A 56,102-nucleotide genomic window follows, 5' to 3' on the forward strand; every position below is an offset into this window, starting at 1 on the left:
CGCGGCGATGGCCGCCGGCCGCTGGGTGGGGCGCGGCGACAAGAACGGCGGCGACGGCGCGGCGGTCGACGCCATGCGCAAGCTGATCGGCACCGTCTCGATGCGCGGCGTGGTCGTGATCGGCGAGGGCGAGAAGGACGAGGCGCCCATGCTGTTCAACGGCGAGGAGGTCGGCAACGGCGACGGCCCGGACTGCGACGTCGCCGTGGACCCGATCGACGGGACCACGTTGATGTCCAAGGGGATGCCCAACGCGCTGGCGGTGCTCGCGGTGGCCGAGCGGGGCGCGATGTTCGACCCGTCCGCGGTGTTCTACATGGAGAAGCTGGCCGTGGGGCCGGAGGCGGCGGACGTCATCGACATCACGGCGCCGATCGCGGAGAACATCCGCCGGGTGGCCAGGGCCAAGCACAGCGACGTCTCCGACGTGACGGTGTGCGTCCTGGACCGCCCGCGGCACGAGTCGATCGTGGCCGACGTCCGGAAAGCGGGCGCCCGCATCCACTTCATCTCCGACGGCGACGTGGCGGGAGCGATCTCGGCGGCCCGCCCGAACACCGGCATCGACCTCCTGGTGGGCATCGGCGGCACGCCCGAGGGGATCATCGCGGCGGCGGCGCTGAAGTGCATGGGCGGCGCGATCCAGGGGCGGCTGTGGCCCAAGGACGACGAGGAGCGGCAGAGGGCCCTCGACGCCGGGCACGACCTGGACCGGGTGCTCGGCACGGACGACCTGGTGCGCGGCGACAACGTGTTCTTCTGCGCCACCGGCGTCACCGACGGGGACCTGGTGCGGGGCGTGCACTACCGGGCGGGCGGCTGCACGACGCAGTCGATCGTGATGCGGTCGAAGTCCGGCACGGTGCGCATGATCGACGGCTTCCACCGGCTGACGAAGCTGCGCGAGTACTCCTCGGTCGACTTCGACCCGCGACCCGGCGACGAGCCGGTCCTGCCGCCGCTGCCGTGAGCCGTGTCAACGGTCAACAGGGTGTTACCGGCCGAACGGCTGTAGTCACGGAGTGTCGTACGTCCCTAGTTTCCGATTCGTGCCTGGCCCCCTGCGTCGGGCACGGAGAGGAAATGATGAAGGTTCGTACCCTGTTCACCGCCTTCGCGGTCGCGGTCGGGGCAGCGCTCGCCACCGCGGGCGGGGCGGCGGCGTCCCCGGCGGCGGACGGCGAGGTCACGCCGTACATCGTGGGCGGCGGCAACGCCACCCAGGTCTACTCGTTCATGGTCTCCCTGCAGAGCACCTCGGGTAGCCACTTCTGCGGCGGCTCGCTGATCAAGGCCAACTGGGTCGTGACGGCCAAGCACTGCGTGCAGGGCCGCTCGGCGTCCTCGGTCCGCGTCCGGGTCGGCTCGACCAACCGCTCCAGCGGTGGGACGGTCGCCTCCGGCGCGCAGATCGTGAACCACCCCAGCTACGACATCGCCCTGCTGCGCCTGTCCACGAACGTGAGCCAGACGCCGATCAGGGTGTCGTCGTCCTCCGGTGCGACCGGCACCGCCACCCGCATCATCGGGTGGGGCCAGACCTGCGCCCCGCGCGGCTGCGGCGGCGCGCCGGTGACCCTGCAGGAGCTGAACACCTCGATCGTGGCGGACGGCAGCTGCCAGGGCATCTCCGGCGCCTACGAGATCTGCACCAACAACCCCGGTGGTCGCGCGGGCGCCTGCTACGGCGACTCGGGCGGTCCGCAGATCAAGTCCGTCGGCGGCACGTGGGAGCTGATCGGCGCCACCAGCCGGGCCGGCAACAGCAGCTCCACCTGCGCGACCGGTCCGTCGATCTACATGGACGTCCCGGCCTTCCGCTCGTGGATCACCACCTACGCGGGCGCGGTCTGACCAGACCACCCGCACCCGGGTGTCCCGCGGTGAAGGGCCGCTCCGCTCCGGCGGGGCGGCCCTTCCCCCGTTCCGGGGCCGGACCCCCACCGGCGCGTGCTCCCGGTGCCGCCGAGTGGGTGAACAGTCCCCGGTCCCCGCCCGGACCGGTGAATCACGTCCTCGATCGGGTAACCCCTGATCGAGGAGTGATTCGAGATGAAGAAGCTCGGCACCGGACTGGCCGCGCTGGCCCTCGCTTTCTCCGGCCTCGCGGCGCCCGCACACGCTTCGACCGGCGCCCCCTGCTCCATCCGGGACGGGGCCTGCCTGAAGCTGTCCACCAACGAGGCGTGGCTCGTGTACCGGGGATCGGCCAGCTACGGCCCCGTCCCCGTCACGCACGGCCGCCCCGGCTACGAGACGCCCACCGGCACGTACCCGGTGTTGCGCAAGGTGCGCGACGACTGGAGCGTGCCGTACAACGCGCCGATGCCCTTCGCGGTGTACTTCACCACCAGCGGCATCGCGTTCCACGAAGGCAGCCTGACCGAGCAGTCGCACGGCTGCATCCACCTGTCGCGCGACGCGGCGGCCACCTTCTTCGACAACCTGTTCGTCGGCGAGCAGGTCCAGGTGGTCCCGTGAGTCACTCCGCGCTGCTGGAGTGACCCGGGAACAGGTGCGCTCCGGGGTCGAGCCGCACGGCGATGTTGTTGACCGCCGTCGCGGCCTCCCCGAAGCCGGTCGCGATGAGCTTGACCTTGCCGGGGTACTGCGCGACGTCGCCCGCCGCGTAGACGCGGTCCCGCGCGGTCCTCATCGTGCTGTCCACGACGATCGCGCGGTGGTCCAGCTCCACGCCCCACGTCCCGATGGGACCCAGGTCGGCGGTGAAGCCCAGGGCCGCCACGACGGTCTGCGCGGGCAGCACCGCGCGGTCGCCGCCCTTGACGGCGACCTCCACCTCGGCCACCCTGCCGTCGCCGCGCAGCTCCAGCACCTCGGCGTCGGTGATGATCGGCACGCCCAGCTCGCGCACCTGCCGCACGGTCGGCGGGTGGGCGCGGAACGTGGCGCGGCGGTGCACGACGGTCACGCTGGCCGCGATCGGGTGCAGGGCCAGGGCCCAGTCGAACGCCGAGTCGCCGCCGCCCACCACGACGACGTCCTGCCCGGCGTGGGCGCCCAGGGCGGGCACGAAGTGCACGACGCCCCGGCCCAGCCAGCCGTCGCCGGCGGGCAGCGGGCGGGGCCGGAACTCGCCGATGCCCGCCGTGACCAGCACCGCGCGGGTGCGCACCACGCCGCCGTCGGCGAGCCCGACCTCCAGCCCGTCGTCCACAGTGGACAGCGTGCGCGCCTGCCTGCCGAGCAGGTAGGTCGGCTGCCACCGGTCCGCCTGCCGGACCAGGGCGGCGACCAGGTCCCGACCGCGCACGGCGGGGAACCCGGCCACGTCGAAGATCAGCTTTTCCGGGTACATCGCGGTGATCTGCCCGCCCGCCTCCGGCAGCGAGTCGACCAGCGCCACGGACAGGTCCCGGAAGCCCGCGTAGTAGGCCGCGAACAGCCCGGTGGGTCCGGCTCCGACGACGAGCACGTCGACCTCGAGGTCCATGCACCGACCATAGGTGTTCCGCACCACTCTGCCCATCCATTCCGCCCCGGTGGGCCCGCGGGGGGCAGACTCGGTGGTATGGCAGAACAGGACTACCGCGTCGAGCACGACACCATGGGCGAGGTCAGGGTGCCGGTCGACGCGCTGTGGCGGGCGCAGACGCAGCGCGCGGTGGAGAACTTCCCGGTGTCGGGACGGGGGCTGGAGCGGTCCCAGATCCGGGCGCTCGGCCTGCTCAAGGCCGCCGCCGCCCGGGTGAACCAGCGGTTGGGCGTGCTGCCCGACGACGTGGCCGGCGCGATCGCCGGGGCCGCGGACGAGGTCGCCGGGGGCGCGCACGACGCGCACTTCCCGGTGGACGTGTTCCAGACCGGTTCCGGGACGTCGTCGAACATGAACGCCAACGAGGTCATCGCGACCCTGGCGTCCCGGGCGCTGGGCCGCGACGTGCACCCGAACGACCACGTCAACGCCTCGCAGTCGTCCAACGACACGTTCCCGACGACGCTGCGGGTCGCCGCGGCGGAGGCCGTGGCCACCGACGTGGTGCCGGCCCTGGAGCACCTGGCCGGGGTGCTCCGGCGGCGGGCCGCCGAGTGGTCGGACCTGGTGAAGTCCGGTCGGACGCACCTGATGGACGCGGTCCCGATCACGCTGGGCCAGGAGGCCGGCGCGTGGGCCGCGCAGGTCGACCACGGCGTCGAGCGGCTGACCGCGAGCCTGCCCCGGCTGGCGGAGCTGCCGATCGGCGGCACGGCCGTCGGCAGCGGCCTGAACGCGCCCGAGGGCTTCGGCGCGGCGGTCGCGGCGGAGCTGGCGCGGGTCACCGGCCTGCCGCTGACCGAGGCCCGCGACCACTTCGAGGCGCAGGCCACGCAGGACGGCGTGGTCGAGGTCTCCGGCCAGCTCCGGGCGACGGCGATCGGCCTGTTCAAGATCGCCAACGACCTGCGCTGGCTGGGCTCCGGACCGCGCACCGGGCTGGGCGAGCTGGCCCTGCCCGACCTCCAGCCGGGCTCGTCGATCATGCCCGGCAAGGTCAACCCGGTGATCCCCGAGGCCACGATGATGGTGGTGGCGCAGGTGATCGGCAACGACGCGGCGGTGGCGTTCGCGGGCTCGCAGGGCAACTTCCAGCTCAACGTGATGCTCCCGGTGATCGCCCGCAACGTGCTGGAGTCCGCGCGCCTGGTCGCCGCGGTGTCCCGCCTGCTGGCCGACAAGGTCCTGGCCGGCGTCGAGCCGCAGGCCGACCGGATGCGCGAGTTCGCCGAGTCGTCCCCGTCGATCGTGACGCCCCTCAACCGCTACCTCGGCTACGAGGAGGCGGCGGCGATCGCCAAGCAGTCGCTGAAGGAGCGCAAGACGATCCGCCAGGTCGTGCTGGAGCGCGGCCACGTGCCGGACCGGCTCACCGAGGCGCAGCTGGACGAGGCGCTGGACGTGCTGCGGATGGCGCGCGGCGGGCGCTGACCCGGCCGCGCAGCCCGATCGCGCAGCCCAGGGCGACCGCCGTCGCGCCGAGCAGCGCGACGGCGGTCATCGCCTGCGCGCCCAGCGCCACCGACGCCGCCAGCCCGGCGACCGGCATCAGCCCGATCAGCACCCCGGCCCGGTCCGCGCCCAGCCGCGCCACCGCGAAGTACCACAGCCCGAACGCCACGGCGGTGACCACGACCCCGAGCACCACCAGCGCCGCGCCCTCCCGCGGGCCCGGCGCCCGCCAGCCGCCGGCGAAGGTGCCGACCACCCCGCCCACCGCCGCCGCGAGGAAGCAGCACCAGGTGGCCACCGCGACGCCGCCCAGCCGCCGCACCACGCCCACCGCGAACAGCGTGAACGACACCTCGCCGAGCATCGTCGCCACCGCCAGCACCAGCCCGGGGCCGTGCCAGGCGCCGCCCCCGGACAGCAGCACGACCCCGCCCGCCACCACGACCGCGCCCGCCACCGCGCCCGCGGCGGGCCGCCGCCCGGCCGCCAACGGCGCCGCCAGCGCCAGCACCAGCGGGCTCGCGCCCAGCACCGCGGCCACGAAACCGGGCTCCGCGTAGCGCTGGGCGTGCAGGAGGAAGGCGTTGAAGCCGAGCATCCCGGTGGCGACCAGCGCGCACAGCGCCGCCCAGTCGCCCCGCCGGGGCACGACCAGCCGCCCGCCGCGCGCCAGCGTCCACCCGAGCAGCACGACGCCGCCCAGCGCGTAGCGCACGGCCTGACCGGTGAGCAGCGGGTAGTCCTGGAGCATCCCGGTCACCGGGACGGCCGCGCCCACGATGACCGAGGCCAGGGCGCCGGCGGCGATGGCGGTTCTCATGCCGATCACCCTCGCCCATCGGTGGTCCAGGATTAAGCTCCATTTCCGTGACCTCCGACTGGACCACTTACCGCGAGCTGCTGCTGCCCGGCGCCACCGGCCGCCGGGGCGTGGAGTCGGAGCTGCGCCGCGCGGTCCGGGACGGGCGGCTCGGGCCGGGCACGCGGCTGCCGTCCAGCCGCGACCTGGCCGCCCAGCTCGGGGTCGCCCGCGGCACCGTCACCTCGGCGTACGCCCAGCTCGTCGGGGAGGGCTACCTGGTCGCCCGGCGCGGCTCGGGCACCACCGTCGCGGCCACCGCCGCCCCGCCGCGCGCGGTCGCCGAGGAGCCCCGCGCGCGGCCGAGCCGGCGGTTCGACCTGAGGCCGGGCGTGCCCGCGCTCGGCGCGTTCCCGCGCGAGGAGTGGTTGCAGGCGCAGAAGACCGCGCTGCTCGCCCTGCCCGCCGACGACCTCGGCTACCCCGACCCGGCGGGTTTCCCGCCGCTGCGCCGCGAACTCGCCGACTACCTGGGCCGCGTGCGCGCCGTCGTGGCCGGGCCGGCCGAGGTGGTCGTCGTGAACGGGGCCGCCGAGGGCACCTCGCTGACGGGGCGGGTGCTGGCGGCCGCCGGGCACACCAGCGTCGCGGTCGAGGAGCCGAGCCACCCCGGCGCGGCGGACGTGCTGGCCTCCCACGGCCTCGCGGTGCGCCCCGTCCCGGTGGACGACAAGGGGATCCGCGTGGACGTCCTGGCCACGACGGACTGCCGGGCGGTGCTCGTCACGGCCGCGCACCAGTTCCCGCTGGGCGTCGTGCTGCACCCCGAGCGCAGGCGCGCGCTCCTGGACTGGGCGCGCGCCCGCGACGGCGTGGTCATCGAGGACGACTACGACGCCGAGCACCGCTACGACCGCCCCGCGCTGGGCGCGATGCAGGCCCTGGACCCCGCGCGGGTGGTCTACCAGGGCAGCGCCAGCAAGGTCCTCGCACCCGCGCTGCGCCTCGGCTGGCTGGTCCTGCCGCCCGGCCTGCGCGACCCGGTCGTGCGGCGCAAGCGGCTGGACGACCTCGGCACCGGCACCCTCCACCAGGCGGCGTTCGCGCAGCTCCTGCGGACCGGCGGCTACGACCGCCACCTGCGCCGCACCCGCCGGCTCTACCGCGCCCGCCGGGACGCCCTGCTCGACGAGCTGGCCCGGCGGCTGCCCGCGTGGACACCGATCGGCGTGGCGGCGGGCCTGCACGTGGTCGTGCGGCTGCCCGACGGGACCGACGACCTCGCGCTGCAGGAGCGCCTGGCCGGGCACGGGGTCCACGCGCCGGCGCTGGCGAACTACGCGCGCACGCCGACGTTCCCCGGGCTGGTGCTCGGCTACGCCGCCACCACCCCGGACCGCCTGCGGCTGGCCGTGCGGGAGCTGAGCCGGGTCGTGGGCGACCGGCCCTGACCGCGGCCGACCGGACATTGTCGGTGGTGGGGTGCACCATGGTCGGCGTGCTGTTCACCGAGGTCGTAGAGACGTCCGCCGCCGTCGCGGCGACGCGCTCCCGCCTGGCCAAGGTCGCCGCCCTGGCCGAGCCGGTGCGCCGGATGAGCACGCCCGCGGTGGTGTCGTTCCTGGTCGGCGTGCCCAGCCAGGGGCGCATCGGGGCGGGCTACCGCACCGTCCAGGCGATCGCGCCACCGCCCGCCGAGCGGCCGCAGCTCACGGTGTCCGAGGTGGACGAGGCGCTGGGCGGGTACGCCGCGATCAGCGGCAGGGGCGCGGCCCGGCGGCGGGTCGAGGCGCTGACCGCCCTGTTCGGCCGGGCGACGGAGGCCGAGCAGGACTTCCTGCGCCGGCTGCTGACCGGCGAGCTGCGCCAGGGCGCCCTGGAGGGGGTGATGCTGGACGCCATCGCGCGGGCGGCCGAGGTGCCCGGCGAGGTGGTCCGGCGGGCGTTCATGCTGTCCGGGAGCCTGCCGGGGACGGCGGTGGCGGCGCTGGCGGGCGAGGCGGCGCTGGCGGCGTTCCGGCTGGAGGTGGGTCGCCCGGTGCGGCCGATGCTGGCCTCGCCCGCCGAGTCGCTGCCCGCCGCGCTGGCCGAGCTGGGCCCGTGCGTGGTGGAGCACAAGCTCGACGGCGCGCGCATCCAGGTGCACCGCTCCGGCGACGAGGTCCGCGTGTTCACCCGCACCCTGCGCGAGATCACCGCGACCGTCCCCGAGCTGGTGGAGCTGGTGCGCGGGCTGCCCTGCACGTCCGCGGTGCTCGACGGCGAGACGCTGGCGCTGGACGACGACGGCAAGCCGCGGCCGTTCCAGGAGACGATGAGCAGGTTCGGCGCGCTGCTCGAGGCCACCCCCGCCGGCCCGCGCACGTCGGTGGGCGGCGCCCGCGAGCTGCTGCTGAGCCCGTTCTTCTTCGACTGCCTGCACCTGGACGGCGTCGACCTGCTCGACGAGCCGCTGCGCGTGCGCCTGGCCGCGCTGCGCGAGGCCGCCGGCGACCACGTCATCCCCGGCGCCGTGGAGCCCGACGAGCCGCGGGCCGCGCAGGTGCTGGCGGCGGCGCTGGCGGCGGGCCAGGAGGGGGTGGTGGTCAAGTCGCTGGAGTCGGTGTACGCGGCGGGCCGGCGCGGGCGCTCCTGGCAGAAGGTGAAGCCGGTCCACGCCCTGGACCTGGTGGTGCTGGGCGTCGAGTGGGGCAGCGGGCGGCGGCAGGGCCTGCTGTCGAACCTGCACCTGGGCGCGCGCGACCCGGACGGCGGGCCGCCGGTCATGGTCGGCAAGACGTTCAAGGGCCTGACCGACGAGCTGCTGGCGTGGCAGACCCGCGAGCTGCTCGCGCGGGCGACCGACCGGGGCGACTGGCTGGTCACCGTGCGCCCCGAGCTGGTGGTCGAGGTCGAGCTGGACGGGGTCCAGGTGTCGCCGCGCTACCCGGGCGGCGTGGCGCTGCGCTTCGCCCGCGTGGTGCGGTACCGGCCGGACAAGGGCCCGGCCGAGGCCGACACGATCGACGCGGTGCGGGCGCTGCTGCCGAAGGGGGGCGACCCCTCGGCGGGCGCCACGCCTGATCCCGCGCCCTGATCCCGCGCCCTGATCCCGCGCCCTGATCCCGGGCCCCGGCTCCTGGTCCTGGTCCCGGGTCCCGGCCGCGCGCCCGGTCCCGCGGTCCGGTCCCGCGGGCAGGGGCGGAACGGCCCGATCGCGAGTAGTGTCGAAGTCTCGTGCGATTCATCGAAGGGCATCGGCCCAGCTATGACCTGACCTACGACGACGTCTTCCTGGTGCCCGGCCGCTCGGCCGTGGAGTCCCGGTTCGGCGTCGACCTGTCGACCTCCGACGGCACGGGGGCGACCATCCCGGTCGTGGTCGCGAACATGACCGCGGTCGCCGGGCGCCGGATGGCCGAGACCGTGGCCCGGCGCGGCGGGCTCGTGGTGCTGCCGCAGGACGTCGCCCCGGAGGCGGTGGCCGGGATCGTGGCCTGGGTGAAGCAGCGGCACCCGGTCTGGGACACGCCGCTCACCCTCTCCCCCGGCGACTCGGTGGCCGACGCCCACAACCTGATCCACAAGCGGGCGCACGACGCCGTGGTCGTCGTCGACGAGGCCGGGCGGCCGGTGGGCGTGGTGGACGAGGCCGCGTGCGGCGGGGTCGACCGGTTCACCCGGCTGCACGAGGTCGCGGACGAGCGGATCGCCACGCTGCCGATGGACACCCCGCCGCGCGAGGTGTTCGACCGGCTGCACGGCGGCACGCAGAAGGTCGTGCTCGGCGTGGACGCCGAAGGTCGCCTGCGGGGCATCATGACGGCGCTGGGCGCGCTGCGCGCGGACGTGTACGCGCCGGCGGTGGACGCCGAGGGCAGGCTGCGGGTCGCGGCGGCGACGGGGGTCAACGGCGACGTGCGGGCCAAGGCCGAAGAGCTGCTCAAGGCGGGCGTGGACACGTTGGTCGTGGACACCGCGCACGGGCACCAGGAGAAGATGCTGTCGGCGCTGAAGGCCGTGCGCGACGCGTCGCCGACGGTGCCGGTGGTCGCGGGCAACGTGGTCACCGCCGAGGGCGTGCGCGACCTGGTCGAGGCGGGCGCGGACGTGGTCAAGGTCGGCGTGGGGCCGGGCGCCATGTGCACCACCCGGATGATGACCGGCGTCGGCCGGCCGCAGTTCTCGGCGGTCGCCGAGTGCGCGGCCCAGGCCCGCGCGCTGGGCAAGCACGTGTGGGCGGACGGCGGCGTGCGGCACCCGCGCGACGTGGCGCTCGCGCTCGCCGCCGGGGCCAGCGCGGCCATGGTCGGGTCCTGGTTCGCGGGCACCTACGAGTCGCCCGGCGACCTGCACCAGGACGAGTCGGGCCGGCTGTACAAGGAGTCGTTCGGCATGGCGTCCAAGCGCGCCGTCAGCGCGCGGACCCGCTCCGACAACGCGTTCGAGCGCGCCAAGAAGGGCCTGTTCGAGGAGGGCATCTCGACCTCCCGGATGCGCCTGGACCCGACGCGCCCCGGTGTGGAGGACCTGCTGGACTCCATCACGGCGGGCGTGCGGTCGGCGTGCTCCTACGCGGGCGCGGCGACGCTGGAGGAGTTCCACGAACGGGCGACGCTGGGCATCCAGTCGGCGGCCGGCTTCGCGGAGGGCCGCCCGCTGCCCGGCGGCTGGTGACCGACCGGCCCGGCCGACGGCCCTGACCGGCGCGAGCCCGACCGGCACGACCCGACCGGCGCAACTCCGACCGGCACGACTCCGACCGGCACGAGCCCGGCCGGCTCAGCCCCGACCGGCTCAGCCCCGATCGGCGGGTCGACCGGTTCGACCGGCCGGCGGACCGGTCCGATCGCGACGGCCGATGTGGACGGTCCGCCGACTCCGCGGGAGTCGACCCGGCCGGGTGGCGATTCCCGCGGCGGCAAGGGGTTCCCGGCCGGCGGACCGTCCACAGTGGCCCGATGATCGGGCCATGACCACGGCGGGGCGGGCTGCTTGGCGCGTCGGCTCGCGCGTGTGGCACGGCGCGGTGGCGGCCATCGCCGCGCTGTCGCTGATCGCGCAGGTCGCGATGCTGTTCGCCGGCGGGCCGGACGCCGACGACGGGCGGGGCGGGGAGGCCCTCGGCGTCCGGCTGCTGCGGCTGTTCAGCTACTTCACCGTGCAGAGCAACGTCCTGGTCCTGGCCGCGGCGCTGTCCCTGGCGCTGCGGCCCGACCGGGACGGCCGGTGGTGGCGGGTGCTGCGGCTGGACGCCCTGCTCGGCATCGCCGTCACCGGGGTGGTCTTCGGGACGGTGCTGGCGGCGCTGTCCCACCCGGTCGGGGTGGCGTGGTGGGTGAACCTCGGGTTCCACTACCTCACGCCGTGGCTGAGCGTCCTGGGCTGGCTGCTGTTCGGCCCGCGCCCGCGCGTCGACCCCGCGACCGCGGCGCGGGCGGCCATCTGGCCCGTGCTGTGGGTCGCCCACACCTTCGCGCACGGCGCGATCACCGGCTTCTACCCGTACCCCTTCCTGGACGTCACCGGGATCGGTTACGCCGCCGCGCTGCGCAACACCCTGCTGGTGCTGGCGCTCGCGGTCGCGCTGGTGCTGGTCGCCGCGGTCGTGGACAACCGGCTGCGGCCCACCGTCCGGTAGGCGGGCCGGCCGCGCGGCGGCGAGGGGGCTCCCCGGGCGGGGAACCCCCTCGCCGGCGCGTCGTCAGGAGGCGTAGTCCTCCAGCATCTCGGTCACCAGCGCCGCGATCGGCGAGCGCTCCGACCGGGTCAGCGTGACGTGCGCGAACAGCGGGTGGCCCTTCAGCTTCTCGATCACCGCCGCGACGCCGTCGTGCCGCCCCACCCGCAGGTTGTCCCGCTGCGCGACGTCGTGGGTGAGCACCACCCGCGAGTTCGCGCCCAGCCGGGACAGCACGGTCAGCAGCACGTTGCGCTCCAGCGACTGCGCCTCGTCCACGATCACGAACGAGTCGTGCAGCGACCGGCCCCGGATGTGGGTCAGCGGCAGGACCTCCAGCATCCCGCGGTCCATGACCTCCTCCACCACGTCCTGGCTGACCAGCGCGCCGAGGGTGTCGAACACCGCCTGCGCCCACGGCTGCATCTTCTCGGTCTCGGAGCCCGGCAGGTAGCCCAGTTCCTGCCCGCCCACGGCGTACAGCGGCCGGAACACCACGACCTTGCGGTGCTGGCGGCGCTCCATCACCGCCTCCAGGCCCGCGCACAGCGCGAGCGCCGACTTGCCGGTGCCGGCCCGTCCACCCAGCGAGACGATGCCGACCTCGGTGTCCAGCAGCAGGTCCAGGGCGACGCGCTGCTCGGCGGACCGGCCGTGCAGCCCGAACGCCTCCCGGTCGCCGCGCACCAGCCTGATCCGCTTGTCCGGCGTGACCCGGCCCAGCGCGCTGGAGGTGCCCGCGAGCAGGCGCAACCCGCTGTGGCACGGCAGCTCCGCGACGTGGCCGAGGTCGTGCTCCGCCGGGTCGACGTCGCCCTCCCGGTAGAGCGCGTCCACGACGGACTGGTCCACGTCCACGTCGGACATCCCGGTGTACCCGGACAGCGTCACGTCGTGGGCGCGGTACTCCTCCGCCGCCAGGCCCACCGCGCCGGCCTTGACCCGCAGCGGCATGTCCTTGGTGATCAGCGTGACGGCGTGGCCGTCGGCCGCGAGGTTGAGCGCGCAGGCCAGGATCCGGGCGTCGTTGGAGTCCGTGCGGAAACCCGCGGGCAGCACCTCCGGGTCGGAGTGGTTCAGCTCGACGCGCAGGGTGCCGCCGACCTCTCCGATCGGCACCGGGGCGTCCAGGCGGCCGTGGCGCAGCCGCAGGTCGTCGAGCAGGCGCAGCGCCTCCCTGGCGAACCAGCCCAGCTCCGGGTGGTGCCGCTTGCCCTCCAGCTCGCTGATCACCACGAGCGGCAGCACGACCTCGTGCTCGGCGAACCGCGTCGTGGCCAGTGGGTCGGAGAGCAGCACGGACGTGTCCACCACGTACGTCTGGCCGGTCGGCGCGCCGCGGCGCCGGGAAGTGCTGCGCGATGAGCCTGAGGAACGGCTCGCGGGTCGTCGTGCGTTCACGGCAACTCCCTCACGAACGCGGCACCCGCGTCCGCTCCTCGCTGGGCCAGGCAACCACCCCGATCGGTCGGCACGGCCTCAGCCGCGTCGACCACGAGGGCCGGGTGCCGGCCCCCTCGCGCTCATCGCCGCCGGCGACGCCGGCACTTCGACAACAGCCACGATCAGGGCCCTCCCTGCGCGGTCCGCAGTGGACGCGGCCCGCCAATTCGGAAGTTACCTCCGCAGGCACCCGGTTTGCAGGCAGCCACACAGGTGATTCCCCCATTGGTCACGTCCCGGCCAACCGCGGGGGGATCCGCGGCCACGCCGCGGACGTCCGGTGACCGACCGCGGGCGCCCCGTTCCGCGGCGTCGTCCACGCAGCTCAGCACCGGTACGCCGGACGGCTAGCCACCGCCGCGCGGCAGCCGGGGCACCTCCCGGTGGAGGTCGGCCGCCAGCGCGGCCGGGACGAGCGGCTCATCCAGAAGTCTCAGGTAACGCTCAGGTAACGTCTCACCCAGTGGACGCAGGTCCAACCACGCCCGCACCAGCCGCGCGCCCTCGACGTAGGTCGTGGTGTAGGCCCGCCACAGCGGGTCCGCCAGGAAGCCGAGCATGTGCCGGGCCCGGCGCTCGGGCACCAGCAGCCAGCGCCGCAGGAACGCCACCACCTCGTCCGGCGGGGTCCTCCGGTCGTGCAGCATCAGCGCCGCGTCCTGCCGCACGGTGAGCAGGCCCGCGACCGCGGCCTCCACCCGCTCGCAGTGGTCGCCGTCCATGCGCAGGCCCGCGTCCCGCAGCACGTCCTGCGCCCACCGGCCCCAGCCCGGCCCCACCGCCGCGTGCAGGCCCAGCTCCGCCGCGCCCTCCGCCATCAGGCACTGCGGGGTGTTGATCAGGAAGATCGACTGCTCGGCGTGCCCGCTCCCGCCCACCAGGCCCGCGTCCTTGCGGCAGTGCTCGGTGTGGTGCCCGGGGTAGGACTCGTGGGCGAGCAGGTGCGGCAGGTTCGACGCGCGATGGCCGAGGTCGGCGTTGATCGAGACGCGGGACCGGAAGTCGCCGAGGTAGTGGTTGAACCCGCTCCACGGCTTGTTCCCGACGACCTCGTACTCCACCGCCTCGCGCTCGGGCAGCGGGAACCGCCGCCGCACCAGGTCCCGCAGGGCGCCGGACAGGGCCCGCACGGCGGCGTCGAGCCGGCGCGGGGGCACCGCGTCGCCCGCGCGGTGGTCGGCCAGCCGCTCGGCCAGCGGCCCGCGGCCGGGCAGCACCTCGGCCAGCCGGCGGTGCGCCTCGCGGTAGGCGTCGGGGCTGCCCAGCCGGACGTCGACCTGGAAGTAGGCCCGCACCTCCGCCGCGAAGCCGACGCGCACGCCGGCGAGCCTGCGGGCCGTGCACTCCAGCGCGACCAGGTGGGCGTCCAGGAACCGGCGGCGCGGCGGCGCCAGGTCGTCGGCGGCGGCCAGCTCGCGGCGCAGCAGCGCGGCGCGCTCGGCCAGGGCGGCCGGGTGCCACCGGGGCTCGTCGTCGACCTCGCGGCGCAGGGCGCGGTCGCCGGTGAAGGAATCCACCAGTCCCGGCGCCAGCTCCCCGAGCCGCAGCCCGAGGAGTTGGTACTCCCGCACGATCCGCACGCCGTCCACGGACTGAAGAGGGTACGAGAAGGGCTCCCGGTCTACCACAGCGGCGCACCGCCAACCAATCAGCCGGAAAGAAGTGACCGCAACGGGGGATGGGACCCGTTCCGGGGATCACACAATAGTGTTATCGACAGCGGCCGACGCTCTGATGTTCGGTAGTTTGCCCGCGACGAACCCACTTCCGTGGCTTCCGATCAGCGCTGGATCGACGGGGAAACCCACGAAGAGGAGAGCAGAAGTGCTGAAGAAGGCAAGCACCGTCACCGCAGTCGTGGCCGGACTCATGATGCTCGGCGCTCCGGCTTTCGCACTGGCCGGCGAACCCCACGACGACAACGGCCACGGCGACCACGGCCACGGCACCGCCATCGGCCAGTGGTTCACGCACCACGAGGGCGGCGAGGGCGGCGACGTCTACGACCAGTTCGGCCTGCTGAACCTGGCCGGCGACTCGGACGTCGCGAGCAACATCAACCTCTGCGAGACCGAGCTCAACATCATCGGCGTCCCGGTCCTCGCGCAGAACGACGAGAGCCTCTGCATCAACTCGGACAACGACGACAACGACGACAACGACGACAACGACGACAACGACCAGGGCTGATCCGGCACGTCACCGGCCGCGGCGGCGCGCGGCGCCCGCGCGCCGCCGCCGCTCCCGCCCCTCCGGGGCCGGGTGCGCGGGCCGGTGGGCCGGCTCCCCGCGACGGACCGGCGCCTGCGGGTCGACCGCCGGCGGCCGGCGGCGCGGGAGCCGCGGCCGGGGCTGGACCACCGCGGGCGCGCCCCGTGCGCGGGCTCGCGGGAAGTCGTGGTGTCGACCCGCTCGGGTGCAACACCGCAAGAGGGCAGTGACGCGCAATACCCGCGGAATCCGCTGTTCACCGGAGGGCGGTTCCACAGCGGGATGGCACCACCGAATAACTGCACCACGGAATAATTCACACGATGGTGTCAGCCGGCTGCAATCCACACCGGTGCCGGGTAAATTACCGAGGCGAAGGCGTTACCGCCTGAGCCGCCAGACCCCCCGAATGCTCGGCTGAGATTCCGGGTGTCACCACGAATCACTAGAGGAGTGTGTTCCATATGCTGAAGAAGGCTGGCGCCGTCGCCATCGCCGCGGCTGGTCTCATGATGCTGGGTTCCCCCGCCTTCGCGACGCCGCATTCCGGCCACGGCGACTGGGGCAGCACCACCGCGATCGGCGAGCTCTACTCGTACTACGAGGAGGGCGAGGAGGGCGACACCACGGACCAGTTCGGTCTGATCAACTTCGCCGGTGACTCGGACCTGCTGAGCAACCTCAACGTCTGCGAGACCGAGGTCAACGTCATCGCGATCCCGATCCTCGCGCAGAACGACGAGAGCCTCTGCATCAACACGGACAACGACGACAACGACGACAACGACGACAACGACAGCGACTGATCCCGCGCGCTGACGTCGGCCGAGGGCGGCACTCCCGGACGGGGGGTGCCGCCCTTCGGCTGTGCCGTCCCACCGGTCGGGACCGGTGGGACGGCGCGGTGGACCGGGGGGCTCGCGGCGACCACGTGATCGGCGGGGGCCCGGCGAGCGGGGTGCTCGGCGAGGTGCAAGGCGCGGAGAGCAGGGGTGCGGCGGGCTGGGTCGCTCGGCGGAACAGAAGGCGCGGCAGGCAGGGGCGCTCGGCGTGTAGGGGCGCCCGGCGAACTGGGGCAGCCGGCGAACAGGGGCAGCCGGCGGGCAGGGGCGCCCGGCGAACAGGGGCGCTCGGAAGGCCGGGCGCTCGGCGGGCGGGCGGAGGGGCCGCGCCGGGCGTCAGGAGCCGAAGCGGCGGTGGCGGATCGCGTAGTCGCGCAGGGCGCGCAGGAAGTCGGTGCGGCGGAACTCCGGCCAGTACGCCTCGCAGAACCAGAACTCGGAGTGCGCCGACTGCCACAGCATGAACCCGGACAGCCGCTGCTCGCCCGAGGTGCGGATGAGCAGGTCCGGGTCCGGCTGGCCGGAGGTGTAGAGGTGCTCGGCGATGTGGTCGACGTCCAGGACCTCGGCCAGTTCCTCGATCGTGCCGCCGGACTCGGCGTGCTTCTGCAGCAGCTTGCGCACCGCGTCGGCGATCTCCTGCCGCCCGCCGTAGCCGACGGCGACGTTGACCTCCAGGCCGGTGCGGTCCCTGGTGCGCAGGGAGGCGGCGGACAGCCGGGCCGCGGTCTCGGTGGGCAGCATGTCCAGCGCGCCGACGTGCCGGACCCGCCACGGGTTACCGGGCTCGGCGATCTCGTCCACGATGTCGGCGATGATGTCCAGCAGCGGCCCCAGCTCCTCGGGCGCCCGGTTCAGGTTGTCGGTGGACAGCATCCACAGCGTGACGACCTCGACCTCGGCCTCGCGGCACCAGGTGAGCAGCTCCAGGATCTTCCGCGCGCCCACGCGGTGGCCGTGCGCGACGTCGGTGAACCCGGCCTCCTTCGCCCACCTCCGGTTGCCGTCCAGCACGACCCCGACGTGCCGCGGCCGCTGCTTGCCGTCGAGCCATCGGTTGAGGCGGAACTCGTAACCCTTGAGGAGGACGCTCTTGACCCGTTCGCGTAGACCCACGCTGGAAGAGCGTACGCCGGGTGGGCTCGGTCACGCCGTCGCGTGCTGACCCGCTTCCCTACGCTCCCGTAACCTCGGGGTGGTGACCACGTCTGCTCACCCCCGACCGCCGGCACCCGCCCTGCGCCCGCGGATGCGCGGCTGGCTGCACTTCTGGTCGTTCGTGGTGTCGGTCGCCACGGGCGCCGCGCTGATCGCCCTCGCGGCGGCCACGGTGTCCGGCAAGGCGGCCCTGGCGACCTCGGTCTACGGCGCCACCGTCGTGGGCCTGTTCGGCGTCAGCGCCCTGTACCACCGCGTGAACTGGGCCAGCGCGCGGGCGCGCACGTGGATGAAGCGCCTGGACCACTCGATGATCTTCGTGTTCATCGCCGGCACGTACACCCCGTTCGCGCTGCTGGCGATGCCACCGGCCACGGGCCACGTCGTGCTGCTCGTGGTGTGGCTGGGCGCGCTGGGCGGGGTGACGCTGAAGCTCGCCTGGCCGCACGCGCCGAGGTGGCTGGGCGTGCCGATCTACATCGCCCTGGGCTGGGTGGCGGTCTTCGTCCTGCCCGACCTGCTGCACCACGTGGGCGTGGCGGCGCTGGTGCTGCTCCTGGTCGGCGGCCTGCTCTACACCGCGGGCGCGATCTTCTACGCGTCCCGCTGGCCGGACCCCTGGCCGCAGGTCTTCGGCTACCACGAGTTCTTCCACGCCGCGACCGTGCTGGCGGCGCTGTGCCACTACGTCGCGATCTGGTTCGCGATCTACGCCTGACCGCGGTTCACCTGCGCCAGCACGACCGGAGGTGCGCCCAGGACGCGGTGGTGTGGGCGAAGCGCCGGAAGTACCTGCCCAGGCCGTCCAGGAGGGCGGTGCGGCCGATGGCCTCCTCCACGGCCGCGATGCGGGCCAGGTGGGCGGCGTAGGGGCGGTCGGGCAGCGGGGCGGCGTCCGGTTCCGACCACGGGCGGCTGCCGGGCAGCAGCTCCTCGGTGGCCAGGCGGCTCAGGTAGGTGGCCAGGCCCTCGACCAGCCACGGTTCGGCGTCGACCAGGTTGCCCGCCCACTGGTGCGCGACCTCGTGGCTGACGACGGTCGTCGCGTACCGCGGCTCGCGGGTCGACAGGGCGTTGAGTGCGCCGTCGTCGAACATGATCAGGCCGGGTGAGGAGAAGGCCAGGATCGGGATGTCGGGGACGAAGACCACCTCGCACCCGCGGTACGGGAAGGGCACGCCCAGCAGGTGCTCGAAGCAGGCGACGGACCGCTTGACCAGGTCGGCGACGGCCTGTCCGCGGGCGTGTTCGGCGGCGCGCGTGCGCACCGCGTGCACGTGCTCGCCGATCTCCGCCCACGGGCCCGCCGCCACCGCGAGGGCGTAGGGCACGATCGGGGCCTCGGTGCTGCTGACGAGGACCCGGCCGGGCGCGTTCACGGTCACGGTGAACGCGCCGCGCTCCTGGGCCAGCGAGCAGAAGCTGCGCTTGGACCACTGCGGGTAGTGCAGCGCGTAGAGGTACGTGTCGCCGTCCGCGGTCACCCTGCGGAACCCGCGTTCCGGCTCGTAGGCGAAGACCGCGTCGACCTCCAGCACGTTGTCCTCGGCCGCGCCCAGGGCCAGGCGCTCGCCGTCCCACGGCACGGCGCGCCCGTTGTGGCTCGCCCGGGTGACCTCCACCGCCTCGACGTCGGCGTGGGGGCGCGCTCCCCGGAACCGGGCGGACGTCCGGCTCCGGAACGTCGGCGCCGACGGGTCGAGATCCCACGTGATGTCGTACGAGATGGTCATGATCCCCCCGCCCCGAACGTACCGGAGGCGGGAGTGGCCGTCACCGGACTTGAGCGGGGCGCCGCTCCCCGCGCCCGGTCACCGGCGAAGGGCCTGCGCCAGCTCCTGCTCGGTGGTCACCGGCCGGTCGCACACGTAGCCCCGGCACACGTACGCGGCGGGCTCGCCGCCGACCAGCGGCCGGTCGGCGAGCAGGGGCGCGGAGCCCGGCTCGCCGGCCACGACGACACCGCCGCCGTGCACGCCCCGCCGCGCGGCCGACTCCAGGCCCGGCGCGCCGCCGACGACGGCGACCTGCACCGGTCCGAGCGCCAGCGCTTCCGCGACGGCCAGCCAGTGGCCGGCGAAGCGCGGCTCGCGGGCGGCCAGCAGCCCGGCGCGGGCCAGTGCGGCCTCGGCGGCGGCGCGGTACTCCGCCCGGCGGGGCGCGCCCAGCACCGACGCGGTCAGCAGCGCGGACGCCAGCGACGACGCGCCGGACGGCGTGGCGTTGTCGGCGGGGTCGGAGGGCCGCTGCACCAGCGCCTCCGCGTCGTCGGCCGTGTCGTGGTACGCGCCGGGCGCGGAGCCGGCGAACCGGGCGAGCGCGGTGTCGAGCAGGTCGCACGCGGCGGTCAGCCACCGCTGTTCGCCGGTCGCCTGGTGCAGGGACAGCAGGCCGTCGGCGAAGCAGCCGTAGTCCTCCAGCACCCCGGCGGCGGCCCCGGCCACGCCGTCGCGGGAGGCGCGCAGCAGCCGGCCGTCGACCAGGTGCACGGCCAGCACCAGGTCGGCCGCCCGCACCGCCGCCGCGACCCAGCGCGGCTCGCCGAGCGCGGCGCCGGCCTCGACCAGGGCGGTGATCGCCAGCCCGTTCCAGGCCGTCACGACCTTGTCGTCCCGGGCCGGCTGCGGGCGCAGCTCCCGGGCCGCCAGCAGCCGCGCCGCTATTCCCGGGTCCGGTTCGCCGAGCATCCGCAGGGTCGACGCGCCGTGCTCGAACGTCCCCTCCTCGGTCACGCCGTGCAGCGCGGCGGCGCGCGCGCCGTCCGCCGCGCCCAGCACCTCGGTCAGCTGCCCGGGCGTCCACACGTAGGTCAGGCCCTCGACGCCCTCGGTGTCGGCGTCCAGCGACGCGGCGAACCCGCCTTCGGCGGTGCCCAGCGACCGCAGCAGGAACTCGGCCGTACCGCGCGCCACGCGCCGGTGCCGTTCGGCCGGGTCGAGGCGGCTCAGGTGCGCGTAGGCGCGCAGCAGCAAGGCGTTGTCGTACAACATCTTCTCGAAGTGCGGGACCACCCAGGACGCGTCGACGCCGTACCGCGCGAAGCCGCCGGCGAGCTGGTCGTGGAGCCCGCCGGCGGCCATCGCGTCGCAGGTGGCCCGCACCATCGACAGCGCCTCCACCGACCCGGTCCGCTCGTGGTCGCGCAGCAGGAACTCCAGCACCAGCGACGGCGGGAACTTCGGCGCGCCACCGAACCCGCCGTTGGCGCGGTCGAAGTGCCCGAGCAGCGACACGACCGCGCCGTCCAGCACGTCCTCGTCCACAGTGGACACCGGTAGCGGCTCGAACGCCAACCGGGAAGCGATGCCCGCGGCCGACGCGCGCACCTCGTCGCCCTGCTCGCGCCAGGCGCGCGTGATCGCCTCCAGCACCTGCCGGAACGACGGGAGTCCCGGCGCCGGCACGGGCGGGTAGTAGGTGCCCGCGTAGAACGGCTCGCCGCCGGGCGTGAGGAAGCACGTCATCGGCCAGCCGCCCTGACCGCTCAGCGCCTGGGTCACCGCCAGGTAGACGGCGTCGACGTCCGGCCGCTCCTCGCGGTCGACCTTCACGCACACGAAGTGCTCGTTCAGGTAGGCGGCGGTGGCTTCGTCCTCGAACGACTCGTGCGCCATCACGTGGCACCAGTGGCAGGCCGCGTAGCCCACCGACAGCAGCACCGGGACGTCGCGCTCCCGCGCCTCCGCGAACGCCTCCGGCGACCACGGGTGCCAGTCCACCGGGTTGTCGGCGTGCTGGAGGAGGTACGGGCTGATCGCGGACGCGAGCCGGTTGGTCATGGTCCCACGGTAGGTCCGCCCCGCCGCGCCGACCGGTCGGCCGGACCGGGCGCGGGGACACCGCCGCGCCGCCGCCCGGCGACCTGCGCCACGAGACCGGGCCGGACGGCCCCGCGCTACCCGGAACGCCTGCTGGTCCCGTCCCGGCCCTCCGCACCCGGTACGAGCACCGGCGCCCGGCCGGCGGGGCGTCCGGCTAGCCGGACGCCTTCTTCCCGGGCGCCTTCTTCTTCGAAGCCTGCCCGGACCCGGCGCCCTTGGCGCCGACGGCCTTCGCACCGGCGCTCTCGGGACCGGCGCCCTCGGCACCGACGGCCTCGGGACCAGCGGCCCCGGACCCGGTGGCCTGTCCGGTCCGGTCGGCCTCCGCGGACTGGTCGAAGGAGGCGGGCAGCTTCCTCAGGTGCTTGTTCATCGACTTGACCAGGAAGAACACCGCGATGAAGAACAGCACCAGGATGAGCAGGCCCAGCGGGGAGGACTTGCCGAAGTCCTCCTGCTGACCGCCCGGGTCCTTGGTGGTCGAGGGCTGCACCAGCACCATCGCCGTCGTCTGGTCCCAAGGGACCGGGTTCACGCCGTCACCTTCTCCCTCACGCCGGCGAACAGGTCGTCCTCGGGCAGCGTGCTGTCGACCAGCGACCGCGCCAGCTCGTACTCCTCGGTGGGCCACACGGCGCGCTGCATCTCCAGCGGCACGGCGAACCAGCGGCTCTCCGGGTCGATCTGGGTCGCGTGGGCCTTGAGGGCCTCGTCGCGCTGCGGGAAGTAGTCGGCGCACTCGACGCGCGTGGTGACGCGCTCGATCACGTCCGGCTTGTCCTCACCCCAGCCGGCCAGCCACTCGGCGTACGGGGACTCCTCGCCCTTCGCGAGCAGCGCCTCGTGGAACGCCAGCAGCTTGGCGCGGGAGAAGCCGTGCGAGTAGTACAGCTTCAGCGGCTGCCACGGCTCGCCCGCCTCCGGGTAGCGCTCCGGGTCGCCGGCCGCCTCGAACGCCGCCACCGACACCTCGTGGCAGCGGATGTGGTCGGGGTGCGGGTAGCCGCCGTTCTCGTCGTAGGTGACGATCACGTGCGGGCGGAACTCCCGGATCGCCTCGACCAGCGGCGGGACCGACTCCTCCAGCGGCACGAGCGCGAAGCAGCCCTCGGGCAGCGGCGGCAGCGGGTCCCCCTCGGGCAGTCCCGAGTCGACGAAGCCCAGCCAGCGGTGCCGCACCCCCAGGATCTCGGCGGCCCTGGCCATCTCGGCACGGCGGATCTCCGCCATGTTCTCCAACACTTCGGGACGGTCCATGGCGGGGTTCAGGATGCTCCCCGCCTCTCCCCCGGTGCACGTCACGACCATCACCTCGTGGCCCTCGGCCACGTAGCGGGCCATCGTGGCCGCGCCCTTGCTCGACTCGTCGTCGGGGTGCGCGTGCACCGCCATCAGCCGCAGCTTGTCAACCATGACGGTGGTGGTCCTCCTTGGCCCCTGCCGGACAGAGCCCCCTCGGCCCCTGCGACACTTAACGTGGTGGTCAAGGGTCATTGTTCCCCACGGGCTGGAAGGCGTTGACAGGTGGCACTGCCCGAGGGTCGGTACGGCAAACCCCAACGCGCCCTGCCCCGCTGGGCGAGGTGGTCACTCCCCGTGATCGCCGTGCTGGTCGGCGCGCTGGTCGCCTGGGTGGGCTACCGCAACCTGGGCACCAAGCCTGTAGAAGGCAAGCAGACCGCGTTCCAGGTGCTGGACGAGCGGTCGGTGGAGATCACCTTCGAGGTGGTCCGGGAGACGCCGGAGCGAGCCGTCGTGTGCATCGTCCGGGCGCGCTCCGACGACGGCGACGAGGCGGGCCGGCGCGAGGTGCTCGTCCCGCCCGGCCCCGGCACGGCGTACGGGACGACGGTCCTGCGGACCTCGAAGCCCCCCGTGACCGGAGAGGTGTTCGGCTGCTCTTACCAGGTTCCGGCCTACCTGTCCACGACCTAGCGGCCAAGCGGGTGATCTGCGGGTTTAACGGCTGTCCCGGGAACAAAACGCCGTCGCCGAACGTTGTGGGCGTGTTACTCTGGCCTTTCAGCACGGCCCCGACGCGGGCCGTGTTTTTCCGTTCCGGGCGCGTGCGCCCGGGAACTGCCAGCCCACGCCGTGGGCCGGAGCAAGACGAGGAGTTGGTGACCGTGAGCGACACTGAGGTGACCTGGCTGACGCAGGAAGCCTACGACCGGCTCAAGGGAGAGCTGGACGAGATGATCGAGAATCGCCCGGTCATCGCTGCGGAGATCAACGCGCGTCGCGAGGAGGGCGACCTCCGCGAGAACGGCGGCTACCACGCGGCCCGCGAGGAGCAGGGCAAGCAGGAGGCCCGCATCCGCCAGCTCCAGGAGTTGCTGAGGGTCGCCAAGGTCGGCGAGGCGCCCACCGTGGCCGGTGTGGCCGCCCCCGGCATGGTGCTCACGGTGCGTTACGAAGGTGACGACGAGACCGAGGAGTTCCTGCTCGCCACCCGCGAGGAGGGCGCGCACGGCTCGCTGGAGGTCTACTCCCCCTCGTCGCCGCTGGGCAAGGCGCTCAACGGCGCGAAGGACGGCGAGACCCGCGAGTACGAGCTGCCCAACGGCAGCACCATGAAGGTGACGCTGATCAAGGCCGTGCCGTACGCGGGCTGATCCCACGGACACCGGGAGGGGCGGCCACCGAAACCGGGTGGCCGCCCCTCCTGCTGCCCGGGTCCCCGCTGCCCGGAGGGGCGCCGAGCCCCAGGGCCGGCCTCAGCGGATCCGCTCCAGCAGCGGGCGCACGCGGGGCGGCACGGGCGTGGACAGCGCGATGGACGTCGACAGCCGCTGCACGCCCGGCACGTCCACGATCGAGTCGATGACGCGTTGCAGGTCGGCGTTGGACCGGGCCACCACGCGCACGAACAGGTCGCCCTGGCCGGTGGTCGCGTGCACCTCGCACACCTCGTTGATCGCCGCGAGCCCGTCCGACACCTCCTGCCGGCGCCCCTGCGCGATCTCCAGGACCGCGAACGCCGTCAGGCCGTACCCCATCGCCGCCAGGTCCAGCGCCGGCGGGAAGCCGGTCAGCACCCCGCGCGCCACCAGGCGGTCCAGCCTCGCCTGAACGGTCCCCCGCGCCACGCCCAGCCGGCGGGAGCACTCCAGCACGCCCAGCCGGGGCTCGTCGGTCAGCAGCAGGAGCAGGCGCGCGTCCAGACCGTCGACGACCTGGTCAGAGTGTTCAGCTTGTCCCTCGGAAGGCATGAACCACTGTACAACCTGACCAGTGGAAAGAGAGACTGTTGCTCATCCTGCATAACCGACACATGCTGTGAGCCATGACGCAGCAGCTTGACGACGTGAGCTACGACCAGCTCCGCCAGCTCGTGGGCTTGGTCGACTACGACGGGACGCGGGACCCGTTCCCCGTCCGTTCCATGGACGCCGTGGTCTTCGTGGTCGGCAACGCGACCCAGACCGCGTGGTTCTACCAGGTCGCCTTCGGGATGCAGCTCGTCGCGTACGCCGGGCCGGAGACCGGGCAGCGGGACCACAAGTCCTTCGTGCTCAAGTCCGGGTCGGCGCGGTTCGTGATCAACGGCGGCGTCCAGCCGGACAGCCCGCTGCTCGACCACCACCGCAAGCACGGCGACGGCGTGGTCGACCTCGCGCTGGAGGTCGCCGACGTCGACAAGTGCGTCGAGCACGCCCGGCAGCAGGGGGCCACCGTCCTCGAGGAGCCGCACGACGTCGAGGACGAGCACGGCGTCGTGCGCCGGGCCGCGATCGCGACCTACGGCGAGACCCGCCACACGCTGATCGACCGCTCCCGCTACACCGGTCCCTACCTCCCGGGCTACGTGGCCAGGGAGAGCACGGTCGTCCGCCCCGAGGGCGCGCCGAAGCGGTTGTTCCAGGCGGTCGACCACTGCGTGGGCAACGTCGAACTCGGCAAGATGGACTACTGGGTCGAGTGGTACAACCGCGTCATGGGCTTCGTGAACATGGCGGAGTTCATCGGCGACGACATCGCCACCGACTACTCGGCCCTCATGAGCAAGGTGGTGTCCAACGGCAACCACCGGGTGAAGTTCCCGCTCAACGAGCCGGCGATCGCCAAGCGCAAGTCGCAGATCGACGAGTACCTGGAGTTCTACACCGGCGCCGGCGTGCAGCACATCGCGCTGGCCACCAATGACATCGTCGCCACGCTGACCGCCATGCGCGCGGCCGGCGTCGAGTTCCTGGAGACCCCGGACTCGTACTACGACGACCCGGAACTGCGGGCCCGCATCGGCGAGGTGCGCATCCCGATCGAGGTGCTGAAGGAGCACCGGATCCTGGTCGACCGGGACGAGGACGGCTACCTGCTGCAGATCTTCACCAAGCCGATCGGCGACCGGCCGACCGTCTTCTACGAGCTGATCGAGCGGCACGGGTCGCTCGGCTTCGGCAAGGGCAACTTCAAGGCCCTGTTCGAGGCGATCGAGCGCGAGCAGGAGCGCCGGGGCAACCTCTGACGTCGGGGGCGACCCCCCGACGTCGCGACGGCGGAAGCCGGTCCGGGCACCCCCGGGCCGGCTTTTCCCGTTCGGGAGCTCCGATGGTGCTCACCTGGGCGGGCCGGACCGGTACGCTCGGTGTGGGCACTTCACGCAGCATTCACCCGGGGAGGTGGCATGGCGCTCGCGCGACGGGTCACCGCGGTGGTCCCGCTCGTCGGGGCGGTGGCCACGGCCGTGGCGTTGACCGGTGCGGCCTTCTTCACCGTGGCCCACGCCGGCTGCTCCGACACCGGCCGGTTCGTGGAGCGGGACGGCGCGGTGGAGTTCGTCGGCGGCTGCGTGGACGGGCACGAGCTGCCCGCCGTGCCGAAGGTCGGGACGCTCCGCTTCGACGTCAAACCCTGACACCCCGACGGCGAAACCCCGACGGCGGAGGGCCGGCGTCGGCGATAGTGGAGCCATGTGCCGAAACATCCGGGTGCTCCACAACTTCGAGCCGCCCGCCTCCGAGGACGAGATCCACGCGGCGGCCGTGCAGTACGTCCGCAAGGTCAGCGGCTCCACCCACCCCTCCGCGGCCAACCAGGAAGCCTTCGACGCGGCGGTGGCCGCGGTGACCGAAGCCACGCGCACCCTGCTGGAATCACTGGTGACCAAAGCCCCACCCCGCGATCGCGAGGTGGAGGCGGCAAAGGCCAAGGAACGCTCCGCCGCCCGCTTCGGCCGCTAAGGCCGCTCCCCGCCGGCCCCACCGCCAGCCCCACCGGCCACTCGCAGCTTGCGACTTGCGTTTTCAGGCTCGCACGCCCCGTGCAGTCCGGTGTCTTCGTGTTCTCCCCGTATGGCCTGCCCGGAGGGCTACCATGCTTTCTTGGGGGGTGCAAGCACGCTTTTCGCTTGCACCCCCCAAGAAAGCATGGTTGTCTTTGACAGGTCATGCGGGGGGAACACGACCGCTGTTTCTTTTCCTTCTCCTTGGCGGCCTGCCTGTCCGGCGAGGACTCTTTAAAGCTCTTCAGCTTGGATCCGTACCGCGCCTAATATTTCCTGGATCGGTGCGGGATCTCAGTATGAAAAGCGGCCGGGAGGCCCCCAAGGAGGAGGGAAGTGCGTCGTGTTCTCCCCGTACGGCCTGCCGGAGGCAATCACGTTTGATCAGGGGTGTCAAGCGAAAAGCGTGCTTGACACCCCTGATCAAACGTGATTGGGCTGCGCCCAGGCCGTACGGGGAGAACACGAGGCACACGGCTGCGCTGAACAGCGCCGCCGCGCGAGGCGCGGCCTGCGACGAGAGCTGAGCGCCACCGCGCGGAGCGCGGCCTGTGGCGAGAGCGAAGCGTCGCCGCGTAGAGCGCGGCCCACGCGCACCGGAGCCGGCGCATGGGACCACGGCCCACCACCCCGCCGATCGGGGGTCGGTTCGGGTGTCGGCGCACGACGCCCGATCGGCGAGGCGGAACCTCAGCCCAGCGCTGCCAGCAGGTCGGCCACCAGGTCGTCACCGGACTCGATGCCGACCGACACGCGGACCAGGTCGGCCGGCACCTGGAGCAGGGACCCGGCCGTGCTCGCGTGGGTCATCCGGCCGGGGTGCTCGATCAGGGATTCCACGCCGCCCAGCGACTCGGCCAGCGTGAACAGCCGGGTGCGCGCGCAGACCGCCAGCGCGGCCTCCTCGCCCCCCTCGACGGTGAACGAGACCATCCCGCCGAACCTGCGCATCTGCTTCGCCGCGACCTCGTGGCCGGGGTGGTCGGGCAGGCCGGGGTAGAACACCTTCGTCACGCGCGGGTGGCGCAGCAGGGCCTGGGCGACCAGCTCGGCGTTGTCCGAGTGCTTCTCCATGCGCAGCGCGAGCGTCTTGATGCCGCGCAGCGTCAGCCACGCGTCGAACGGGCCGGGCACCGCGCCCGCGCCGTTCTGGAGGAACCCGAACGCGGCGTCCAGCTCGTCGTCGGAGGTGATCAGCGCGCCGCCGACGACGTCGGAGTGCCCGCCCACGTACTTGGTCGTGGAGTGCAGCACGACGTCCGCGCCGAGCGCGAGCGGGCTCTGCAGGTAGGGCGAGGCGAACGTGTTGTCCACGACGAGCTTCGCGCCCGCCGAGTGCGCGACCTGCGCCAGCAGCGCGATGTCGGAGATGTTGAGCAGCGGGTTGGTGGGCGTCTCCACCCAGATCGCCTTGGTGTTGGGCCGGATCGCGGCGCGGACCGCGTCCACGTCGGACAGCGCGACCGGCGTGTGCTCGACGCCCCAGTGCCGGAACACCTTGTCGATCAGGCGGAACGTGCCGCCGTAGGCGTCGTTCGGGATGAGCACGTGGTCGCCGGGACGGCACAGGGCCCGCAGCGCGGTGTCGGTCGCGCCCATGCCCGAGGAGAACGCGCGGCCGTGCCGCCCGCCCTCCAGCGCGGCCAGGCACTCCTCCAGCGCGGCCCGGGTCGGGTTGCCGGTGCGGGAGTACTCGAAGCCGCCGCGCAGCCCGCCGACGCCGTCCTGGGCGTAGGTGGAGGTGGCGTGGATGGGCACGATCACCGAACCCGTGGTGGGGTCCGGGTCCTGTCCGGCGTGGATAGCCCTGGTCGCGAAACCGTAGTGGCCGGTGTCCGTCATGGATCCAGCGTAGGCCCACCGCGGGCCGGGCCGCCCGCACCGCGGACCGACCCGCCCGAAACCACCCGGGAAGTGCGGAACGGCAGGTCGGGACCGGTTCCCGGGCGATCCCCGAGGGGGGTCGCGGGGAACCGGTCCCGACCTGCCGTCGTCGTCTCCGCCGTCACCGGCCGCCGGGGACCGGGTCCGACCTGCCGCCGTGACCTCGGCCACCGGCCCGCGGGCTACCGCCGGGGCCGGTGGCTCACCACTGCTGCGGCGGCTGCTGGCCGTACGGGTTGGGCTGCTGCGGCTGGCCGTACGGGTTGGACTGCGGCTGCCCGTAGCCCGGCTGCTGGCCGTAGCCGGGCTGCTGCCCGTAACCCGGCTGCTCGCCGTAGCCCGGCTGCTGGCCGTACGGGTTGGCCTGCTGGCCGGGGTAGCCGCCGGCGGCGCCACCGGGCGCGCCGGTCTCCGGGGCGTTCACCACGACCGTGCCCATGATCTTGTCCGCCCAGGTCTGCTTCTTGACCTCCCACAGCGGCGCGAAGTAGCCCGCGCCGCAGGGCAGCCCGTCGACGAAGTGGCACAGGTGCCGGACGAACGCGTTGCCGAAGCCGATCGGCTGCCCGGTCTCCTCCTTGATCAGCTTGATCTTCGCCATCTTCTTGCCGTAGGACTGCCCGGTGGTGCCGGCGAGGTAGAACGAGTTGTAGATGATCCAGCCGAGCCACGCCAGGTAGCTGACGCCGCTGAGGATGAAGGCGATCGTCACGTCGCCGGACACCGTGCCGATGATCACCAGGATGGCCACGACGACACCCGGCGCGACGTAGTCGACCAGGGCGCCCATGGCGCGCGAGCCCCACTCGGCGTAGCCGCCGGCGGGCGGCGGGAACGCGGGCCGGCCGTAGCCGGGCTGCCCGCCCCACGCCTGCTGCTGCGGCTGGCCGTACGGGTTGGGCTGGCCGTACGGGGCGGCCTGCGGCTGGCCGTAGGTCTGCTGCTGCGCCTGCGCGTACGGGTTGGCCTGGGGCTGCCCGTAGGCGGGCGGCTGCTGGGGCTGGCCGTACTGGGCCGGCTGCTGCCCGTAGGCGGGCGGCTGCTGCGCCGGGAACCCGCCCGACGGGGGCTGCGCGCCGAACCCGCCGGTCTGCGGCGGCTGCTGCGCGCCGAACCCGCCCGGCTGCGCCGGCTGGGCCGGGAAGCCGCCCGACTGCGGCTGCTGGCCGAAGGCCGGCTGCTGCTGCGTCGCGCCCGGCGTGACGACCTGTGTCGCCTCCGGGTTCGCGCCCGGGTTCGCCACCTGCTGGCCGGGGGTCACGACCTGGGTCGCCTCCGGCGGCGGGAACGCCGGGGGCTGGCCACCGCCCGGCACGACCTGGGTCGCGTCGGTGCTCGGGGGCTGCGCGCCCTGCCCCTGCTCCTGCTGGTGTTGGCCGCCGAACTGCTGGTTCTCTGGCGGCTGCGGGGCGTTCATCGGAGTTTCCAACCCCCTTGGCGTGGGCGGTAGGCGGACGGGTCGGGGGCCAACGCTAGCGGATGGGACCCCGCGGGCGGCCGGCAACCGGGCGATCGGCCTGCTCAGCGCCCGGCGAGGAAACCCAGGATGTCCTGCCGGGTGACGACGCCCGCGGGCTTGCCGTCGTCGAGCACCATCGCACCGTCCGCCGAGGACAGGGCCTGCATGGCGGCGGTGATCGACTCGCCCGACCCGATGGTCGGCAGCTTCAGCGACATGTGCGCCTCCAGCCGGTCGGTGAGCTGCGCCTTGCCGGTGAACAGCGCGTCGAGCAGGTCGCGCTCGTTGACCGCGCCGGCGATCTCCGCGGCCATCACCGGCGGCTCGGCGTTGACCACCGGCATCTGCGAGACGCCGTACTCGCGCATGATCGCGACCGCCTCGGCGACCGTCTCGTTGGGATGGCCGTGCACCAGGTCCGGCATCGTGCCGTCCTTGCGCCGCAACACGTCCCCGACCGTCGCGCCGGACGTGTCGGGCGACAGGAAGCCGTACTGCGCCATCCACTTGTCGTTGAAGACGCTCGCCAGGTAGCCGCGCCCGCCGTCGGGCAGCAGCACCACCACGACGTCGTCCGGGCCGCACCGCTGCGCGACCCGCAGCGCCGCCGCGGCGGCCATCCCGCAGGAACCGCCGACCAGCAGGCCCTCCTCGCGGGCGAGCCGGCGGGTCAGGTCGAACGAGTCCTTGTCCGACACGGCCACGATCTCGTCGCAGACGTCCCGGTCGTAGGCGTCGGGCCAGAAGTCCTCGCCGACGCCCTCCACGAGGTACGGCCGCCCGCTGCCCCCGGAGTACACCGAGCCCTCCGGGTCCGCCCCGATGACCTTCACCCGGCCGCCGGAGACCTCCTTGAGGTACCGGCCGGTGCCCGAGATCGTGCCGCCGGTGCCCACGCCCGCCACGAAGTGCGTGATGCGCCCGCCGGTCTGCCGCCACAACTCCGGCCCGGTGCCGTGGTAGTGGCTGGCCGGGTTCTCCGGGTTGGCGTACTGGTTGGGCTTCCACGCGCCGGGGATCTCGGCGACCAGCCGGTCGGAGACGTTGTAGTAGGAGTCGGGGTGCTCGGGCGCGACGGCCGTCGGGCACACCACCACCTCGGCGCCGTACGCCTTGAGCACGTTGCGCTTGTCCACGCTGACCTTGTCCGGGCAGACGAAGACGCACTTGTAGCCCTTCCGCTGGGCCACCAGCGCCAGGCCGACGCCCGTGTTGCCCGAGGTGGGCTCCACGATCGTGCCGCCCGGCTTCAGCTCGCCGGACCGCTCGGCCGCCTCCACCATGCGCAGGGCGATGCGGTCCTTCACGCTGCCGCCGGGGTTGAGGTACTCGACCTTGGCCAGGATCAGCGGCCGGAGCCCTTCGGCGACCGCGTTCAGCTTCACGAGCGGCGTGTTGCCTACCAGGTCGACGACGCTCTCGACGTACTCCACCGGGGGTCCCTTCCCACTGCGCGAGATGACCTGGAAAGCGTACTTCCTGCACCCCCTCCGGCGGGTCACGCGCGGATCGCGGGCCGTCCGCGCACCCTCGTGGTCGACCGGCGGGTGCGGTCCACCGCGCGGTCGGGTGGTCGGCGCGCCCCGGCGCGCCGCCATCGCCGAGCGGCGCCGCGGGTCGCCAGCGGTGGCCGCGCTGAACGGGCGTTAACTAGTGTTCGAGCAACGTTGCGGCGAAACGAAGGAGTCCCGTAATGCCTGAAGCCGTGATCGTCTCCGCGGCGCGGTCGCCCATCGGGCGCGCGCACAAGGGATCGCTGAAGGACGTCCGCGCGGACGACCTGACCGTGCAGGTGCTGAAGGCGGCCCTGGCGAAGGTGCCGCAGCTGGACCCGGCCGACATCGACGACCTGATGCTGGGCTGCGGCCTGCCCGGCGGTGAGCAGGGCTTCAACATGGCGCGCGTGGTGGCCGTGCTGGCGGGCCACGACGAGCTGCCCGGCACCACCGTGACCAGGTACTGCGCGTCCAGCGTGCAGACGACCCGGATGGCGCTGCACGCGATCCGGGCGGGCGAGGGCGACGTGTTCGTCAGCGCCGGCGTGGAGACCGTGTCGAGCTTCGCGCGCGGCAGCTCCGACAGCTGGCCGGACACCCACAACCCGGTGTTCGCCGAGGCCGAGGCCCGCACGGCGGCCGTGGCCGGGCAGGGCGCCTCCGCGTGGACCGACCCGCGCGCCGCCGGCGGCGTCCCCGACGTCTACATCGCGATGGGGCAGACGGCGGAGAACCTCGCGCTGGCGAAGGGCGTGACGCGGGAGGAGATGGACCACTTCGGCGTCCGGTCGCAGAACCTGGCGGAGAAGGCCCTCTCGAACGGCTTCTGGGCCCGCGAGATCACCCCCGTGACCCTGCCGGACGGCACCGTCGTGTCCGCCGACGACGGCCCCCGCCCCGGCGTGACCTACGAGGGCGTGGCCGGGCTGAAGCCGGTCTTCCGCCCCGACGGGCGGGTCACGGCGGGCAACTGCTGCCCGCTCAACGACGGGGCGGCGGCCCTGGTGATCATGAGCGACGCGAAGGCGGCGGAGCTGGGCATCACACCGCTGGCCCGCGTGGTGTCCACCGGCGTGTCCGCCCTGTCGCCGGAGATCATGGGCCTGGGGCCGGTCGAGGCGTCCAGGCGGGCGCTGGCGCTGGCCGGCATGTCGATCGGCGACATCGACCTGGTGGAGATCAACGAGGCGTTCGCCGCGCAGGTCATCCCGTCCTACCGGGAGCTGGGCATCGACCTCGACCGGCTGAACGTCAACGGCGGCGCGATCGCCGTCGGCCACCCCTTCGGCATGACCGGCGCGCGCATCACGACCACGCTGATCAACTCGCTCCAGTTCCACGACAAGCAGTTCGGCCTGGAGACCATGTGCGTGGGCGGCGGGCAGGGCATGGCGATGGTGCTCGAACGCCTGAGCTGACGCCCAGCCCCCAGGGCCGCAGGAGCCTCGGGCCGCGGGAGCCTCCGGGGCTGCGGGGCCTGCGCCCCGCACACCTCTGCCCCTGCGTCTCATCCCCGTATGGCCTGCCCGCAGGGGACCACGCTTGTCCGGGGAGCGCAAGCACGCTTTTCGCTTGCGCTCCCCGGACAAGCGTGGTGGTCTTCGACCAGGCCATACGGGGATGGGACGCAGCGCCCTTCCCTCATCCTTGGCGGCCAGCCCGTCCGGCGAGGACTCTTTCGCCCTTCAACCCTTCCCTCACCGCCCCCGCTCCCCGGCTTGGCCCTCGCTCCCCAGCGCACCCTCGCTCTCCGGCGCAGCCTCACTCCTCGCGGGCCCGGCCGACTCTCCTCGCCCAGCCTCGCCCGGTTCAGCGTCCCGCCACCGGGGCCTCCCGTCCGATTACGCAGCGCAACCACACATGCCCTCGGCCAGCGGACCCGACACCTGACGCAGTGGTTCTCGCCTCACCGGCACCCGGGCGTGGCGGCACCTAGTGCGCCGTACCCCGCCGCACCGCCGCGACCGTGCCGCGCCCCAAGCGCGCTCCCACCACGACCGTGCCACCGCCCCAAGCGCGCTCCCGCAGGGGTGCCCTCGAAGTGAACGCCCCCGACGCACACCCAACCAGAGAGGTACGACACTTCCGCCGAGCCGAGCTGAGAACCCCCGGCCAACCGGCGCACCCACCCCGAACAGCGCGAAGGGTGCCCGGCCACCGGCCGGACACCCTCCACATCGGACGACCCCGCTCACCCGCCGAACCGAGCCCCGGAGCGCTGATCGCGCGCCGCGGACCCGGGCGCCGATCGCGCCGCGAGCCCGGGAGCGCTAGTCGCGCTGCAGGTAGGACAGCAGGCGCAGGATCTCCAGGTACAGCCACACCAGGGTGGTCATCAGGCCGAACGCGGCCCACCACGCCCACTTCGCCGGCACGCCCGAGCGGATCATCTCGTTGGCCGCCTCGAAGTCCAGCAGGAAGTTGAACGCCGCGATGCCGATGACCACGAGGCTGAACACGATGGCGAGCGTGCCGCCGTCCCGCAGGCCCGAGTTCACGCCGAACAGGCCCAGGACCAGGTTGCCGAGCATCAGCACGACGACGCCGACGGTCGCGCCGATGATCCACTTGGTCAGGCGCGGGGTGACGCGGATCGCGCCGGTCTTGTAGACCACGAGCATCGCGCCGAACACGCCGAACGTGCCCAGGATCGCCTGCCACGCGATACCGCTGTACAGCGCCTCGAACACACCGGTGATCGCGCCGAGGAACACGCCCTCGGCCACCGCGTAGGTCATGACCAGCGGCGCGCTCGGGGTGCGCTTGAAGATGATGATCAGGGACACCACGAGGCCGACGATCAGGCCCGGCAGCATCAGCGCGAACGGCGCGACCTGGCCGGAGAGCACCAGCCACGCCGAGACGAGCCCGACGAGCAGCGTCGTGGCCAGGGTGATCGCGGTCTTGGTGACCACGTCGTCGATGGTGATGGGACGCTCGCCGGTGGTCGGCGGAGCGCCCTGGTAGCCGCCGTACTGCTGCGCCTCGTACGGCTGGCCGAAACCTGCGTAGCTCCCGGAACCGCCGCCGGTCGGCAGGTTCCGGAACGCGGGGTTGCTGGTGGTACGCACCTCGTCCTCCTGTGGCGTTTTGACGCCGTCACGGGTTTCAACGACCACACGAGTCGATCGGTTCCCGTCGGGTAAAAGCGACTTTACTCGGGCTGTCGATCTCGGATCCACACCCCACGCTGCGGAGCGTAGTCGCCGACCCCCACCCCCCTGGTGGCTTGTCCGCACCCGAGACGACGCGTAAGGCTCACCCAGGCCGCTCGTCCGGACCGGCGCACGCGGCACACCGACACCCGAGGGGTCAGGTTTGAACATGGGGTGGAGACGACTCACCGGCGCGGCGCTCGCGGCCGGTGTGGCCCTGCTCGCCGTTCCCGCAGCTTCCGAGGCCCAGGTCCAGGAGGGCATCGGCCACTGGGTCCCCCCGCAGGCGTACCTGGACAAACCGGCCGGCGACGACTGGCTCGGTTCGTACGTCTGGCAGGGCAAACACGTCTGGTGCGTCCAGTACGCGCTGCTCGCGCCCGACGGCAAGGAGGAGTACAAGGACCGCGACAAGCTCAGGACCAAGGCGGGTGAGCCGCTCTCCCCCGAGAGCGCGGCGAACATCTCCTACCTGCTGCTGCGCTACACCACCGATCCCACCGCCGACGAGGCCGCGGCGCTGGCGCACCTGCTGCACTCGTGGACCGCTTACCCGCACGGTTCGCTGTCGCTGGACCCGGGAAGCGATTTCCAACACATCGCCTACGACGAGCAGTTCCACTACGCCCACCTCCCCCAGCCGGCCAAGGAAGCGGTCGAGCGGCTGCGCAAGGACGCGGAGAGCAACCGCGGCCCGTGGACGGCGAAGGTCACCGCCCCGGAGCAGGAGCAGCTGATCGGGTCGCCGGGCGCCTGGGCGGTGGACATCGCCAAGGCGGGCGGCGCGCTCGTCGGCGACGTCCCGGTGACCGTGGAGCTGGAGCAGGCCACGCTGGAGGACGGCCGGACGACCGCGGAGCTGCGGACGCCCGCCGACGGCAAGCCGCTGACGGTGCGGGTCGTGCCGACCGGGGTGGAGCCGACCCTCCGGGTGAAGCTGGACAGCCCGGCCGACGAGCCGATCGTGCACGTCCCCGCGGACACGCGGATGCAGCGGATCGTCACCACCGGTGGCGAGAAGGAGCTGGGCGCCGAGGCTTCCGCGGTCGCCCGGACGCAGCCCGGTGTGGTGAAGGTCGCCAAGACCGACACCGAGACCGGCAAGGCCATCGCCGGCGTCGCGCTGCGCGTCACGGCCGCCGACGGCGCGTCGCCTGCGCTCAAGCAGGACGACGCGCCGCTGACCGGGCCGGACGGCAAGCCGATCGTGCTGCAGACGGCCGCGGACGGCACGGCGACGGTGCCCGACCTGCGCACGCCGCAGGAGGTCTGCGTGGTCGAGGTGGCCGCGGCCAAGGGCTACGAGGAGCACTTCGACCCGAACGCGCCGCCCAAGGCGTGCGGGAAGGTCGAAGCTGCGCAAACGCTTGCACTGGCGCTGGCCAACAAGCCGAACAAACCGGTGGTGCCGATCACCATCCCGGCCGGCGCGGACGGCGCGGGGGTCGTGGCGAAGGCGGCCACCACCACCGAGGTCCGCACCGGGGCGCTGGTCGGGTTCGGCGGCGCCGTGCTCGCGGGCGCGGTGCTGCTGGGCCTGGTCGCGCGCGGCAGGGCGGCTGCCCGGTCGTGAGAGCGCTGCTGACCGGCGCGGTGGTGGCGGGCGTGCTCGCCACCGCCGCGCTGGCGTTCACCCCCGACACCCCCGAGGTGGTGGCCGGCCTGCCCCGACCGGGCGACGCGGTCGTCCCTCACCCGCTGGGTGACAGCATGAGGTCCGGGCGCGGCGCCGACCTGGCCGGGATGCCCGCCGGGGCCGCCACCCCGGAGAGCCCGACGACGCCGCCGCCCGCGACGACGACACCGGCGCCGCCGACGGCGCCGCCACCCGCGGCCCAGGTGCCCGGCACGGTGCGGCTGCCCGAGGGCGGGCTCGCCACGCTGGTGCGCGCGGAGGTCACCGCCGACGGCGTGCTGCCGGTGCCCGAGGGCGTCGGCGAAGCCACCTGGTGGGGCGTCGAGCTGGGCGCCGCCGAGGGCGCGACGGTGCTGGCCGGGCACGTGAACTGGAAGGGCGTCACCGGGCCGTTCGACGAGCTGTGGCGGGCCGAGGCCGGCCGGGACGTGACGGTGGTGGACACCGCGGGCACGTCGTTCCGGTACCGGGTCGACCGCGTCGTGACGGTCCGCAAGGAGGAGCTGCCGCAGCGCGCGGTGGAGCTGTTCGGGCCGCGCGGCGGGCACCGGCTGGTGCTGGTGACGTGCGGCGGCCGGTGGGTCGGCGGCGGCACCGGCTACGAGGAGAACCGGGTCGTGGTGGCGGTGCCGGCCGGCTAGTCGGTCACGCTCGGGCAACCCGCGAGCACTTCCCGTCGTCTCCTGTTGCGTGAAGCGTTGGGGTTGGTCCACCACGGGCGTCGCGCTGGCGCTGGTCCTGGCGGTGCTGGCGGTGCTGGGCGCGCGGGAACCGCTGCCCGGCGGCTCGCCGGGCGAGGTCGCCGCGCCGCTGCCGATCGCGCCCCGCGCCCCGTCCAGCGAGAGCGGGCCGACGCCCACCGTCCCCGCCGCGGCCACCGCGCCGAAGTGGCTGCGCAAGCTCCAGCCCGGCGAGAAGCCGCCGCAGTTCGTGCTGTTCTCGTTCGACGGCGCGGCGTCCAAGGCGCACTGGGACCGGGTGATGCCGCTGGCGCAGCGGGTCGGGGCCCACGTGACCGGCCTGCTGTCGGGGGTGTACCTGGTCGCCGACGCCGACGCGGCCTCCTACCGCGGGCCGGGGCACCGCGCCGGGTACTCGTCGATCGGGTTCGGCGGCACGCGCGCGGAGGTCGCGGCCCGGATCGCCTACCTCAACGACGCCCTGGCCGCCGGGCACGAGATCGGCACCCACTACAACGGCCACTACTGCCAGGGCGACGAGCCGAGCGTGGGGCGGTGGACCACCGCCGAGTGGGACCGCGAGCTGGACCAGTTCTTCGACATCCTGGCCAAGGCCCGCGAGCAGGGGTTCCGGCTGGACCCGGCGGCGGTGCGCGGCGGCCGGACGCCCTGCCTGGAGGGCGACTGGGCCCAGGCGTTCCCCGCCATGCGCGGGCACGGCCTGGTCTACGACACCAGCCACGTGAGCCTGGGCGTGGCGTGGCCGTCGGTGCGCGACGGCATCTGGGAGTTCCCGATGCCCGAGGTCCGGGTGCCCGCGCTGGGCAAGCAGGTCGTGATGATGGACTTCAACCTCTGGTACGCCCTGAACGGGGCCGAGGACGACCCCGGCCCTCCCGGCGAGTTCACCCGGGTCGTGCTGGACACCTACCGCTCGGTCTACACCGCCGCGTTCAACGGCAACCGCGCGCCGATGGTGGTGGGCAACCACTTCAACGACTGGGCGGGCGGCGCGTTCAGCCAGGCCGTCGAGGACTTCATGGGTGAGGTCTGCGTCCGGGAGGACACGGTCTGCGCCACCTACACCGAGGTCCTCCAGTGGATGCAGCTGCAGGACCCCGTGGTGCTCGACCAGCTCCGCCGGATGCCGGCGGCGCGGAACTGACCCGCGCCGCCGGCGGCGGGCGGCGCCGACCCGCGCGGGGTCAGCCGTCGGTGCTGAGGATCCGGTCGTCCTCGGCCGCCGGCCTGCCGCGGCCGTCCTGGTTCGAGGTGCCCAGCCAGAGGGTGCCGTCGGGCGCCGCCGCGGCCGAGCGCACCCGGCCGTAGTCGGTGAACACCGCCTGCGGGGTGCCCAGCTCCGTGCCGGTCACCGGGATCTTCCACACCCGGCGGCCGGTGACGGCGGCGAGGTAGAGGGCGCCCTTGTGGAACGCGATGCCGGACGGGCCCGCCTGGCTGGTCGGCCAGGACTTCACCGGGTTGACGTACCTGGTGTCGTTGCACGGGCCTTCGCAGGTGGGCCAGCCGTAGTTCCGGCCCGACTGGATCTGGTTCAGCTCGTCCGTCCGGTTGTTGCCGAACTCCGTCGCGTAGGCGCGGCCGTTGGCCCAGGTGATGCCCTGCGGGTTGCGGTGGCCGTACGAGTAGACCCGGTTGTTGAACGGGTTGTCCCGCGCCGGCGCGCCGGTGGTGGTGAAGCGGAGCACCTTGCCCGCCAAGGAGTTCCGGTCCTGCGCGAGGGCGCTGTTGCCCGCGTCGCCGGTGGTCGCCCACAGCAGGCCGTCCGGCCCGAACTCCAGGCCGCCGCCGTTGTGGAAGCGGTTCTTGGGTATCCCGGTGACGATCGGCTCGGCGGCCCCGCCCAGCCGGACCTTGACGACCCGGTTGTCGGTGGCGGCGGTGTAGTGGACGTAGACGGTGTTGTCGGTGGCGAAGGTCGGCGACACGGCGATGCCCATCAGGCCGCCCTCGCCGCCGGGCACCGCGTCGGCCACGGTGTGCAGGGTCGTGACGGTCGTGCCGGTGATCTTCTTGATCAGCTTGGTGTCGCGCTCGGTGAAGATGCCGCTGCCGTCGGGCAGGAAGGCGATGTCCCAGGGGACGTCCTGGCCGGTGGCGAGCGTCCTGACGGCGAGCGCCTGTGGTTCGGCCTGGGCCGGGGCCGCGACTGCCGCACCCGACAGCACCAGGGCCAGAACCGCGCTTGCACGAGCACGCATGTGCGCTCCTCGTTGTCCGCACTGTGACGGCGGCGGAAGCGGCGGCTGCCCCGATGCAACCACACCCCGCGCGGCGCGGGCAACAACTCATCGGAGGACAGACCACCCCCGCATTGGGCAACGTTCTTTACGATCTAGCGCGCCGCCCCCTCGACGCTCTACCGTTGGTGCTCCGCCGCCGACCCACGGACAGCCACGACAATCCGAGGAGTCGCGACATGCCAGCCGAGAAGACGCCGAAGCGCACCTGGGTCGAGCCGGACTTCCGGGACATCGACACCCCGATGGAAGTCACCGCCTACGCCGCGCGCGGCTGACCCCCGCCCACCGTCGTGGCTCCGGCACCGCCCCGGGGTCACGACGCCGCCGCGCGCCGCGCGGGCGGCAGCCGCCGACCGGGCGGGAGTGGCGGATCGCGCGCGACCCAGGGAGGCGCTGCATGTCCGAGCCGTTGACCGACGCGGAGTTCACCGCGCGGCTGCGGGCGCTGTCCGCCCGCTACTGGGACGGCCACCCGTTCCACCTCCGGCTGCACGCGGGCGAGCTGGCCAAGGACGAGCTCCAGCTGTGGGCGGCGAACCGGTGGTACTACCAGCGCAGCATCCCGCGCAAGGACGCCGCGATCCTGGCCAACTGCCCCGATCCCGACGTGCGGCGGCAGTGGCTGGAGCGGATCGTCTGGCACGACGGGCGGCGCGCGGGCGAGGGCGGCGCGGAGAACTGGTTGCGGATGGCCGAAGCCCTCGGGCTGACCCGCGAGGAGGTGCTCGACGAGCGGCACGTGCTGCCCGGCACCAGGTTCGCGGTGGACGCGTACGTGAACTTCGCCCGCGCCAGGCCCTGGGTCGAGGCCGTCGCGTCCGGGCTCACCGAGATGTTCTCGCGCGGCCTGATGACCCGGCGGTTGGCGGCCATGCGCGCGCGGTACCCGTGGATCGCCGAGGAGGGGTTCGCCTACTTCACCACCCGGCTGCGGGTGGTCGAGGGCGAAGGTCGGTCCACTTTGGACCTGGTGGTGCGCAACTGCGCCACGCGCGAGCAGCAGGAGGCGGCGGTGGCCGCACTGGCGTTCAAATGCGACGTGCTGCGGGCGATCCTCGACGCCGTCGACTACCACTCGGGGCGATCATGACCGACCTGGCTGCCACACCCCGCCTCGCCCGGGGCGTGAAGACGACCTACGACGAGACCCGGCGCAGCCACGTGGTGCTGTTCCCGGAGGGCGTGCTGGTGCTCAACGAGACCGCCGCGGCGATCGTCGGGCTGTGCGACGGGCGGACGACCGTCGCCGCCATCACCGCGCGGCTGGGCGAGCGGTTCGACGGCGTGCCGGCGCGGGACGTGGCCGGCCTGGTGGCGCGGCTCGCGGCGCGCGGGGTGGTCGAGACCGATGGTTGAGCCGCCGTTCGGGCTGCTGGCCGAGCTGACCCACCGGTGCCCGCTGCGGTGCGGGTACTGCTCGAACCCGCTGGAACTCGTCCGGCGCGACGCCGAGCTGGGTACCGGGCAGTGGCGCTCGGTGTTCGACCAGGCCCGCGCGCTGGGCGTGCTCCAGTTCCACCTGTCGGGCGGCGAGCCGCTGGCGCGCCGGGACCTGCCCGAGCTGGTGGCGCACGCGAGCGGGCTCGGCGCGTACGTGAACCTGGTGACCAGCGGGCTGGGGCTGACCGCCGAGCGGCTGGCCGACCTGCGGGACCGGGGCGTCGACCACGTGCAGCTGTCGGTGCAGGACGCGCAGCGCGCCGGCGCCGACCTGATCGCCGGCGTGAAGTCGTTCGGGCACAAGCTCGCCGCGGCGCGGGCGGTCCGCGACGCCGGGCTGCCGCTGACGGTCAACGCGGTGCTGCACCGGCTGAACCTCGACCACGTGGGCGACATCATCGCGCTCGCCGAGCGGATGGGCGCGGACCGGCTGGAGCTGGCCAACACCCAGTACTACGGCTGGGCGCTGCGCAACCGGGCCGCGCTGCTGCCCTCGCGCGAGCAGCTGCGGCGGGCGGGCCTGGTCGTGGAGCGGGCCCGGTCCCGGACGGCCATGGAGATCGTCTACGTGATCGCGGACTACCACGAGGCGCACCCCAAGCCCTGCATGCACGGCTGGGGCGCGCGGCAGCTGACCGTCGCGCCGAACGGCGACGTGCTGCCGTGCCCGGCCGCGACGGTGATCGAGCACCTGCCCGTCGAGAACGCGCGCGACCGCCCGCTGCGCGACATCTGGTACGACTCCCGCTCGTTCAACGCGTTCCGGGGGTTCGACTGGATGCGCGAGCCCTGCCGCTCGTGCGCCCGCAAGGAGCTGGACTTCGGCGGGTGCCGCTGCCAGGCGTTCCAGCTGACCGGCGACGCGGCCAACACCGACCCGGTGTGCTCGCTGTCCCCCGAGCGCGGGCGGGTCGACGCCCTCCTGGCGGCCGAGGGGGCGCCCCCGCCGCTGGTGCAGCGGAGGGCGGAGCCGTGAGGGTCGTGCTGCTCGGGACGGCCGCCGGCGGCGGCGTGCCGCAGTGGGACTGCGCGTGCGGGCCGTGCGCGAAGGCGCGGGCCGGCGAGCTGCCCGCGCGCACCCAGGACTGCCTGGCGGTCAGCGGCGACGGCGCGAACTGGTGGCTGCTCAACGCCTCCCCCGACATCCGGGCCCAGATCACCACCACGCCGGAGCTGGCGCCCGGACCGGGCCCGCGGGACACCCCGGTGCGCGGGGTGCTGCTCACCGACGCCGAGGTGGACCACGCGCTCGGGCTGCTGACGCTGCGCGGCGCGCCGGGCCTGCGGGTGCACGCGCCCGCGACCGTCCTGCACGCCCTGGCCGGGACGCGGGCGGCGCTGGACCGCTACGCCGAGTGGACGTGGCGGCAGGTCGAGCCGGAGCAGGCGTTCCCGCTGGCCGGCGGGCTGGTGGTGACCGCGTTCCCGATCAGCGGCAAGCGGCCCCGCTACGCGGCCGGGTCGCCGGTGGAGGGCCACTGGGTGGTGGCCTACCGGCTGTTCGACCCCCGGACCGGCGGGATCGTGCTGTACGCGCCCTGCCTGGCCGACTGGCCGCCGGGGTTCGACGACCTGGTCGCGGAGGCGGACGTGGTGCTGCTGGACGGCACGTTCCACGCGCCGGCCGAGATGGGCGCGGCCACCGGCCGGGGCGGCGGGCAGTCCGCGATGGGCCACCTGCCGATCACCCGGAGCCTGCCCGAGCTGCGCCGCCACCCGCGCGTGCGGAGGGTCTACACGCACCTGAACAACACCAACCCGGTGCTCGACCCGGCATCCGCGGAGCACGCCGAGCTCCGGGAGGCGGGCGTGGAGGTGCTGCCGGACGGGGCCTGCCTCGACGTCTGATCGGGGGGTTAGGCCCACTGCTCCCGGTGGGGCTGCCCGGAAGAATCACCCGCATGACGGACCACGACCTCGTGCGCGGCGCGGGAACCCGGCTCAGGACCGCGGCGCTGGCCTTGGCGCGGGTGCCGCTGTGCGTGCTCGGCCTGCCCCTGATCCCGCTCCAGCTCTACACCTACCCGCTGGTGCTGGTGACGGTCGGCGTGCCGCTGCTGCTGCTGACCACCGCGCTCACCCGCCGCTACCTGGCCGTGCACCGGTGGTGGGCGGGCCGGGTGCTGGGCGAGGTGATCGAGCCGCCCTACCGCAAGCCGGCCAACCGGGGGCCGATGACGCGGGTCCGCACCGTCGCCACCGACCCGGCCACCTGGCGGGACCTGGGTTTCCTGCCGCTGAACGCGGTCGTGGGCGTGCTGTGCGGCGTGCTGCCGGCAGCGCTGTGGCTGGGCGGCGCCCTGGGGTTCGCCATGCCGCTGCTGTGGGCGCTGGGCGCGGACGGCGCGGACTTCAGCGGCATCGGCTCGGGCACGCCGGGCAACTTCGTGCTCTCGCCGCTGCTGGGCCTGCTGTACCTGCTGCTCGCGTGGTGGGCCACGCCCCGGGTCGTGCGGGCGCACGCGCTGTTCGTGCGGTGGCTGCTGGCGACCGGCGCCCGCGCCGCGCTGACCGACCGGGTGCGGGAGCTGGCCGACTCGCGGGCCGACACGGTCGACGCGCAGGCCGCCGAGCTGCGCCGGATCGAGCGCGACCTGCACGACGGCGCGCAGGCCCGGCTGGTGGCGCTGGGCATGAGCCTGGGCATGGCGGAGGAGCTGCTGGCCCGCGACCCGGGCGCGGTGCGCGAGCTGCTGGCCGAGGCGCGGCAGACCTCGTCGCAGGCGCTGTCCGAGCTGCGCGACCTGGTGCGCGGCATCCACCCGCCGGTGCTGGCCGACCGCGGCCTGGACGGCGCGCTGCGGGCGCTGGCGCTGGCCGGCCCGCTGCCGGTGGAGGTGGACCTGGAGCTGGCCGGGCGGCCGGAGGCGCCGGTCGAGTCGGCGGCGTACTTCGCGGTGGCCGAGACGCTGGCGAACGTGGCCAAGCACAGCGGCGCGACCAGCGCGTGGGTGCGGGTGCGGCACGAGCGCGGCAGGCTCGCGCTGATGATCGGCGACAACGGGCGCGGCGGCGCGGAGCCGACCGAGGGCGGCGGGCTGCGCGGGATCGAGCGCAGGCTCGGCGCGTTCGACGGGACGCTGGGCATCGCCAGCCCGGTGGGCGGGCCGACGATCGTGACCATGGAGCTGCCCTGCGCGCTGTTGCCGGTCGAGGCCACCGCCTGACCCCGCCCCGGCGCGCACCGCCGCGCCCGCGAGCGCGGCCCCGGACCGCGACCACCACCCCGGCCACCACCGGGTCCCGCGCCGGGACCCGGACGGTGGTCGGACACCCGCCCCGGCCACCGGGACCGCCGAGCACCGCACCGGCCGTCCCGGCGCGGGCGGTCCCGCGCGGGCCGCCGGGATTCGGCCGAACGCGCACCACCACCCGGTCGGCGCGGGCAGACTCGGTGCCGCGGGGCCCGAGGGCCGGGCCCGTCCGTCACCGTGGAGCTGCCGTGCGCGTCGTGCTGGGTGAAGACCTCGTCCTCCTCCGGGACGGCCTGATCCGGCTGCTCCGGGCCTACGGCTTCGAGGTCGTGGAGGCGGTCGACACCGGCCCGGCGCTGCTCAAGGCCATGGTCGACCACCGGCCCGACGTGGCCGTGGTGGACGTGCGGCTGCCGCCGACGTTCACCGACGAGGGGCTGCGGGCCGCGATCGAGGCGCGCAAGCGGGTGCCGGGGCTGCCGGTGCTGGTGCTCTCCCAGTACGTCGAGCAGCTCTACGCGCGCGAGCTGCTGTCCGACCGGGCAGGTGGCGTGGGCTACCTGCTCAAGGACCGGGTCTCGGACGTGAAGCAGTTCGTCGACGCCATCCGGCGGGTGGCTGCCGGCGGCACCGCCATGGACCCGGAGGTCATCACCCAGCTGCTCGCGCGCAGCGGGCGCGACCGGCCCCTGGCCACGCTGACGCCGCGCGAGCGCGAGGTGCTGGCCCTGATGGCGGAGGGGCGGTCGAACGGGGCGATCGCCGCCCGGCTGTTCGTCACCGAGAAAGCCGTCGGCAAACACACCGCGAACATCTTCGGCAAGCTGGGCCTGCCGTTGTCGGAGGACGACAACCGGCGGGTGCTGGCGGTGCTGGCCTATTTGGACCGCCTGTAATCGTTATTTAGGCTAAGTACCGTTCCTTTCCCACCGACGCACGGGGGTCCCGGATGACCACGACGGCCGCGCTCGCGGAAGAACTGCTCGACCTGATGTCCCGGCTCTCGCCGCTGGGCGCGACCACGTGGGGCCTGCCCGGTTACGACCACCTGCTGCCCGACCACCGGCTGGAAGCCGAGGAATCCGCGGGCGCCGCCGCCCGCCGGATCGCCGAGCGCGCCCGGGAACTGCCCGACGACGACGATCCGGTGACCCGCGCGGTGATCGTCCAGCAGGCCGAATCGACCGTGGACCTGCTGGCCGCCCGATCGGTGGAGTACACCGTCACCGATTCCTTCTTCACACCGGCGGGCGAACTGCTCGCGATCCTGCCGATGACGGCGCCCGCCACCGAGGAGCAGGAGCGCGACTACCTGGCGCGGCTGGCCGGCGTCCCGGAGTTCCTGCGCGCGGTCGGCGAGCGGCAGGTCGCCGGCTCGGCGGCGGGCCGCACGCCGGTGCGGCACCTGGTGGCGGCGTGCGTCGCCCACCTGGACCGGTACCTGGCCGCCGAGGAGGACCCGTTCGCCCGGCCGGCCGGCGGCGCGGCGTTCACCGCCGAGCGGGACCGGCTGATCGCCGAGGGCGTGCGGCCGGCGTTCGCCGCCTACCGGGAGGTCGTCGCCGGGCTCGACGGGCGGCCGGCGGACCGGGCGGGGCTGTGCTGGCTGCCCGGCGGCGACACCGCCTACGCGGGCCTGGCGCGCGCGCAGACCACCACGGACCGGACGCCGGAGGAGCTGCACCGGACCGGGCTGGAGGTGGTGGCCGCGCTCGCCGAGGAGTACGCCGAGCTGGGCGGGCGGGTGTTCGGCACGCGGGACACCGCCGAGGTCCTCGACCGGCTGCGCACCGACCCGGCGCTGCGCTGGGAGTCCGCGGACGAGCTGCTGGCCACCGCGCGCGAGGCCGTGGCGCGCGCCGAGGAGGCCGCGCCGCGCTGGTTCGGCGCGGTGCCGGACAAGCGGTGCGGGGTGGAGCCGGTGCCCGCCGTGGACGCGCCCGGCGCGCCGCTGGCCTTCTACGCGCCGCCGTCGATGGACGGGACGCGGCCGGGCACCTACTACGCCAACACCCACCGCGCGCGGGAGCGCTTCCGGTACCAGGCCGAGGCGATCGCCTTCCACGAGGCCGTGCCGGGGCACCACTTCCAGATCGCGCTGGCGCAGGGGCTGACCGGGCTGCCGGCGCTGCGCCGGGTCGCCACCGTCACCGGGTACCTGGAGGGCTGGGGCCTGTACTGCGAGCGGCTGGCCGACGAGATGGGCCTGTACTCCGACGACGTGGCGCGGCTGGGGATGCTGGCCATGGACTCGCTGCGCGCCGGGCGGCTGGTGGTCGACACCGGGCTGCACGCGCACGGCTGGAGCCGCGACCGGGCGATCGGCTACCTGCGGGACAACACGCCGCTGGCGCTGGTGGAGGTCGAGTCCGAGGTCGACCGCTACATCGCCGCGCCGGGGCAGGCCCTGGCGTACATGGTGGGGCGGCTGGAGATCCAGCGGGTGCGGGCGGAGGCGGAGCGCGCGCTGGGCGACCGGTTCGACATCCGGGCGTTCCACGACCTGGTGCTCGGCGGCGGGCCGCTGCCGCTGGCCGTGCTGGACGGGGTCGTGCGGGACTGGGTGGCCGCTCGGGCGTGACGCCGGGCCGGCGGGGTCCGGGGGCACCCCGGACCCCGCCGCCGGCGGCTCAGCGCGCGTTCCAGGGGCCCGGACGGGGCCGGCGCCGGCGACGTGCCCGAGCGCCGACAAACGCTCTTTCAGGGCATTGACAGCTGGAACCGCTGAAATGTGAATAGCCATCACAAGTAGCCAGTGTTGGCTAACTCCACCGCCCGTTCGTGATCACTCGACCGGCGAGTGACGACGAAGGTCGCGGTGCCGTGCCCCCGACGGGATTCGAACCCGTACTGTGACTCTTTTAAGGAGCCTGCCTCTACCGATTGGGCTACGGGGGCAGCGTGGAGCCTAAGCCGTTACCGAGCGTTCGTGGGGCCGGTTCGGCACAAGTCCCCCGCACGGCTCAATGCGATCCGCTATTGCGCTCATTGAGGTAATGGACCCAGCACGCTCAACCCGAGTACGACTTCGTGATAAGCGTCACAGCCGAGAGCGACTTCGAGGAGTTCATCCCGCAATGCTGCGGTGAAGCCGATACCGAAACCCTGAGCGGTAGCCACCAGATATGCGGTTTGCGACAGGTGGCCGACGTCCATTTGCACGACCCGATAAGCCCGTGACGTGTCGTAACGCCACCTGGTCCGGTCGAGGACGGCGGTGTACGCGAGGACCAGCGGCGCCGGGCCGACCCAGTCCTGGCCGCCCGCCGCCTCCACCAGCTGCGCGGGCGACCACGCCACGCCCAGCGGCTCCAGCGCGTGCGCGAGCCCGTCGTAGTGGTGCCAGCCGTCGGGCAGCCCGTCGACGCCGCGCGCGTGCGCGTAGATCTCCACCGGGTGCCGCCCGCCGCCCGACGGGCTGGTCTTGAACACCGTGCCGGTGCGCCCGACCCGCGGCCGGGCCGGCGACGGGCCGCCCAGCACGCCGAGCAGCTCGCCCACCTGCCCCAGGTCCACCCGCCCCGGCCCGAACTCCCGGGTCGTGCGGCGGGACAGCAGCACGTCCAGCAGGCCGCGCGAGCCCCAGGCCGGGTCCCGCGGCAGCGGCGGGAGCGGCACGGCCGGGCCGCCGAGCGCGCGGAACGGCGGGGGCGGCGGCTCCTGCGCCAGCTTCTCGTCCAGCAGGGCGTCGTGCTCGTCGGCGCGCTGGTACGGCGCGTCGGCCAGGGTGCGGGTGGCGAAGTGGAAGTGCCGCGCCGACGCGCCCCACGCGCCCCAGCCCGCGAGCACCCGGCGCTCCGCCTCGTGCTGCGGCGACCCCTCCACCAGCAGCACGCCGGCGTCGAGCAGCTCGTCCAGCACCCCGCGCAGCGCGGCCCGGTCGGCCTCGCCGAGGGGCGCGAGCAGCGCGTCCACGTCGGTGAACTCGGTGAACTTGCGGCACAGCAGCTCGGCCGTCTCGCTGATCGCGAACTGCCGGTGGTGGAGGTAGTCGTCCCACACCACCGCGCCGCCCTGGTAGTACAACGTCGCGTGCTCAGCGACCTTTACCCGCACGGAGAAGCTCCTCGAAACGCGCCGCCACCCACTCGTGCACGGCGTCGGACACCCGCTCGTCCCGGGCCCGGTGCTCGAACCATCGCCAGTCGCAGTTGACGTTGACCTCGAGGAACACGTGGTCGCCGCCCGCGACGAGCAGGTCGAACGCCGCGACCTGCAACCGCCAGTGCCGCGCTAAGGCGAGCAGCCGGTCCGTCAGCCCGGCCGGCGCCTCCACCGGGGTGACCCGGACGGCCTCCGGGTCCACCCACAGCTGCGCCGGGTCGAGCTTGTCGACCTGGTAGGACAGCACCCGGTCGCCCACCACGAACACCCTCAGCTCGGTGTCCGACGGGACGTACTCCTGGACGATGACCGGCGCGGGCTCCGGGACGTCACCCGAGCGGCTGGTCTCCAGCGGGCGGGGGAACAGGCCGTGCTGCGTCCCCGGGCGCGGCTCCAGCAGGTGCCGACCGGTGGTCTTGACGATGCACCGCGCCCCGCCCGGCCTGGTGCGGCCCGGTCGGGTGGTGACGGCGGTGCGCGGGACGCGCAGCCCGAACGCGGACGCGTCGGACAGCTGCGTGAGCCGGTCCAGGTGGGAGCTGGACCGGGCGGGGTTGACGTGCGCCCAGTCGGCCCGGGTGGTCAGCCAGTTGGCGACCGAGCCCCACTGGTCCACGGCGTAGGCGGCGGCCAGGGTGCCCGGCTCGACCTGGAGCGCGGCCAGCTCGAAGTGCCTGCGCCACACCAGCAGCGGGCGCAGCAGCCAGCGGTCCAGCTCCAGCAGGGGCGCTTCGGTGTAGACGGTGAGGGGCAGCTCGACGCAGCGGTCGGCGTCGATGCGGGCCATCCGGATGCCGCGCTCGGCCAGGGCGACCGAGAGCGCGTTCATCTCCATGTCGGCGGCGCGGGCGAGCACCAGCACGCAGGGCACGGGACCGCCGTCGCCCTCGTCGACCATCCCGAGGCGGTGCACCTGCTCCTGGAAGTCCAGGTTCCTGGCCGGTGACCGGAAGACGTAGTCCTGGCCTTGCAGCAGCAGCGGGGTGGGCCGGACGGGCCGGACGGCCTCGGGTGGGGGAACCAACTCGTTCCCCCACCCGGGAGCGGTCATGCTCAGTCGTCTTTCTTGCTTCGGAAAATCTTTCCGGCGGTGGCGTACTCGGCGGCGTACTCCGCCAGGGCACGGTCCTCGATCTCACCGCGGCGAAGCTGTGCGGCCAGCTCCTCAAGCGACATCGCGGTCACCTCTCTCCCCACTGGCGCGTCACACTTTTGGTGGCGCACCAGCAGTAGTCTCGGGTTCACGTTACGCAATGTCAAGGTGACTCGCTGCCCATTACTCCCATTGGGGGCTCAAGTTACGGCGCTGAGCCAGACGGGTGCTTGCGCGTGCCCGCCCGCGGCGACCGGTCGGCGCAGCGGGCGGGCCCCGTTCAGCTCTTGGTCGCGCGGTCGAACTCGGCCTTGGGGTCGTGGATCTGACCGAGCGCGACGATCTCCCGGCCCGAGAACAGCGCCTGCGTCCAGTCCACGAACACGCGGAACTTGCGGTTGACCGTGGGCATGAACATCACGTGGTAGCTGCGGTGCATGAACCAGGCGACGACGCCCTTGAACCGCAGGCCGAACACGTCGGCCACGCCCTTGTAGAGGCCCAGGCCGGCCACCGAGCCCAGGTACTTGTGGTAGTAGTCCTTCGGCTTGCGCCCGCGCAGCGCGGCCACGATGTTCTTGGCCAGCAGCTTCGACTGCCGGATCGCGTGCTGGGCGTTGGGCACGCAGGTCGCCGTCGGGTCGTCCTCGGTGCGCGAGAGGTCCGGCACGGCGGAGCAGTCGCCCGCCGCCCACACGCCCGGCAGGCCGACGACCTGCATGGCGGCGGTGCACTGCACCCGGCCGCGCGCGTCCAGCGGGAGGTCGGTGTTGCGCAGCATCGGGTTGGCCTTCATGCCGGCCGTCCAGATGATGGTGTCCGAGTCGAACTCGGTGCCGTCGTCCAGGACGACGTGGCCGCCCTCCATCGACTTGACCCGCGTGTCGAGGTAGCACTTGATGCCGCGCTTCTCCAGCTGCTCGACCGTGTAGACGCCGAGCCGGGCGCTGACCTCGGGCATGATCCGGCCGGTGGCCTCGACCAGCACCCAGTTCACGTCCTCCTGCTTGAGGCCCTCGTAGTAGCGCAGCGCGTAGCGCGTCATGTCCTCCAGCTCGGCCAGCGTCTCGATGCCCGCGAAGCCGCCGCCGATGACGACGAAGCTCAGCAGCCGCCTGCGCAGCTCCGGGTCGTCGGTGCTGGCCGCCTGGTCGAGCCGCGACAGCACGTGGTTGCGCAGGTAGATGGCCTCGCCGATGGTCTTCATGCCGATGCCGACCTCGGGCAGGCCGGGGATCGGCAGGGTGCGCGAGATCGCGCCCAGGGCCGACACGAGCACGTCGTACTCGTACTCCGCGACGTGGCCGTCGGCCAGCTCGACCGTGACGGCCTTGCGGGCGTGCTCGATCTTCGTCGCGCGGCCGGTGACGACGTGGCAGCGCTTGAGGACCCGGCGCAGCGGCACGACGACGTGGCGCGGTTCGATGGAGCCGGCCGCCGCCTCGGGGAGGAACGGCTGGTAGGTCATGTGGGGCTGCGGGTCGATGACCGTGACCGACGCCTCACCGGAACGCAGCTTCTTCTGCAATCCCAGCGCGGTGTACATGCCGACGTACCCACCGCCGACAATCACGATCCGTGTGGGTTGCGACTTCACAGCAGCCATACGCCTATGGTCGCACCGGACCCGCGTTTCCGACGGCTTCGCAGGCCCCGTTGTGACCACGGTCGCCGGGTGATGAGGGACACGCAGCGCCCTGACCAGGGCCGAAAGTGCGGTAGTGGACGAAACTGCTGAGAGGAACGATCCAGATGCTCAGCCGGAGCTGAGTTTTCCGGCCCCTTTCCTCAGCCCCGCCGGCGCAGCAGCGCCACCGCCCCGGCCACCAGCCCGACCGCGCCCGCGACGCCGAGCACCTCGACCACCGCGTCCGTTCGGCCGCCCGGCAGGAGGAGCACCAGCACCGCCAGGAGGAGTACCCCGGCTTGCACCAGCAGGAACCGGAGCGCCGGCGCGCGTAGCGCGTCCAGGTGAACGCGCGCGTGGGTCGGGATGAGCGCAGCGTAAGCGCACAGCAGGTGCAGGAGGTGCAGCAGCGCGACGAGCACCAGGACGCCGGGCCGCACCGGCGCGCCGCCCTGCACCGCCATCGCCACGGCCGGGTAGCCGATGAGGAGCAGGACCGCGGCCGACGCCGGGATGGCGACCGTGATGCCGACCAGCGCCACGTACAGCGCCAACGGGGTGAAGCTCACCCCTTCGGCGTAGAGGACGGCGGCGACGGCCAGGCCGACGACCCCGACCGCGGCCCGCAACACCCACCCGGGCACCCCGCCCCGCAACCGGACAGCCGTCACCGGTCCACCCCGCTCCCGCTCGTCGCGCCCCGGTCGGCGGTGGGCTCGTCGCGGGTCGCCGACGACCCGGAGCGGGTCGCCGGGGCGCGGTGCGCGAGCGGGGCGGTCACCGGCGCCGCCCCGGCTTGGCCGCCTCGCGCAGCACGCCGGCGATCGCCGCGGCCTTCGCGTCCCACCGCACGACCGCCACCCCGTGCCGCCGCATCGCCTCCACCCGCACCTCGTGCTCCAGCTCCAGCACCCGCAGCGCCGCGGCGCCCCACGGCGCCTCCCGGTCCGGCCGCAGGCCCTCGGGCAGCACGTCGACCGCCAGCACCACGTTTCCCCTCCGCGCGGCGTGCACCGCCTGCTCCACGACCTCGGCGTCCAGGAACGGCGACAGCACCACCACCAGCGCGCCCTGCGGCACCTGCTCCGGCCGCAGCACGGGCTTGTGCGCCCACCCCGCCGACCGCGCGCACGCCACCAGCTGGTTGCGCAGCCGCAGCAGCTGCCGCCGCCCGGTGCCCGCGCGCAGGCCCAGCAGCGGGCGCCCCAGGTGGACCAGGCTCACCCGGTCGCCCTGCCGCAGGTACCCGGCGCCCAGCGACGCCGCCGCGCGCACCGCCAGGTCGAGGCTGCCGCCGGGGCGCACCGTGCCCCGGTCGGCCACCGCCCAGTCGCCGACCTCGCGGCCCACGTCGAAGCGGGTGTCCAGGGCCAGCACCACGTCCGCGTCGGCCTCGGCGTGGTGCTCCCGGACGTGCAGCGACCCCGCCCGCAGCGAGACCCGCCAGTCGACCCGGCGCAACCGGTCGCCCGGCTGGAACGCCCGGATGTCGCGCAGCTCCACCGAGTCGCCCGGCCGCTGCGCCCGGTGCGCGCCCACCAGCCCCCTGGCCCGCGCGGGCAGCAGGCCGGAGGGCAGCTGGTGCACCGGGGGCAGGATCACGCGGCCCCGCTCGGGCGCGGACACCGGCCCGTGCACGAGCAGCCCGTCCGGGCCCGCGACGAGGTGGTCCGGGCGCAGGTCGACGCCCTCGCCCCACGCGTCGCGGCGCAGCTCGACCGCCACCGACCGCACCGACGCGGGCAGCAGGTGCACCGGTCCCGCCCCCGGCCGCCCGACGGGCAGCCGGATCGCCAGGACCTCCGCGCCCACCCCCGGGTCGACGTCCACGACGGACCCCGCCACGCCGACCTCGCCGGTGCGGGGCAGGCCGCGCACCCGCACGTCCGGCCGGCCGCCGACGGTGGTCACCAGGGCGACCAGCGTCGAGACCAGCAGGGGCGCGCCGAACAGCACCAGCTCCACCCGGTGGAACAGGCCGCCGGCCACGACCAGGCCCACGCCCAGCACCACGCCGCGCACCAGGGCGTCCGTCGGGTGCCAGTGCGCGCCCCGGCCGCCGGTCAGCGCGTCGCGGATGCGCTGCCCCCGGTTCACGACCGGGCGGCGGCCGGGCCCGGCACCCGGCCCAGCAGCTCGGTCACGACCTCCACGCCGGTCGTGCCGGACGTCCAGGTCTCCGGGCGCAGCGTGAGCCGGTGCGCCAGTGCCGGCACCGCGCACTCCTTGACGTCCTCGGGCAGCACGAAGTCCCGCCCGTCCAGCACCGCCAGGGCCCGCCCGACCAGCACCAGGGCCTGCGCGCCGCGCGGTGACGCGCCGACCTCCACGGCCTGGTGCGAGCGCGTCGACGCGGCGAGGTCGACGCAGTACCGCAGGACGTCGTCCACGGCGACCTGCTCCACGCCCCGCTGGAGCGCGGCCAGCCGGTCGGCGCCCAGCACCGCCTCGACCTCGGTCTCCTCCTGCCGGCGCGCGAGCCTGCGCCGCAGCACCTCGACCTCCTCCTCGGCGGGCGGGTAGCCGATGTCCACCCGCAGCAGGAACCGGTCGAGCTGCGCCTCGGGCAGCGGGTAGGTGCCCTCGTACTCCACGGGGTTGGCGGTGGCCAGCACGTGGAACGGCCGGGGCAGCGGGAACGTGCGGCCCTCCACCGTGACCTGCCGCTCCTGCATGGCCTCCAGCAGCGCGGACTGCGTCTTGGGCGGCGTCCGGTTGACCTCGTCGGCCAGCAGCAGGCCGGTGAACACCGGGCCCGCGCGGAAGGTGAACTCGCGCTCGCCCGGGTCGTAGATGAACGAGCCGGTGACGTCGGCCGGCAGCAGGTCGGGCGTGCACTGCAGGCGCTTGAAGTCCAGCCGCAGCGCCTGCGCCAGCGAGCGGGCCATCAGCGTCTTGCCCAGGCCGGGCACGTCCTCCAGCAGCACGTGGCCGCCGGCCAGGATCGCCGCCAGCGCCAGCCGCAGCGACCGCTGCCTGCCGACGACGACCGCGCCGACGGCGTCCAGCACGGTCCTGGCCTCGGCGCCGATGAGGTTCGCAGACGTCACAGGTTCTCCAACAGCTCGGCGAGCACGCGCGGTTCGGGCAGGGTCGCCGCCGGGTCGGTGACCAGGCGGTGCAGTTCGGGGCCCAGCAGCTCGGCGGCGCGCGGGTCGTCCGCGTCGGGCACGCCGTGCCGCTGGCGCAGCCGGGCGTCGACCAGCCGGCGCAGCCGGGGCTGGACGCGCAGGGTGAAGCGGTCGTGGTCGACGGCGGCCTCGGCGAGCCGCCCCGCGAGGGTGCTCGCCTGGGCGGTCGTGACCGTGGAGAAGGTCGCGGGCGGGGTGACCCACAGGACGTCGGTGGCGCGCGGCAGGCGGGCGACGAGCACGGCCAGCGCGACCACCGGCAGCGCGACCAGCGCCGCCCAGTGGACCGGCGCGCCCGCCCGGTAGGCGGTGAAGGTCGTGGCGACGGCCGCGACCGCGCCGACGCCGATCGCGCCGCCCACGCCCACGAGGGGCTTGATCCCCTCGTCCGGCCCGGTCGTCACCGCGCCTCCCGGACGCGCGTCAGGTCGTGCACGATCCGCTGGAGGGCGTCCTGCGCCGCGCGGGCGTCCTCGTCGGTGACCTCGGCGACGCCGAACCGGGCCCGCTGGTAGACCTGCCGCAGCCCGGCGGTCGCGGCCCCGTCGACGTGGTGGCGGGCGAGCAGGGCGCCGGTGAACTCGGTGGGCGTCTCGTGCGGCTCGCGGGCCGCGCCGCTCTCGGCCGCCGCCTGCTCCAGCCGCAGCCACGCGAGGACCACGGCGTCCCGGGGCGGTCCGCCGGTGCGGTCCCGCAGCCCCGCCAGCGCCTGGCGCGCGCCCCGCACCAGCTCGCCGGGCGCGGTGAGGTCGCCCGGGTCGGCCGCCGCGGCCACCGGGCCGACGCCGCGCGGGCGCCTGCGCGTCCAGCGCAGGGCCGAGACGAGCAGGGTGGCGAACAGGACCAGGGCCACGACGCCGAGCACGGCCAGCAGCACGACCAGGAACCCGCCGGCGGGCGACGGGCCGATCCCCGGTTCGGCCACCGCGGCGGTCGTCGCGACCGCCGTCGGGGTCGTCTCGTCCGCGGGGTCGCGCGACTCGTAGGGCACCGGCGACGCCCCGTTCGCCGCGACGGCGACCACGACCAGCGCGATCCCCACCAGCAGTGCGAGCGCGAGCCGGGGTCTCATGCGGCAAGGATGCCCGTTGCTCCCCTCCCGCGCCCCTGATTTGCCGGAAGCCGGGCGGTCGGGGCGCGGTGGCCCGAACCCCCGGGGGAGGTCAGGGCACGGGCAGCCCGGCGGTCCGGGCGGCCCGGCGCAGGACGTCCTGGAGCATGTCGGGCGTCAGGCGGCCGGTGTAGGTGTTGTGCGGGCTGACGTGGTAGGCGCCGAAGACGGTCAGCGGCGCGCCGCCGTCCAGGGCGGGCAGCTCGACCGACGCGCCGTGGCCGAACTTCGGCGCGGGCCGGGGCACCTCCCAGCCCGCCGCGAGCACCGGCAGCAGCGCCTGCCAGCCGAAACCGCCCAGCACCACGACCGCGCGCAGGGTCGGGCGCAGCAGCTCCAGCTCGCCGACCAGCCACGGCCGGCAGGTGTCCCGCTCCCGCGCGGTCGGCTTGTTCTCCGGCGGCGCGCACTTGACCGGTGCGGTGATCCGCGTGCCGTGCAGCTCCAGGCCGTCGCCCGCGCGCACCGACGTCGGCTGCGACGCCAGGCCCACCGCGTGCAGCGCGGCGTACAGGAAGTCACCCGACGGGTCCCCGGTGAACATGCGGCCGGTGCGGTTCCCGCCGTGCGCGGCGGGCGCCAGCCCGACCAGGGCCAGCCGGGCGTCGGCCGGCCCGAAACCGGGCACCGGGCGGGCCCAGTAGGTCTGGTCGGCGAAGGCCGCCCGCTTGACCCGCGCCACCTCCTCGCGCCACGCCACCAGCCGCGGGCAGGCCCGGCAGTCCACGACCCGGGAGTCCAACTCCTCCAGCGAGCGCATGCCCTCCCCACCCCGAACGTAGAGTTCCGACCATGACCGACAAGGACACCGGGGAAGACAAGGTTCCCGACACCGACGTCCGGGAAACCCCCACCGACGACCTCGTCACCACCCAGCACGGCATCACCGTCAAGCGGCGCAAGCTGAACTACACGACGACCACCGGTCGGGTGGTGCTGCGCAAGGAGGTGCTGACCGACGGCAAGTTCGACGGCCACCTGGCCAAGGCCGAGGTGTTCCTCACCGCCTACACCCTCGACGGCGCGGACGCGGCCAAGCGGCCGGTGACCTTCGCGTTCAACGGCGGCCCCGGCTCGTCGAGCGTGTGGCTGCACCTGGGGCTGCTCGGGCCGCGCCGGGTGGTGTCCGGCGACGTGGGCGAGCTGGCGCCGCCGCCGTACGACCTGGTGGACAACCCGGAGACGCTGCTCGCGCACAGCGACCTGGTGTTCATCGACCCGGTCTCGACCGGGTTCTCCCGGGCGGTCAAGGGCGGGAAGCCGGGCGAGTTCCACGGGTTCCAGGGCGACCTGGAGTCGGTCGGCGAGGTGATCCGCCTGTGGACCTCGCGCAACGGCCGGTGGCTGTCGCCGAAGTTCCTCGCCGGCGAGTCCTACGGCACGACCCGCGCGGCGGCGCTGGCCGAGCACCTCCAGGTCCGCTACGGCATGTACCTCAACGGGCTGATGCTCATCTCGTCGGTGCTGGACTTCGCGACCCTGGACTTCAGCGAGGGCAACGACCTGCCGCACGCGCTGTTCCTGCCCACGTACGCGGCGATCGCGCACTACCACGGCCTGCACGGCGACCGGCCGCTGGAGGACGTGCTCGCCGAGGCCGAGGAGTTCGCGTCCCGCGACTACCCGTGGGCGCTGGCGCGCGGCCACCGGCTGACCGCCGAGGAGCGCGCTTCGGCGGTGTCCCGGTACGCGGCGCTGACCGGGCTGTCGGAGGACTACGTCG

At 73.9% G+C, this 56,102-nt stretch carries 54 protein-coding genes and 1 tRNA gene (2 of these 55 only partly in view); 29 read left to right on the plus strand and 26 right to left on the minus strand.

All coding sequences use genetic code 11. From position 1 onward, the window contains the following. From glpX to JOE68_RS11470, 3 genes are all read left to right on the plus strand, one after another. Positions 1–970, plus strand: partial view of a class II fructose-bisphosphatase gene (gene glpX, locus JOE68_RS11460; protein WP_204842345.1) — the 3' portion only. Its footprint begins 86 nt before the window's first position; 970 of the gene's 1,056 nt are visible here — the last part of the coding sequence; its start codon lies beyond the left edge, outside the window; the stop codon is at positions 968–970. A gap of 116 nt (positions 971–1,086) precedes the next feature. After that, entirely contained in the window at positions 1,087–1,854 is a 768-nt protein-coding gene (locus JOE68_RS11465; protein WP_204842346.1) for a S1 family peptidase, read from the plus strand. A 198-nt stretch (positions 1,855–2,052) separates the two neighbouring features. Next, complete coding sequence (locus tag JOE68_RS11470; protein ID WP_204842347.1) at positions 2,053–2,481, plus strand: L,D-transpeptidase; 429 nt, start codon at positions 2,053–2,055, stop codon at positions 2,479–2,481. 1 nt (position 2,482) lies between these two features. Here the strand turns inward: JOE68_RS11470 and JOE68_RS11475 are convergent, their stop codons facing one another. Next, entirely contained in the window at positions 2,483–3,454 is a 972-nt protein-coding gene (locus tag JOE68_RS11475) for an NAD(P)/FAD-dependent oxidoreductase (protein ID WP_204842348.1), read from the minus strand. 78 nt (positions 3,455–3,532) lie between these two features. On the opposite strand from JOE68_RS11475, the gene JOE68_RS11480 reads away from it, so the two are divergent. Beyond that, positions 3,533–4,927 (plus strand): class II fumarate hydratase, encoded by a 1,395-nt coding sequence (locus JOE68_RS11480; protein WP_204842349.1) that lies wholly within the window; start codon positions 3,533–3,535, stop codon positions 4,925–4,927. On the opposite strand, the gene JOE68_RS11485 is transcribed toward JOE68_RS11480, so the two are convergent. Further along, positions 4,866–5,768, minus strand: coding sequence for an EamA family transporter (locus JOE68_RS11485; RefSeq protein ID WP_204842350.1), 903 nt, complete (start codon positions 5,766–5,768; stop codon positions 4,866–4,868). The genes JOE68_RS11480 and JOE68_RS11485 overlap by 62 nt on opposite strands. Before the next feature lie 47 nt (positions 5,769–5,815). Between JOE68_RS11485 and pdxR the strand changes: the two genes are divergently transcribed. The 4 genes from pdxR to JOE68_RS11505 all read left to right on the plus strand — a co-directional run bounded on the left by pdxR (position 5,816) and on the right by JOE68_RS11505 (position 11,367). Beyond that, positions 5,816–7,198, plus strand: a complete 1,383-nt coding sequence (gene pdxR / locus JOE68_RS11490; protein ID WP_204842351.1) for a MocR-like pyridoxine biosynthesis transcription factor PdxR — start codon at positions 5,816–5,818, stop codon at positions 7,196–7,198. 47 nt (positions 7,199–7,245) lie between these two features. Then, on the plus strand, positions 7,246–8,823 hold the full coding sequence (locus JOE68_RS11495) for an ATP-dependent DNA ligase (protein ID WP_204846050.1): 1,578 nt from the start codon (positions 7,246–7,248) through the stop codon (positions 8,821–8,823). A gap of 140 nt (positions 8,824–8,963) precedes the next feature. Then, a complete protein-coding gene (locus JOE68_RS11500) occupies positions 8,964–10,403 on the plus strand; it encodes a GuaB1 family IMP dehydrogenase-related protein (RefSeq protein WP_204842352.1) in 1,440 nt (479 codons plus the stop codon). Positions 10,404–10,698: 295 nt separating this feature from the next. After that, entirely contained in the window at positions 10,699–11,367 is a 669-nt protein-coding gene (locus JOE68_RS11505; protein WP_204842353.1) for a Pr6Pr family membrane protein, read from the plus strand. Positions 11,368–11,430: 63 nt separating this feature from the next. Here JOE68_RS11505 and phoH2 read toward each other — a convergent pair whose 3' ends face one another. Further along, entirely contained in the window at positions 11,431–12,720 is a 1,290-nt protein-coding gene (gene phoH2, locus JOE68_RS11510) for an RNA 5'-3' helicase PhoH2 (RefSeq protein WP_204842354.1), read from the minus strand. Positions 12,721–13,196: 476 nt separating this feature from the next. Further along, positions 13,197–14,438 (minus strand): DUF885 domain-containing protein, encoded by a 1,242-nt coding sequence (locus JOE68_RS11515; protein WP_204842355.1) that lies wholly within the window; start codon positions 14,436–14,438, stop codon positions 13,197–13,199. 235 nt (positions 14,439–14,673) lie between these two features. Here JOE68_RS11515 and JOE68_RS11520 point away from each other — a divergent pair, with 235 nt between their 5' ends. Next, entirely contained in the window at positions 14,674–15,039 is a 366-nt protein-coding gene (locus JOE68_RS11520; RefSeq protein WP_204842356.1) for a hypothetical protein, read from the plus strand. Positions 15,040–15,524: 485 nt separating this feature from the next. Then, complete coding sequence (locus tag JOE68_RS11525) at positions 15,525–15,866, plus strand: hypothetical protein (protein WP_204846394.1); 342 nt, start codon at positions 15,525–15,527, stop codon at positions 15,864–15,866. 372 nt (positions 15,867–16,238) lie between these two features. Here the strand turns inward: JOE68_RS11525 and JOE68_RS11530 are convergent, their stop codons facing one another. Then, positions 16,239–17,018 carry an isoprenyl transferase gene (locus JOE68_RS11530; RefSeq protein WP_204842357.1) on the minus strand — a complete coding sequence of 260 codons (780 nt, stop codon included), beginning with the start codon at positions 17,016–17,018 and terminating at the stop codon, positions 16,239–16,241. Positions 17,019–17,151: 133 nt separating this feature from the next. Here JOE68_RS11530 and trhA point away from each other — a divergent pair, with 133 nt between their 5' ends. Then, positions 17,152–17,778, plus strand: a complete 627-nt coding sequence (gene trhA / locus JOE68_RS11535) for a PAQR family membrane homeostasis protein TrhA (RefSeq protein ID WP_204846051.1) — start codon at positions 17,152–17,154, stop codon at positions 17,776–17,778. Positions 17,779–17,785: 7 nt separating this feature from the next. On the opposite strand, the gene JOE68_RS11540 is transcribed toward trhA, so the two are convergent. From JOE68_RS11540 to mca, 4 genes are all read right to left on the minus strand, one after another. Beyond that, positions 17,786–18,793: a M1 family aminopeptidase gene (locus JOE68_RS11540; protein WP_204842358.1), complete on the minus strand. Its 1,008-nt coding sequence runs from the start codon at positions 18,791–18,793 to the stop codon at positions 17,786–17,788. A 78-nt stretch (positions 18,794–18,871) separates the two neighbouring features. After that, the gene (locus JOE68_RS11545) at positions 18,872–20,839 is read right to left on the minus strand and encodes a thioredoxin domain-containing protein (RefSeq protein ID WP_204842359.1); all 1,968 of its coding nucleotides are present in this window, start codon (positions 20,837–20,839) and stop codon (positions 18,872–18,874) included. Between the two features lie 196 nt (positions 20,840–21,035). Further along, entirely contained in the window at positions 21,036–21,416 is a 381-nt protein-coding gene (locus JOE68_RS11550) for a hypothetical protein (protein ID WP_204846395.1), read from the minus strand. Next, entirely contained in the window at positions 21,413–22,294 is an 882-nt protein-coding gene (gene mca, locus JOE68_RS11555) for a mycothiol conjugate amidase Mca (RefSeq protein ID WP_204842360.1), read from the minus strand. Before mca ends, JOE68_RS11550 begins: the two co-directional genes overlap by 4 nt. Before the next feature lie 111 nt (positions 22,295–22,405). Here mca and JOE68_RS11560 point away from each other — a divergent pair, with 111 nt between their 5' ends. Together JOE68_RS11560 and greA are read left to right on the plus strand one after the other, a co-directional pair. Then, on the plus strand, positions 22,406–22,816 hold the full coding sequence (locus JOE68_RS11560; RefSeq protein WP_204842361.1) for a DUF4307 domain-containing protein: 411 nt from the start codon (positions 22,406–22,408) through the stop codon (positions 22,814–22,816). A 191-nt stretch (positions 22,817–23,007) separates the two neighbouring features. Next, positions 23,008–23,496 (plus strand): transcription elongation factor GreA, encoded by a 489-nt coding sequence (greA, locus tag JOE68_RS11565; RefSeq protein WP_246018687.1) that lies wholly within the window; start codon positions 23,008–23,010, stop codon positions 23,494–23,496. Positions 23,497–23,598: 102 nt separating this feature from the next. Here the strand turns inward: greA and JOE68_RS11570 are convergent, their stop codons facing one another. After that, complete coding sequence (locus JOE68_RS11570) at positions 23,599–24,093, minus strand: Lrp/AsnC family transcriptional regulator (protein ID WP_204842363.1); 495 nt, start codon at positions 24,091–24,093, stop codon at positions 23,599–23,601. A 74-nt stretch (positions 24,094–24,167) separates the two neighbouring features. On the opposite strand from JOE68_RS11570, the gene hppD reads away from it, so the two are divergent. The 3 genes from hppD to JOE68_RS11585 all read left to right on the plus strand — a co-directional run bounded on the left by hppD (position 24,168) and on the right by JOE68_RS11585 (position 26,064). Continuing rightward, the gene (hppD, locus tag JOE68_RS11575) at positions 24,168–25,349 is read left to right on the plus strand and encodes a 4-hydroxyphenylpyruvate dioxygenase (protein ID WP_204842364.1); all 1,182 of its coding nucleotides are present in this window, start codon (positions 24,168–24,170) and stop codon (positions 25,347–25,349) included. Positions 25,350–25,508: 159 nt separating this feature from the next. Beyond that, complete coding sequence (locus JOE68_RS11580) at positions 25,509–25,739, plus strand: hypothetical protein (RefSeq protein WP_204842365.1); 231 nt, start codon at positions 25,509–25,511, stop codon at positions 25,737–25,739. 55 nt (positions 25,740–25,794) lie between these two features. After that, positions 25,795–26,064, plus strand: coding sequence for a DUF2277 domain-containing protein (locus JOE68_RS11585; protein ID WP_204842366.1), 270 nt, complete (start codon positions 25,795–25,797; stop codon positions 26,062–26,064). A 731-nt stretch (positions 26,065–26,795) separates the two neighbouring features. Here JOE68_RS11585 and JOE68_RS11590 read toward each other — a convergent pair. From JOE68_RS11590 to JOE68_RS11600, 3 genes are all read right to left on the minus strand, one after another. After that, on the minus strand, positions 26,796–27,947 hold the full coding sequence (locus JOE68_RS11590) for a cystathionine gamma-synthase (RefSeq protein WP_204842367.1): 1,152 nt from the start codon (positions 27,945–27,947) through the stop codon (positions 26,796–26,798). A gap of 244 nt (positions 27,948–28,191) precedes the next feature. After that, positions 28,192–29,406, minus strand: a complete 1,215-nt coding sequence (locus JOE68_RS11595) for an RDD family protein (protein ID WP_204842368.1) — start codon at positions 29,404–29,406, stop codon at positions 28,192–28,194. A 104-nt stretch (positions 29,407–29,510) separates the two neighbouring features. Further along, a complete protein-coding gene (locus tag JOE68_RS11600) occupies positions 29,511–30,881 on the minus strand; it encodes a cystathionine beta-synthase (protein ID WP_204842369.1) in 1,371 nt (456 codons plus the stop codon). Between the two features lie 260 nt (positions 30,882–31,141). On the opposite strand from JOE68_RS11600, the gene JOE68_RS11605 reads away from it, so the two are divergent. Next, positions 31,142–32,362: an acetyl-CoA C-acetyltransferase gene (locus tag JOE68_RS11605; protein WP_204842370.1), complete on the plus strand. Its 1,221-nt coding sequence runs from the start codon at positions 31,142–31,144 to the stop codon at positions 32,360–32,362. An 852-nt stretch (positions 32,363–33,214) separates the two neighbouring features. Here the strand turns inward: JOE68_RS11605 and JOE68_RS11610 are convergent. Then, positions 33,215–34,015 carry a Bax inhibitor-1/YccA family protein gene (locus tag JOE68_RS11610; protein WP_204842371.1) on the minus strand — a complete coding sequence of 267 codons (801 nt, stop codon included), beginning with the start codon at positions 34,013–34,015 and terminating at the stop codon, positions 33,215–33,217. A 253-nt stretch (positions 34,016–34,268) separates the two neighbouring features. On the opposite strand from JOE68_RS11610, the gene JOE68_RS11615 reads away from it, so the two are divergent. Genes JOE68_RS11615 through JOE68_RS11625 form a run of 3 tightly spaced genes read left to right on the plus strand, consistent with a single transcriptional unit; the run spans position 34,269 to position 37,580 of the window. Next, positions 34,269–35,672, plus strand: coding sequence for a SpaA isopeptide-forming pilin-related protein (locus tag JOE68_RS11615; protein ID WP_204842372.1), 1,404 nt, complete (start codon positions 34,269–34,271; stop codon positions 35,670–35,672). Beyond that, the gene (locus JOE68_RS11620) at positions 35,669–36,376 is read left to right on the plus strand and encodes a class F sortase (RefSeq protein ID WP_307819637.1); all 708 of its coding nucleotides are present in this window, start codon (positions 35,669–35,671) and stop codon (positions 36,374–36,376) included. Before JOE68_RS11615 ends, JOE68_RS11620 begins: the two co-directional genes overlap by 4 nt. Positions 36,377–36,425: 49 nt before the next feature. Beyond that, positions 36,426–37,580, plus strand: coding sequence for a polysaccharide deacetylase family protein (locus tag JOE68_RS11625; RefSeq protein ID WP_204842373.1), 1,155 nt, complete (start codon positions 36,426–36,428; stop codon positions 37,578–37,580). A 40-nt stretch (positions 37,581–37,620) separates the two neighbouring features. Here JOE68_RS11625 and JOE68_RS11630 read toward each other — a convergent pair whose 3' ends face one another. Beyond that, complete coding sequence (locus JOE68_RS11630; protein WP_204842374.1) at positions 37,621–38,637, minus strand: PQQ-dependent sugar dehydrogenase; 1,017 nt, start codon at positions 38,635–38,637, stop codon at positions 37,621–37,623. A gap of 218 nt (positions 38,638–38,855) precedes the next feature. On the opposite strand from JOE68_RS11630, the gene pqqA reads away from it, so the two are divergent. From pqqA to JOE68_RS11670, 8 genes are all read left to right on the plus strand, one after another. After that, positions 38,856–38,954: a pyrroloquinoline quinone precursor peptide PqqA gene (gene pqqA / locus JOE68_RS11635; protein WP_204842375.1), complete on the plus strand. Its 99-nt coding sequence runs from the start codon at positions 38,856–38,858 to the stop codon at positions 38,952–38,954. Between the two features lie 122 nt (positions 38,955–39,076). Continuing rightward, complete coding sequence (pqqC, locus tag JOE68_RS11640; protein ID WP_204842376.1) at positions 39,077–39,769, plus strand: pyrroloquinoline-quinone synthase PqqC; 693 nt, start codon at positions 39,077–39,079, stop codon at positions 39,767–39,769. Further along, a complete protein-coding gene (pqqD, locus tag JOE68_RS11645; protein ID WP_204842377.1) occupies positions 39,766–40,035 on the plus strand; it encodes a pyrroloquinoline quinone biosynthesis peptide chaperone PqqD in 270 nt (89 codons plus the stop codon). Before pqqC ends, pqqD begins: the two co-directional genes overlap by 4 nt. Then, positions 40,028–41,095, plus strand: coding sequence for a pyrroloquinoline quinone biosynthesis protein PqqE (gene pqqE, locus JOE68_RS11650; RefSeq protein WP_204842378.1), 1,068 nt, complete (start codon positions 40,028–40,030; stop codon positions 41,093–41,095). The genes pqqD and pqqE overlap by 8 nt, the downstream gene beginning before the upstream one ends. Continuing rightward, positions 41,092–41,967 (plus strand): pyrroloquinoline quinone biosynthesis protein PqqB, encoded by an 876-nt coding sequence (gene pqqB / locus JOE68_RS11655; protein WP_204842379.1) that lies wholly within the window; start codon positions 41,092–41,094, stop codon positions 41,965–41,967. Before pqqE ends, pqqB begins: the two co-directional genes overlap by 4 nt. A gap of 53 nt (positions 41,968–42,020) precedes the next feature. Next, positions 42,021–43,286, plus strand: coding sequence for a sensor histidine kinase (locus JOE68_RS11660; RefSeq protein ID WP_204842380.1), 1,266 nt, complete (start codon positions 42,021–42,023; stop codon positions 43,284–43,286). Positions 43,287–43,561: 275 nt separating this feature from the next. After that, positions 43,562–44,209 carry a LuxR C-terminal-related transcriptional regulator gene (locus JOE68_RS11665; RefSeq protein ID WP_204842381.1) on the plus strand — a complete coding sequence of 216 codons (648 nt, stop codon included), beginning with the start codon at positions 43,562–43,564 and terminating at the stop codon, positions 44,207–44,209. A 53-nt stretch (positions 44,210–44,262) separates the two neighbouring features. Beyond that, positions 44,263–45,894 carry a DUF885 domain-containing protein gene (locus JOE68_RS11670; protein WP_204842382.1) on the plus strand — a complete coding sequence of 544 codons (1,632 nt, stop codon included), beginning with the start codon at positions 44,263–44,265 and terminating at the stop codon, positions 45,892–45,894. 243 nt (positions 45,895–46,137) lie between these two features. Here JOE68_RS11670 and JOE68_RS11675 read toward each other — a convergent pair. The 11 genes from JOE68_RS11675 to JOE68_RS11720 form a co-directional block, all read right to left on the minus strand. Next, a tRNA-Leu gene (locus JOE68_RS11675) sits at positions 46,138–46,211 on the minus strand. An 87-nt stretch (positions 46,212–46,298) separates the two neighbouring features. Beyond that, a complete protein-coding gene (locus tag JOE68_RS11680) occupies positions 46,299–47,369 on the minus strand; it encodes a SagB family peptide dehydrogenase (protein ID WP_204842383.1) in 1,071 nt (356 codons plus the stop codon). Further along, positions 47,350–48,468 carry an ATP-grasp domain-containing protein gene (locus JOE68_RS11685; RefSeq protein WP_204842384.1) on the minus strand — a complete coding sequence of 373 codons (1,119 nt, stop codon included), beginning with the start codon at positions 48,466–48,468 and terminating at the stop codon, positions 47,350–47,352. Before JOE68_RS11685 ends, JOE68_RS11680 begins: the two co-directional genes overlap by 20 nt. Before the next feature lie 2 nt (positions 48,469–48,470). Further along, complete coding sequence (locus JOE68_RS31785; protein ID WP_275584719.1) at positions 48,471–48,593, minus strand: hypothetical protein; 123 nt, start codon at positions 48,591–48,593, stop codon at positions 48,471–48,473. A gap of 197 nt (positions 48,594–48,790) precedes the next feature. Next, a complete protein-coding gene (locus tag JOE68_RS11690; RefSeq protein WP_204842385.1) occupies positions 48,791–50,116 on the minus strand; it encodes an NAD(P)/FAD-dependent oxidoreductase in 1,326 nt (441 codons plus the stop codon). 182 nt (positions 50,117–50,298) lie between these two features. After that, positions 50,299–50,808, minus strand: a complete 510-nt coding sequence (locus JOE68_RS11695; protein WP_204842386.1) for a hypothetical protein — start codon at positions 50,806–50,808, stop codon at positions 50,299–50,301. A 106-nt stretch (positions 50,809–50,914) separates the two neighbouring features. Continuing rightward, entirely contained in the window at positions 50,915–52,234 is a 1,320-nt protein-coding gene (locus tag JOE68_RS11700) for a DUF58 domain-containing protein (RefSeq protein ID WP_204842387.1), read from the minus strand. Beyond that, positions 52,231–53,187, minus strand: coding sequence for an AAA family ATPase (locus JOE68_RS11705; RefSeq protein WP_204842388.1), 957 nt, complete (start codon positions 53,185–53,187; stop codon positions 52,231–52,233). The genes JOE68_RS11700 and JOE68_RS11705 overlap by 4 nt, the downstream gene beginning before the upstream one ends. Then, positions 53,184–53,672, minus strand: a complete 489-nt coding sequence (locus tag JOE68_RS11710; RefSeq protein WP_239562214.1) for a hypothetical protein — start codon at positions 53,670–53,672, stop codon at positions 53,184–53,186. The genes JOE68_RS11705 and JOE68_RS11710 overlap by 4 nt, the downstream gene beginning before the upstream one ends. Then, positions 53,669–54,340, minus strand: a complete 672-nt coding sequence (locus JOE68_RS11715) for a DUF4129 domain-containing protein (RefSeq protein ID WP_204842389.1) — start codon at positions 54,338–54,340, stop codon at positions 53,669–53,671. Before JOE68_RS11715 ends, JOE68_RS11710 begins: the two co-directional genes overlap by 4 nt. Positions 54,341–54,431: 91 nt before the next feature. Next, positions 54,432–55,139, minus strand: coding sequence for a uracil-DNA glycosylase (locus tag JOE68_RS11720; protein ID WP_204842390.1), 708 nt, complete (start codon positions 55,137–55,139; stop codon positions 54,432–54,434). Positions 55,140–55,171: 32 nt separating this feature from the next. On the opposite strand from JOE68_RS11720, the gene JOE68_RS11725 reads away from it, so the two are divergent. After that, positions 55,172–56,102: the 5' portion of a S10 family peptidase gene (locus JOE68_RS11725; protein WP_204842391.1), read on the plus strand. 548 nt of this gene lie beyond the right edge of the window; only the first 931 of its 1,479 coding nucleotides appear in the window; it begins with the start codon at positions 55,172–55,174; its stop codon lies off the right edge, out of view.

Source organism: Saccharothrix algeriensis (genome assembly GCF_016907655.1).
Lineage (GTDB): Bacteria > Actinomycetota > Actinomycetes > Mycobacteriales > Pseudonocardiaceae > Actinosynnema > Actinosynnema algeriense.

Excerpts from the sequence above, each read along its gene's own strand:
- mca (WP_204842360.1), bottom strand. The coding sequence starts at position 22,294 with ATGGTTGACAAGCTGCGGCTGATGGCGGTGCACGCGCACCCCGACGAC.
- JOE68_RS11615 (WP_204842372.1), top strand. The coding sequence starts at position 34,269 with ATGGGGTGGAGACGACTCACCGGCGCGGCGCTCGCGGCCGGTGTGGCC.
- JOE68_RS11605 (WP_204842370.1), top strand. The coding sequence starts at position 31,142 with ATGCCTGAAGCCGTGATCGTCTCCGCGGCGCGGTCGCCCATCGGGCGC.
- JOE68_RS11480 (WP_204842349.1), top strand. The coding sequence starts at position 3,533 with ATGGCAGAACAGGACTACCGCGTCGAGCACGACACCATGGGCGAGGTC.
- JOE68_RS11715 (WP_204842389.1), bottom strand. The coding sequence starts at position 54,340 with ATGAGACCCCGGCTCGCGCTCGCACTGCTGGTGGGGATCGCGCTGGTC.
- JOE68_RS11465 (WP_204842346.1), top strand. The coding sequence starts at position 1,087 with ATGAAGGTTCGTACCCTGTTCACCGCCTTCGCGGTCGCGGTCGGGGCA.
- JOE68_RS11525 (WP_204846394.1), top strand. The coding sequence starts at position 15,525 with ATGCTGAAGAAGGCTGGCGCCGTCGCCATCGCCGCGGCTGGTCTCATG.
- pqqD (WP_204842377.1), top strand. The coding sequence starts at position 39,766 with ATGACCGACCTGGCTGCCACACCCCGCCTCGCCCGGGGCGTGAAGACG.
- JOE68_RS11580 (WP_204842365.1), top strand. The coding sequence starts at position 25,509 with ATGGCGCTCGCGCGACGGGTCACCGCGGTGGTCCCGCTCGTCGGGGCG.
- pqqA (WP_204842375.1), top strand. The coding sequence starts at position 38,856 with ATGCCAGCCGAGAAGACGCCGAAGCGCACCTGGGTCGAGCCGGACTTC.
- JOE68_RS11540 (WP_204842358.1), bottom strand. The coding sequence starts at position 18,793 with ATGACCATCTCGTACGACATCACGTGGGATCTCGACCCGTCGGCGCCG.
- JOE68_RS11595 (WP_204842368.1), bottom strand. The coding sequence starts at position 29,406 with ATGAACGCCCCGCAGCCGCCAGAGAACCAGCAGTTCGGCGGCCAACAC.
- JOE68_RS11485 (WP_204842350.1), bottom strand. The coding sequence starts at position 5,768 with ATGAGAACCGCCATCGCCGCCGGCGCCCTGGCCTCGGTCATCGTGGGC.
- pqqC (WP_204842376.1), top strand. The coding sequence starts at position 39,077 with ATGTCCGAGCCGTTGACCGACGCGGAGTTCACCGCGCGGCTGCGGGCG.
- JOE68_RS11590 (WP_204842367.1), bottom strand. The coding sequence starts at position 27,947 with ATGACGGACACCGGCCACTACGGTTTCGCGACCAGGGCTATCCACGCC.
- JOE68_RS11630 (WP_204842374.1), bottom strand. The coding sequence starts at position 38,637 with ATGCGTGCTCGTGCAAGCGCGGTTCTGGCCCTGGTGCTGTCGGGTGCG.
- JOE68_RS31785 (WP_275584719.1), bottom strand. The coding sequence starts at position 48,593 with ATGTCGCTTGAGGAGCTGGCCGCACAGCTTCGCCGCGGTGAGATCGAG.
- JOE68_RS11475 (WP_204842348.1), bottom strand. The coding sequence starts at position 3,454 with ATGGACCTCGAGGTCGACGTGCTCGTCGTCGGAGCCGGACCCACCGGG.
- hppD (WP_204842364.1), top strand. The coding sequence starts at position 24,168 with ATGACGCAGCAGCTTGACGACGTGAGCTACGACCAGCTCCGCCAGCTC.
- JOE68_RS11670 (WP_204842382.1), top strand. The coding sequence starts at position 44,263 with ATGACCACGACGGCCGCGCTCGCGGAAGAACTGCTCGACCTGATGTCC.
- trhA (WP_204846051.1), top strand. The coding sequence starts at position 17,152 with ATGCGCGGCTGGCTGCACTTCTGGTCGTTCGTGGTGTCGGTCGCCACG.
- pqqE (WP_204842378.1), top strand. The coding sequence starts at position 40,028 with ATGGTTGAGCCGCCGTTCGGGCTGCTGGCCGAGCTGACCCACCGGTGC.
- JOE68_RS11685 (WP_204842384.1), bottom strand. The coding sequence starts at position 48,468 with ATGACCGCTCCCGGGTGGGGGAACGAGTTGGTTCCCCCACCCGAGGCC.
- JOE68_RS11545 (WP_204842359.1), bottom strand. The coding sequence starts at position 20,839 with ATGACCAACCGGCTCGCGTCCGCGATCAGCCCGTACCTCCTCCAGCAC.
- JOE68_RS11585 (WP_204842366.1), top strand. The coding sequence starts at position 25,795 with ATGTGCCGAAACATCCGGGTGCTCCACAACTTCGAGCCGCCCGCCTCC.
- JOE68_RS11690 (WP_204842385.1), bottom strand. The coding sequence starts at position 50,116 with ATGGCTGCTGTGAAGTCGCAACCCACACGGATCGTGATTGTCGGCGGT.
- JOE68_RS11470 (WP_204842347.1), top strand. The coding sequence starts at position 2,053 with ATGAAGAAGCTCGGCACCGGACTGGCCGCGCTGGCCCTCGCTTTCTCC.
- JOE68_RS11660 (WP_204842380.1), top strand. The coding sequence starts at position 42,021 with ATGACGGACCACGACCTCGTGCGCGGCGCGGGAACCCGGCTCAGGACC.
- JOE68_RS11570 (WP_204842363.1), bottom strand. The coding sequence starts at position 24,093 with ATGCCTTCCGAGGGACAAGCTGAACACTCTGACCAGGTCGTCGACGGT.
- JOE68_RS11505 (WP_204842353.1), top strand. The coding sequence starts at position 10,699 with ATGACCACGGCGGGGCGGGCTGCTTGGCGCGTCGGCTCGCGCGTGTGG.
- JOE68_RS11720 (WP_204842390.1), bottom strand. The coding sequence starts at position 55,139 with ATGCGCTCGCTGGAGGAGTTGGACTCCCGGGTCGTGGACTGCCGGGCC.